The sequence below is a fragment of the Pedobacter nanyangensis genome, assembly GCF_003313505.1.
In the GTDB taxonomy this organism is placed as follows: domain Bacteria; phylum Bacteroidota; class Bacteroidia; order Sphingobacteriales; family Sphingobacteriaceae; genus Pedobacter; species Pedobacter nanyangensis.
On the sequence record NZ_QMHO01000002.1, the window covers coordinates 360,661 to 418,331 of the forward strand.

General features: G+C 40.3%; 59 protein-coding genes and 1 other RNA gene (2 of these 60 only partly in view). 33 read left to right on the forward strand and 27 right to left on the reverse strand.

What is annotated here, in order from left to right:
* A protein-coding gene (locus DUT71_RS04660; RefSeq protein ID WP_113661357.1) for an endonuclease MutS2 crosses the window boundary here: on the reverse strand, nt 1–605 show its 5' portion. Its footprint begins 1,771 nt before the window's first position; the window shows 605 of its 2,376 coding nt (coding positions 1–605); its start codon is at nt 603–605; the stop codon falls past the left edge of the window.
* Between the two features lies 1 nt (nt 606).
* A complete protein-coding gene (locus DUT71_RS04665; RefSeq protein WP_113661358.1) occupies nt 607–999 on the reverse strand; it encodes a DUF4296 domain-containing protein in 393 nt (130 codons plus the stop codon).
* Nucleotides 1,000–1,074: 75 nt separating this feature from the next.
* Here DUT71_RS04665 and DUT71_RS04670 point away from each other — a divergent pair, with 75 nt between their 5' ends.
* From DUT71_RS04670 to DUT71_RS04690, 5 genes are all read left to right on the forward strand, one after another.
* Entirely contained in the window at nt 1,075–1,767 is a 693-nt protein-coding gene (locus DUT71_RS04670; protein ID WP_113661359.1) for a YggS family pyridoxal phosphate-dependent enzyme, read from the forward strand.
* Nucleotides 1,768–1,877: 110 nt separating this feature from the next.
* A complete protein-coding gene (locus tag DUT71_RS04675; RefSeq protein WP_113661360.1) occupies nt 1,878–2,348 on the forward strand; it encodes a GNAT family N-acetyltransferase in 471 nt (156 codons plus the stop codon).
* An 11-nt stretch (nt 2,349–2,359) separates the two neighbouring features.
* A complete protein-coding gene (locus DUT71_RS04680; RefSeq protein WP_113661361.1) occupies nt 2,360–3,169 on the forward strand; it encodes an RsiV family protein in 810 nt (269 codons plus the stop codon).
* Entirely contained in the window at nt 3,170–4,435 is a 1,266-nt protein-coding gene (locus DUT71_RS04685; protein WP_113661362.1) for an aspartate kinase, read from the forward strand.
* 58 nt (nt 4,436–4,493) lie between these two features.
* Nucleotides 4,494–5,672: a hypothetical protein gene (locus DUT71_RS04690; protein WP_113661363.1), complete on the forward strand. Its 1,179-nt coding sequence runs from the start codon at nt 4,494–4,496 to the stop codon at nt 5,670–5,672.
* A 253-nt stretch (nt 5,673–5,925) separates the two neighbouring features.
* Here DUT71_RS04690 and DUT71_RS04695 read toward each other — a convergent pair whose 3' ends face one another.
* The 6 genes from DUT71_RS04695 to DUT71_RS04720 form a co-directional block, all read right to left on the reverse strand.
* Complete coding sequence (locus DUT71_RS04695; RefSeq protein WP_113661364.1) at nt 5,926–6,654, reverse strand: hypothetical protein; 729 nt, start codon at nt 6,652–6,654, stop codon at nt 5,926–5,928.
* A 92-nt stretch (nt 6,655–6,746) separates the two neighbouring features.
* A complete protein-coding gene (locus DUT71_RS04700) occupies nt 6,747–6,968 on the reverse strand; it encodes a DUF2795 domain-containing protein (RefSeq protein WP_097129232.1) in 222 nt (73 codons plus the stop codon).
* 82 nt (nt 6,969–7,050) lie between these two features.
* Nucleotides 7,051–7,602, reverse strand: coding sequence for a cob(I)yrinic acid a,c-diamide adenosyltransferase (locus DUT71_RS04705; protein ID WP_113661365.1), 552 nt, complete (start codon nt 7,600–7,602; stop codon nt 7,051–7,053).
* A 108-nt stretch (nt 7,603–7,710) separates the two neighbouring features.
* Nucleotides 7,711–8,469: an ABC transporter ATP-binding protein gene (locus tag DUT71_RS04710; protein ID WP_113661366.1), complete on the reverse strand. Its 759-nt coding sequence runs from the start codon at nt 8,467–8,469 to the stop codon at nt 7,711–7,713.
* 53 nt (nt 8,470–8,522) lie between these two features.
* Nucleotides 8,523–8,813, reverse strand: a complete 291-nt coding sequence (gatC, locus tag DUT71_RS04715) for an Asp-tRNA(Asn)/Glu-tRNA(Gln) amidotransferase subunit GatC (RefSeq protein WP_113661367.1) — start codon at nt 8,811–8,813, stop codon at nt 8,523–8,525.
* 66 nt (nt 8,814–8,879) lie between these two features.
* Nucleotides 8,880–9,554 (reverse strand): lysophospholipid acyltransferase family protein, encoded by a 675-nt coding sequence (locus DUT71_RS04720; RefSeq protein WP_240186854.1) that lies wholly within the window; start codon nt 9,552–9,554, stop codon nt 8,880–8,882.
* Between the two features lie 237 nt (nt 9,555–9,791).
* Here DUT71_RS04720 and trpS point away from each other — a divergent pair, with 237 nt between their 5' ends.
* The 10 genes from trpS to rnpB all read left to right on the forward strand — a co-directional run bounded on the left by trpS (nt 9,792) and on the right by rnpB (nt 15,886).
* Nucleotides 9,792–10,790, forward strand: a complete 999-nt coding sequence (gene trpS / locus DUT71_RS04725; RefSeq protein WP_113661369.1) for a tryptophan--tRNA ligase — start codon at nt 9,792–9,794, stop codon at nt 10,788–10,790.
* 83 nt (nt 10,791–10,873) lie between these two features.
* Nucleotides 10,874–11,488 carry a deoxynucleoside kinase gene (locus DUT71_RS04730; RefSeq protein WP_113661370.1) on the forward strand — a complete coding sequence of 205 codons (615 nt, stop codon included), beginning with the start codon at nt 10,874–10,876 and terminating at the stop codon, nt 11,486–11,488.
* 6 nt (nt 11,489–11,494) lie between these two features.
* Nucleotides 11,495–11,695, forward strand: coding sequence for a DUF5808 domain-containing protein (locus tag DUT71_RS20440; protein ID WP_113661371.1), 201 nt, complete (start codon nt 11,495–11,497; stop codon nt 11,693–11,695).
* Between the two features lie 18 nt (nt 11,696–11,713).
* Nucleotides 11,714–12,442, forward strand: coding sequence for a 3-deoxy-manno-octulosonate cytidylyltransferase (gene kdsB / locus DUT71_RS04740; protein WP_113661372.1), 729 nt, complete (start codon nt 11,714–11,716; stop codon nt 12,440–12,442).
* A gap of 32 nt (nt 12,443–12,474) precedes the next feature.
* Complete coding sequence (locus DUT71_RS04745; protein ID WP_113661373.1) at nt 12,475–13,008, forward strand: hypothetical protein; 534 nt, start codon at nt 12,475–12,477, stop codon at nt 13,006–13,008.
* Nucleotides 13,009–13,205: 197 nt separating this feature from the next.
* On the forward strand, nt 13,206–13,583 hold the full coding sequence (locus DUT71_RS04750; RefSeq protein ID WP_113661374.1) for a hypothetical protein: 378 nt from the start codon (nt 13,206–13,208) through the stop codon (nt 13,581–13,583).
* Nucleotides 13,584–13,879: 296 nt separating this feature from the next.
* Complete coding sequence (locus DUT71_RS20340; RefSeq protein ID WP_205313845.1) at nt 13,880–14,122, forward strand: YHS domain-containing protein; 243 nt, start codon at nt 13,880–13,882, stop codon at nt 14,120–14,122.
* Nucleotides 14,123–14,124: 2 nt separating this feature from the next.
* The gene (locus DUT71_RS04760) at nt 14,125–14,766 is read left to right on the forward strand and encodes an SCO family protein (RefSeq protein ID WP_113661375.1); all 642 of its coding nucleotides are present in this window, start codon (nt 14,125–14,127) and stop codon (nt 14,764–14,766) included.
* Between the two features lie 16 nt (nt 14,767–14,782).
* A complete protein-coding gene (locus DUT71_RS04765; protein WP_240186855.1) occupies nt 14,783–15,229 on the forward strand; it encodes a c-type cytochrome in 447 nt (148 codons plus the stop codon).
* Nucleotides 15,230–15,515: 286 nt separating this feature from the next.
* An RNA gene (rnpB, locus tag DUT71_RS04770) (RNase P RNA component class A) lies at nt 15,516–15,886 on the forward strand.
* A 49-nt stretch (nt 15,887–15,935) separates the two neighbouring features.
* Here the strand turns inward: rnpB and DUT71_RS04775 are convergent.
* The 3 genes from DUT71_RS04775 to DUT71_RS04785 form a co-directional block, all read right to left on the reverse strand.
* Nucleotides 15,936–16,247, reverse strand: a complete 312-nt coding sequence (locus DUT71_RS04775; RefSeq protein WP_113661376.1) for a hypothetical protein — start codon at nt 16,245–16,247, stop codon at nt 15,936–15,938.
* Nucleotides 16,248–16,361: 114 nt separating this feature from the next.
* Entirely contained in the window at nt 16,362–16,541 is a 180-nt protein-coding gene (locus tag DUT71_RS04780; protein WP_113635034.1) for a histone H1, read from the reverse strand.
* Nucleotides 16,542–16,665: 124 nt separating this feature from the next.
* Nucleotides 16,666–17,061: a cupin domain-containing protein gene (locus DUT71_RS04785; RefSeq protein ID WP_113661377.1), complete on the reverse strand. Its 396-nt coding sequence runs from the start codon at nt 17,059–17,061 to the stop codon at nt 16,666–16,668.
* Between the two features lie 217 nt (nt 17,062–17,278).
* On the opposite strand from DUT71_RS04785, the gene DUT71_RS04790 reads away from it, so the two are divergent.
* On the forward strand, nt 17,279–18,076 hold the full coding sequence (locus DUT71_RS04790) for an MBL fold metallo-hydrolase (protein ID WP_113661378.1): 798 nt from the start codon (nt 17,279–17,281) through the stop codon (nt 18,074–18,076).
* Here the strand turns inward: DUT71_RS04790 and DUT71_RS04795 are convergent.
* From DUT71_RS04795 to topB, 5 genes are all read right to left on the reverse strand, one after another.
* Nucleotides 18,051–19,085, reverse strand: a complete 1,035-nt coding sequence (locus DUT71_RS04795; RefSeq protein ID WP_113661379.1) for a S66 peptidase family protein — start codon at nt 19,083–19,085, stop codon at nt 18,051–18,053. The genes DUT71_RS04790 and DUT71_RS04795 overlap by 26 nt on opposite strands.
* A gap of 172 nt (nt 19,086–19,257) precedes the next feature.
* Complete coding sequence (locus DUT71_RS04800) at nt 19,258–19,818, reverse strand: pyridoxamine 5'-phosphate oxidase family protein (RefSeq protein WP_113661380.1); 561 nt, start codon at nt 19,816–19,818, stop codon at nt 19,258–19,260.
* Between the two features lie 14 nt (nt 19,819–19,832).
* Nucleotides 19,833–20,270, reverse strand: a complete 438-nt coding sequence (locus DUT71_RS04805; RefSeq protein WP_113661381.1) for a hypothetical protein — start codon at nt 20,268–20,270, stop codon at nt 19,833–19,835.
* A 3-nt stretch (nt 20,271–20,273) separates the two neighbouring features.
* The gene (locus DUT71_RS04810; RefSeq protein WP_113661382.1) at nt 20,274–20,642 is read right to left on the reverse strand and encodes a SpoIIAA family protein; all 369 of its coding nucleotides are present in this window, start codon (nt 20,640–20,642) and stop codon (nt 20,274–20,276) included.
* Between the two features lie 148 nt (nt 20,643–20,790).
* Nucleotides 20,791–22,638, reverse strand: a complete 1,848-nt coding sequence (topB, locus tag DUT71_RS04815; RefSeq protein WP_113661383.1) for a DNA topoisomerase III — start codon at nt 22,636–22,638, stop codon at nt 20,791–20,793.
* Between the two features lie 293 nt (nt 22,639–22,931).
* On the opposite strand from topB, the gene DUT71_RS04820 reads away from it, so the two are divergent.
* Together DUT71_RS04820 and mnmA are read left to right on the forward strand one after the other, a co-directional pair.
* Nucleotides 22,932–23,942 (forward strand): LacI family DNA-binding transcriptional regulator, encoded by a 1,011-nt coding sequence (locus DUT71_RS04820; protein ID WP_113661384.1) that lies wholly within the window; start codon nt 22,932–22,934, stop codon nt 23,940–23,942.
* 78 nt (nt 23,943–24,020) lie between these two features.
* A complete protein-coding gene (gene mnmA, locus DUT71_RS04825; protein ID WP_113661385.1) occupies nt 24,021–25,112 on the forward strand; it encodes a tRNA 2-thiouridine(34) synthase MnmA in 1,092 nt (363 codons plus the stop codon).
* 71 nt (nt 25,113–25,183) lie between these two features.
* On the opposite strand, the gene DUT71_RS04830 is transcribed toward mnmA, so the two are convergent.
* Entirely contained in the window at nt 25,184–25,876 is a 693-nt protein-coding gene (locus tag DUT71_RS04830; RefSeq protein WP_162795945.1) for a hypothetical protein, read from the reverse strand.
* Nucleotides 25,877–26,031: 155 nt separating this feature from the next.
* Here DUT71_RS04830 and DUT71_RS04835 point away from each other — a divergent pair, with 155 nt between their 5' ends.
* Nucleotides 26,032–27,663, forward strand: a complete 1,632-nt coding sequence (locus DUT71_RS04835) for an ABC-F family ATP-binding cassette domain-containing protein (RefSeq protein WP_113661387.1) — start codon at nt 26,032–26,034, stop codon at nt 27,661–27,663.
* A gap of 164 nt (nt 27,664–27,827) precedes the next feature.
* On the opposite strand, the gene DUT71_RS04840 is transcribed toward DUT71_RS04835, so the two are convergent.
* Nucleotides 27,828–28,598 (reverse strand): M90 family metallopeptidase, encoded by a 771-nt coding sequence (locus tag DUT71_RS04840; RefSeq protein WP_240186856.1) that lies wholly within the window; start codon nt 28,596–28,598, stop codon nt 27,828–27,830.
* Nucleotides 28,599–28,692: 94 nt separating this feature from the next.
* Complete coding sequence (locus DUT71_RS04845; protein ID WP_113661388.1) at nt 28,693–29,211, reverse strand: glutathione peroxidase; 519 nt, start codon at nt 29,209–29,211, stop codon at nt 28,693–28,695.
* Between the two features lie 198 nt (nt 29,212–29,409).
* Here DUT71_RS04845 and DUT71_RS04850 point away from each other — a divergent pair, with 198 nt between their 5' ends.
* The 5 genes from DUT71_RS04850 to pbpC all read left to right on the forward strand — a co-directional run bounded on the left by DUT71_RS04850 (nt 29,410) and on the right by pbpC (nt 41,949).
* On the forward strand, nt 29,410–30,099 hold the full coding sequence (locus DUT71_RS04850; protein ID WP_113661389.1) for a hypothetical protein: 690 nt from the start codon (nt 29,410–29,412) through the stop codon (nt 30,097–30,099).
* A 215-nt stretch (nt 30,100–30,314) separates the two neighbouring features.
* The gene (gene topA / locus DUT71_RS04855; protein WP_113661390.1) at nt 30,315–32,855 is read left to right on the forward strand and encodes a type I DNA topoisomerase; all 2,541 of its coding nucleotides are present in this window, start codon (nt 30,315–30,317) and stop codon (nt 32,853–32,855) included.
* Nucleotides 32,856–33,035: 180 nt separating this feature from the next.
* On the forward strand, nt 33,036–33,440 hold the full coding sequence (locus DUT71_RS04860) for a hypothetical protein (protein WP_113661391.1): 405 nt from the start codon (nt 33,036–33,038) through the stop codon (nt 33,438–33,440).
* A gap of 279 nt (nt 33,441–33,719) precedes the next feature.
* Nucleotides 33,720–39,302 carry an alpha-2-macroglobulin family protein gene (locus DUT71_RS04865; RefSeq protein WP_113661392.1) on the forward strand — a complete coding sequence of 1,861 codons (5,583 nt, stop codon included), beginning with the start codon at nt 33,720–33,722 and terminating at the stop codon, nt 39,300–39,302.
* Nucleotides 39,303–39,576: 274 nt separating this feature from the next.
* Nucleotides 39,577–41,949, forward strand: coding sequence for a penicillin-binding protein 1C (gene pbpC / locus DUT71_RS04870; protein ID WP_113661393.1), 2,373 nt, complete (start codon nt 39,577–39,579; stop codon nt 41,947–41,949).
* On the opposite strand, the gene DUT71_RS04875 is transcribed toward pbpC, so the two are convergent.
* The 6 genes from DUT71_RS04875 to DUT71_RS04900 form a co-directional block, all read right to left on the reverse strand.
* Nucleotides 41,946–42,635 carry a lysoplasmalogenase gene (locus tag DUT71_RS04875; protein ID WP_113661394.1) on the reverse strand — a complete coding sequence of 230 codons (690 nt, stop codon included), beginning with the start codon at nt 42,633–42,635 and terminating at the stop codon, nt 41,946–41,948. The genes pbpC and DUT71_RS04875 overlap by 4 nt on opposite strands.
* Nucleotides 42,628–43,845, reverse strand: coding sequence for a sterol desaturase family protein (locus DUT71_RS04880; protein WP_113661395.1), 1,218 nt, complete (start codon nt 43,843–43,845; stop codon nt 42,628–42,630). Before DUT71_RS04880 ends, DUT71_RS04875 begins: the two co-directional genes overlap by 8 nt.
* Before the next feature lie 102 nt (nt 43,846–43,947).
* On the reverse strand, nt 43,948–44,346 hold the full coding sequence (locus tag DUT71_RS04885) for a BLUF domain-containing protein (protein WP_113661396.1): 399 nt from the start codon (nt 44,344–44,346) through the stop codon (nt 43,948–43,950).
* Nucleotides 44,347–44,408: 62 nt separating this feature from the next.
* Nucleotides 44,409–45,107 (reverse strand): DUF421 domain-containing protein, encoded by a 699-nt coding sequence (locus DUT71_RS04890; RefSeq protein WP_240186857.1) that lies wholly within the window; start codon nt 45,105–45,107, stop codon nt 44,409–44,411.
* A 43-nt stretch (nt 45,108–45,150) separates the two neighbouring features.
* The gene (locus tag DUT71_RS04895; protein ID WP_113661397.1) at nt 45,151–45,393 is read right to left on the reverse strand and encodes a hypothetical protein; all 243 of its coding nucleotides are present in this window, start codon (nt 45,391–45,393) and stop codon (nt 45,151–45,153) included.
* 117 nt (nt 45,394–45,510) lie between these two features.
* Nucleotides 45,511–46,212 (reverse strand): queuosine precursor transporter, encoded by a 702-nt coding sequence (locus tag DUT71_RS04900; RefSeq protein WP_240186858.1) that lies wholly within the window; start codon nt 46,210–46,212, stop codon nt 45,511–45,513.
* Nucleotides 46,213–46,412: 200 nt separating this feature from the next.
* Between DUT71_RS04900 and DUT71_RS04905 the strand changes: the two genes are divergently transcribed.
* From DUT71_RS04905 to DUT71_RS04935, 7 genes are all read left to right on the forward strand, one after another.
* Complete coding sequence (locus tag DUT71_RS04905) at nt 46,413–47,558, forward strand: methionine aminotransferase (RefSeq protein ID WP_113661399.1); 1,146 nt, start codon at nt 46,413–46,415, stop codon at nt 47,556–47,558.
* A gap of 13 nt (nt 47,559–47,571) precedes the next feature.
* On the forward strand, nt 47,572–48,372 hold the full coding sequence (locus DUT71_RS04910; protein ID WP_240186859.1) for a nitrilase family protein: 801 nt from the start codon (nt 47,572–47,574) through the stop codon (nt 48,370–48,372).
* 98 nt (nt 48,373–48,470) lie between these two features.
* Nucleotides 48,471–49,397, forward strand: coding sequence for a N(4)-(beta-N-acetylglucosaminyl)-L-asparaginase (locus DUT71_RS04915; protein ID WP_240186860.1), 927 nt, complete (start codon nt 48,471–48,473; stop codon nt 49,395–49,397).
* A gap of 26 nt (nt 49,398–49,423) precedes the next feature.
* Entirely contained in the window at nt 49,424–50,215 is a 792-nt protein-coding gene (locus DUT71_RS04920) for a copper homeostasis protein CutC (RefSeq protein WP_113661401.1), read from the forward strand.
* 60 nt (nt 50,216–50,275) lie between these two features.
* Nucleotides 50,276–50,710 (forward strand): hypothetical protein, encoded by a 435-nt coding sequence (locus tag DUT71_RS04925; protein ID WP_113661402.1) that lies wholly within the window; start codon nt 50,276–50,278, stop codon nt 50,708–50,710.
* 326 nt (nt 50,711–51,036) lie between these two features.
* Nucleotides 51,037–52,824, forward strand: coding sequence for a translation elongation factor 4 (gene lepA / locus DUT71_RS04930; RefSeq protein ID WP_113661403.1), 1,788 nt, complete (start codon nt 51,037–51,039; stop codon nt 52,822–52,824).
* Nucleotides 52,825–52,908: 84 nt separating this feature from the next.
* Nucleotides 52,909–53,787, forward strand: a complete 879-nt coding sequence (locus tag DUT71_RS04935; protein WP_113661404.1) for a bifunctional 5,10-methylenetetrahydrofolate dehydrogenase/5,10-methenyltetrahydrofolate cyclohydrolase — start codon at nt 52,909–52,911, stop codon at nt 53,785–53,787.
* An 87-nt stretch (nt 53,788–53,874) separates the two neighbouring features.
* On the opposite strand, the gene DUT71_RS04940 is transcribed toward DUT71_RS04935, so the two are convergent.
* Nucleotides 53,875–54,204, reverse strand: coding sequence for a Rieske (2Fe-2S) protein (locus DUT71_RS04940; RefSeq protein ID WP_113661405.1), 330 nt, complete (start codon nt 54,202–54,204; stop codon nt 53,875–53,877).
* 80 nt (nt 54,205–54,284) lie between these two features.
* Here DUT71_RS04940 and DUT71_RS04945 point away from each other — a divergent pair, with 80 nt between their 5' ends.
* Both DUT71_RS04945 and DUT71_RS04950 read left to right on the forward strand, forming a co-directional pair.
* Entirely contained in the window at nt 54,285–54,908 is a 624-nt protein-coding gene (locus tag DUT71_RS04945; RefSeq protein WP_113661406.1) for a 7-carboxy-7-deazaguanine synthase QueE, read from the forward strand.
* A gap of 241 nt (nt 54,909–55,149) precedes the next feature.
* Nucleotides 55,150–57,036, forward strand: coding sequence for an OmpA family protein (locus tag DUT71_RS04950; RefSeq protein WP_113661407.1), 1,887 nt, complete (start codon nt 55,150–55,152; stop codon nt 57,034–57,036).
* A gap of 83 nt (nt 57,037–57,119) precedes the next feature.
* Here DUT71_RS04950 and kdsA read toward each other — a convergent pair whose 3' ends face one another.
* Nucleotides 57,120–57,671 carry the 3' portion of a 3-deoxy-8-phosphooctulonate synthase gene (kdsA, locus tag DUT71_RS04955; RefSeq protein ID WP_113661408.1) on the reverse strand. 261 nt of this gene lie beyond the right edge of the window, so only the last 552 of its 813 coding nucleotides appear in the window; its start codon lies beyond the right edge, outside the window — the gene reads right to left on this strand; it ends in the stop codon at nt 57,120–57,122.

Consider the following 57,671-nt stretch of genomic DNA (forward strand, 5'->3'; position numbering starts at 1 on the left):
AAAATGGGGATACACATCCTGCCGTCTCTAATGGTTAAACTGCCATCGGCTACCCAATTGCTTGCCACAGCGTTTTTATAGATGGCATCCATCTTTTTGCGCACTTCCTGCTCTCCTTTGGCAATAGCCGTACTAATCTCCAGCAAGGCTGTAGAAGCGTTAGGTTTAATTTTGCCTTTGGCATCCAGCACGTTTTCTATTTTTCTTAAAATATCCCGTTCAATAGGAAGGTGCTCAAATAAAGCTTCTAAACTTGGGTAAACTTCTTTGCGCTCGTCAAAAAATCGGATGACAGCAAAAACCGTTTGCAACGAGGTATAGATTTTGAAAAGTTCCTCTTCTATGAGGTAACTACCTTCTACCTTAATTTTATCGGCCAGTACTTTAATGTCAAAAAAAGTACTGATTTGCAGGGGTTCCTGATTTTCCAGGATGCTTTTAAACTCTTTGGTTTGGCGCAAAAACTTATCTATTTGATCGTGCTTGGTCATTACCTGCATCTTATCCACCAAGTTTTGCCCCATGGTACTTAGGCAATAGTCACGAACCAATTGCCTTACTTCATTAAAACCTAACCTCTCTTCGCAATTATCAGGGTACAGCATATCATTTTACGGGTTGCGGCGCTGCTTGTTTGGCTGCTTCGGCGGCCGCCTGTTTTTCTTTTTTCTTGATTAAATCTTCTCTTGATTTGTTCAGCCTGGTACTAATTCTATCGTACATTTTTGATAGCAAATCAGGGCGGCTATAATAGTAGGCCATACTTTTGGCGTGCATTGCCGAGTCTATGCCGTACTTTTTGAAAATACCTTTGTAGATTGGTGCTGATACTTTTTTAGCACTGTCTGGACTGGGTATTGTAGCCACATAGCCATCTACTACATGGATATCAAATAATATCTTTTCCATTTCTGCGGGCTGTACAATATCTTTTGGAATGCCGGGTTTACAGCCCAATGCCAGCGCTAAACAGAAAAGTAACAATAAAAATCTTGTCATTTGTTGATTAAAACTTCAGCTTTCTTAGCCAAATTAAAAAAGGGTTGTTAATTTTACCTCCAAAAATACTGATAAATGAGCATTGCTGATAACTTATTGAAATATAAAAACGAAATTGAAAGCCAAGGCGTAAAATTGGTAGCCGTTTCAAAGAACCATCCGGCTGAGGCCGTGTTGGAAGCTTATGAAGCTGGCCAACGTGTTTTTGGGGAAAACTTGGTACAGGAAATGGTAGATAAGCAAGCACAACTGCCCGCAGATATTGAGTGGCATTTGATTGGCCATTTGCAAACCAATAAAGTAAAGTACATCGCTCCTTTTATAAAATTGATCGAATCGGTAGACAGCCTGAAACTACTGAAAGAAATAGATAAACAAGCTGCTAAACACCAGCGTGTTATTGATTGCCTGTTGCAGATTTACATTGCCGACGAAGAAAGTAAATTTGGTTTGGGCTTTGATGAAGCAATTGAGCTCTTGCGTTCAGATGAATTTGCGGCCCTGAAAAATGTACGCATTATCGGTTTGATGGGCATTGCTACCAATATTGCTCAGGAAAAACAAATCAGCGCAGAATTTAACGAGCTGAAAGTACTTTTTGACGGCATAAAAGTGAGTTATTTTAGGCAAAGCGATTACTTCAAGGAAATTTCGATGGGAATGTCTTCTGATTATCAATTGGCTATTGAAGAAGGAAGTACCATGGTTAGAATAGGCAGTAACATTTTTGGGAAAAGAGTGATTAAACACTGGAAAAACAAGGAGTAGCCAAGGTATTAAGAGATGCGAAGCAATCTCTCCAAGAAAGTTATTCTCTAACCTGCGAAAATTAAAAAATAGTCAACAATACCTAAAAACAACTAATTCCTGAATATAAAATGAATATCAAACTGAGAAGAGCAACAGCCGAAGATTGCCCCAGATTATTAGAACTGATTATGGAACTGGCCGTTTACGAAAAGGCGCCGCATGAAGTAACGGTAACATTGGATGAATTTGTGGCGGCTGGCTTTGGTGAAAACCCGGTGTGGAAATCGTTTGTAGCGGTTGATGGTGAAAACATCGTTGGGCTTGCTTTGTTTTATGTACGATACTCAACTTGGAAGGGCTGTCGTTTATATCTGGAAGACTTTTTGGTCACCGAGAGCTACCGTGGAAAAGGCATCGGCAAGCTGTTGTTTGACCGTGTGGTACAGGAAGCCAAAGACGGCAGTTTTAATGGAATGAACTGGCAGGTGCTTGATTGGAATACACCGGCCATTAACTTTTATAATAAGTATGGTGCTGGATACGAAAGCGAGTGGTTAAATGCTTCCTTTTCCAAAGCGCAATTAAAAGCGCTAAATTAAATCTGATAGATATGAAAAAAATTATCTTGCCCCTATTTGCCATTAGTTTATTAATGGCTTGTAGAAACGAAAACAAGGACAAAAAAGTAGCCCATGTGATTACCGCCGAAAATGATACCCTTACCTATCGCTATGACTCTGTAAAGGTGGTGAGTAATAATTTGGTAAAGCCTGGTGTAAATGCAGCAGCAGATACCGCAAATGCAGTGGTAAGATACCCTATTTTTGAAAACGATAGCTTAAACCATTATATCAAAAAACAGGTTTTTGATTATTTTGGGAAAGATGAGCACCCCACTGCTTACGAAGATGTCGCCAGTAGCTTTATCAGAGGCTATAATGAATTTTACACCGAAAACCCCGGAACCGCTCAATGGTGGTATTTGCTAATCGACATTAAAGTACTCCGTCAGTTGCACAACTATGTTGCCTTAAAGTATATTCACGCTGATTATGCTGGCGGTGCTCATGGAAATACTTCCATTTCCTACATCAATTATAATCCCAAAACCAATCAGCCTATTGTACTGGATTCATTAATTCGGCCCGATAAAAAAGCCGAATTGTTGAAAGTTGCCGAAACTATATTTAGAAAGAATGAGAAAATAAGTGCTACCGAACCTTTGGACAAACGATACTTTTTCACCAACGGAAAATTTTCGTTGCCGGCGGCATTTTATGTAAGTGATAAAGGCCTGGTTTTTCTGTATAACCCTTATGAAATTAAAGCATACGCCGAAGGAACCACTGAATTGGTTATCCCCTTTGCCGCCCTTGGCGATATTGCCAAACCACAAACCATCTTAACTCCTATAGAATAAATGCAGGTATATAAATTTGGTGGAGCATCCATCAAAAACATCGAAGGAATAAAAAACGTTACTCAAATCATACAATCGTACGGCACCAAGAACCTACTGGTGGTCGTATCGGCAATGGACAAAACTACGGATAGACTGCAAGAACTCGCTTTTGCACACATCAATGGTGAAAGCCACAAACATGAATTACTGGAGCACATCAAAGCGTTTCATTTTGATATCATTAACAAATTATTTGCGGATACCAAAAATCCGGTGTATAATGACGTGGCCAATACATTTGTAGAGATAGAGTGGCTTTTGGAAGAAGACGCCGAAGACAGCGCAGCGTATCTTTATGACCAGATTGTTTCCATTGGCGAACTGGTTTCATCTAAAATTATTGCCGCTTACCTGAACCAGCAAGCCACTTTTACCATTTGGCAAGACGCCAGGAATTATATCCAAACCGATAATAACTATCGTGAGGCTAATGTACAATGGGATAAAACTATCCATGCCATACAAAAGCAGCTACCCAGTTATTTGGAACAGGGAATTGTTTTAACGCAGGGTTTCATTGGTGCAACCAGCGAAAATTTCACCAGTACCTTAGGACGTGAAGGCTCCGATTATAGTGCAGCCATTTTTAGTGCGGCACTTGATGTGGAGAAAATGACCATTTGGAAAGATGTCCCGGGGGTGCTCAACGCCGATCCGAAATGGTTTGATGAAACGGAGAAAATCCCGCAACTCTCCTACCACGATGCCATTGAGCTAACCTATTATGGCGCAACGGTAATTCACCCAAAAACCATCAAGCCTATTCAAAACAAGGGCATCCCTTTGTATGTGAGGTCCTTTATCCATCCTGATGAAATAGGAACAGAAATTAGTAGCGATGCCACCACGATCCCAATCCCTTCGTTTATATTTAAGGTTAATCAGGTATTGTTGTCCATTTCGCCAAAAGACTTTTCTTTTATAATTGAGGAAAACTTGAGCCATATTTTCGCTATCCTTCATAAAAATAAAGTGAAGGTAAACACCATGCTCAATTCGGCCATTAGTTTTTCGGTAAGTGTTGATGAGGATGACCATAAAATAGAAAACCTGATTAAAGATTTATCGGAAGATTTTAAGGTAAAGTATAATAAAAACATGGAGCTGGTAACGATACGTTATTATAACCAGCAAACCATTGATAGGGTAACTACCGATAAAAAGGTTTGGCTAGAGGTAAAAAGCCGTAACACCTGTCAAATGGTAATGAAAAACAGCGATTAATTGTGAGATGTTTGCGTACTTAGGCCACATCTAGCCACTAATTACTAATCCCTAATTAATGAACAAAAACATCTTAGGAACGGAAGTGCAAGATTACATCAGTAGGCATTTAAATGCCGATGTAAGTAAAATTGCCCTATCAAAATCTCCCTTTCCTGAGGTTGGTTCGGCAGAATTGGCCAATCAGATAGCGGCAAAAAAGAAAGCTGAAAAGAAACTGCCAACCTGGTTTAATGCCAACAAAGTTTATTATCCAAGTACTTTATCCATTGAACAAACTTCCTCTGAAGATACCGCATTATATAAAAGTAAATTGGCCAAAGGAAAGCTCCTAATTGACATTACCGCGGGTTTTGGCGTAGATAGTTTTTATTTCTCCCAAACAATGGACGAAGTTTACAGTTGCGAGATCAATACAGAATTATCTGCTATTTCAGCTCATAATGCAAAAATATTAGGCGCAACAACGGTCCAATGCCTAGCTACGGATGGTTTGGCCTATCTTTCAGAAAACGAAACAACATTTGACACCATTTATGTAGACCCTGCCAGAAGAAATTCCAGTGGAAAGGTATTTAAGCTTGCCGATTGTACGCCAAATGTAGTGTCGCATTTTCAGCTATTACTGACCAAGGCAAACAGGATCATCATTAAAACCTCTCCCTTATTAGACCTTCATGCTGGGCTAACTGAATTAAAACATGTTTCCGAAATCCATGTGGTGAGTGTTAAAAATGAATGTAAGGAACTTTTATGGGTAATTGATCGGGATTTTAAAGGAGACACAAAAATTGTTTGCGCTACCCTAAACTCGGAAGTCAAGAAAATCGCATTGCCATTGAACGACAACAACACCACCGATTTTGTAGAAAAATTGGCAAATACAGGCTATTTATACGAACCTGATGTTGCATTGATGAAAAGTGGCGCTTTTAATGCCATAGCTGAAGCTTTTGAGTTAAAAAAACTGGGAAAGCAAAGTCATTTATATTTTGCCGAAGATTTTAAAAAAGACTTTATCGGGAGGATTTTTAAGATTGAGCAAGTTTATACCCCCAATGAGCTTAAAAAGGAAAAGAACCTGCAAGGCAACGTAGTGGTGAGAAATTTCCCGGAACGCGCTGAAAACTTGGTAAAAAAGCTTAACATAAAACCTAATCAAGATACCTTTTATCTCTTTAGCCAGGTAAAACAACAATATGCGGTGTTTAAGACTGTGATAAAGCAATACTATTGAGGTTGTGAATAATCACACGCTTAGCAGCGGATCGTCTAGTATTAGTATCAAAATATTCAACCAGCAAGTTTTTCTAAAGCATTTCTAAAGATTTTTGGGCCACGCTCGAAATAACGGCAACACCAAGCCTATACCGCTCATAACACGTCATCTCTATTCCAAATAAAACATTTGGAATAGAGATGAAAGTTTACCCTAAAAACAAGAGGAAAGCCCCTCATGTGCAGAGCCCTTCAACTGATAATATAATTTCTTATTTGGTGTTCTTAGCATTATAATCATTAATCGCTAAGGCAATAGCCTCAGCTTCCTGAGGTTTAAAAGCCACCTTTTTAGCCATGGCAATCATTTTTGCAGCTAGGCCTTTTTTCTTTGTGACAGGTTCATTACCGTACCCACCCGCTTGGTATTTTTGAAAAACCTCAGGAGTATCTTCAAAGTACTTTAGCAGATCTGCATCAAAAGCATCTTTAACCTTTGTATCTTGGTCTTTGGTAATTAATATCTTATATCCAGTTAACAATTCGTCCTGTTTCCCTTTTTTCCATTCTTTATACTCTTCCTCAGTGCCCCAAAAAGCAGATACGTCATCAGGATACGAATAAAACTGATGGGCATTCATTCTGCCCTTTGCCAAGCGAGGCAACATGTGGTCATTAGTGCCAAAGCTTTTCAATTGAAGTTTCTCCGTATTCACATAGTGTATCTTATCATATATGGTTTCGCCCACTTGATAAGTTTCAAGCTCATCAACCTTATATTTTTTCGATTTGGCATTAGGATTAACAGCCAGCTCGGCCGAATCTTTAAACAAGATGTAGCGTTGATTAAACCAAGGTTCACTTTCAAATTTGCCGATTTGGCCATTGATTTTAGTACCGTCCTTTAAAACAGCATGCCCTTTTAAGAAGGTGATTTGAGCGTTAGACAATGTTGCAAACAAACATAGATTGGCAACCAGGAGTAAAAATTTTTTATTCATTTACGTTAACTTTACGCAAACATAGGCAATTAACGCAAATAAATTTAGCATTAAAAAACAAAAGTCCCGCATATGCAGGACTTTGTATTCTTTTAATATTCATCTTCATTAAAGAAGAAATCATCTTTGGTTGGATAATCCGGCCAAATCTCTTCGATGGTTTCGTAAGGTTCACCATCATCTTCCAAAGCTTGTAGATTTTCAATAACCTCTACCGGAGCTCCTGAGCGAATGGCATAATCAATTAATTCATCTTTAGTTGCTGGCCATGGGGCGTCTTCCAAGTGCGATGCTAATTCTAAGGTCCAATACATATCGTTAATAAATTATTAATTCGTCAAATTCTATTTTCGCAAAACATGTGAAAAAAAATGAGCTAAGCAAATATTTTTTCTATTATTTTACTCTAGGCAGCCAAATGTTTTCCACAGCCTTTGCATCATAGCCTAATTTACGCCCTAAAATGAACAAATAATCGCTCAATCTGTTCAAATACACTGTAACTTTACTGTCAACAAAACTGCTTTCAGAAAGTGCCACCGTTAGCCTTTCCGCTCTCCTACATACGCATCTGGCTATGTGACAATAAGATACCGTGGTGTTTCCGCCAGGTAAAATAAAATGCTTCAATTCGGGTAAAACCTCGTTCATTTGGTCTATTTCGGTTTCCAATAAGGCAATATCCTCTTCAAGCAAATCGGGGATTTTCATTTTTGATTTTTCAGGGTCTGCCGCCAAGGAAGCCCCAACGGTAAATAGCCTGTCCTGTATTTCCTTTAAAACAGATTGATGGTGTGGGTCAATTTCCTGGCAACCGATCAATCCGATGTAGGAATTAAGTTCATCAACAGTACCGTAGCTTTCTATCCGAATATGGTGTTTGGCTACCCGGGTGCCTCCTATCAGGGAAGTAATACCTTTATCGCCTGTTTTGGTGTATATTTTCATATTTAGAAAGTTATAGGTTTTAGGTCATTAAAGTATTACGTTTTACAGCAAAACTTCATGTAGAACTTATCACATAACGCTTAGGACTTTCAACGTACCACTTGAAACTTAAACAATGTTCTCAAAATCGTTACCGCTCTCCTGTATTGCTTTTAAGCGTGGCGAAACCGATTTTACTTCTTCGTTTACATAATCATTTTCTACCAAACCATCACGCATACGGACAATACGATGTGCATGCTGTGCAATGTCCTCTTCGTGCGTAACCAGGATAATGGTATTGCCCTTACTGTGGATTTCTTCCAGTAGCCCCATGATTTCGATGGAGGTTTTGGTATCGAGGTTACCTGTAGGCTCATCCGCCAAAATAATAGATGGATTATTGATCAGGGCCCTAGCTACGGCTACCCTTTGGCGCTGGCCACCAGATAGTTCATTGGGTTTATGTGTTACCCTGTTGCCCAGGCCTACATTTTCCAAGGCCTTTTGTGCTCTGGCATCGCGTTCTTTTTTGCTTGCTCCAGCGTAAATAAGCGGCAAGGCTACGTTATCCAACGAAGTTGATCGTGGCAATAAGTTAAAAGTTTGGAAAACGAAACCAATTTCCTTGTTTCTAACTTCAGCCAATTGGTTGTCGCTCATGTGACTCACATCCGTACCATTGAGGATGTATTGGCCCTTGGTAGGCGTGTCCAGGCAGCCTAAAATATTCATTAAGGTTGATTTTCCAGAACCCGATGGCCCCATCAAAGCTACAAATTCGCCTTCCTTAATTGTTAAACTTACTGATTTAAGGGCATGAATCACCTCGGTGCCAATCACGTACTTACGGCCAATATCTTTAATGGTAATGAGTTCTTTCTGCATTGCTGTTTTGTTTTTTTAGACGAGCAAGTTCCGTGCAATGTTACAAACTAATCTTATTTTTCGATAATTTTTGGTACCAGAAAAAAGCGCTCGTTGTGTAAAGCTGCATTTTTTAAACCATCGGTAACGCTAATTTCATTTTTGGCCACATCTTCTCGCCACACATTACTTTCCTCGTTCATATAAACAAGTGGCTTTACGCCATCGGTATCCAGCTCATTCAGTTTTTCCATAAAAGTAAGGATCTTGTTCATCTCTTTGGTTAAATGATCAACTTCATTGTCCTTAATTTCAATTCTTGCCAAATCAGCTACTTTATGTACCGTATGTTTATCTATCACCATTTTTTGTTGTTATTTTAATAAAGTTACCAGGTAAGCTATCATGTTAATGTACATAAAGCTTATCGCTTAAAACCCTAATTTACTATTAATTATGCCGTAAACTTCGTTCTTCAGCACCTCATCATTTTCAAGCGCTAATATACTGGTTAAAATTGGTTCGTGCACATGCACCTTCACCAAGCCCGGACGGGTGCCGTATTTAACCCCGTCATCCCACATGATCTTCCATACATTGGTAATGCTTACCGGCACAATTGGAACATTCTTTTCAATGGCCAATCTGAACGGCCCGCTTTTGAAATCCTGTAATACTGGCGGATAAACGTTATCTATCCTGCCTTCGGGGAAAATAATCAGGCTCATGCCACTTTCCAAATTATCACCAGCTTTTTTAAAAGCTCTAAACGACGAAATCTTGCTCGACCTGGATACGGCTATATCTATTGTCCTGAAAAAAATACCCAGTAAAGGGTTTTTCATCAACTCCTCCTTGCCCATAAAATGATATTTTCCTTTGGCCAAGATGCAAAAAATGATGATATCCAAGTTGGAGGTATGATTGGCACAAAAAATATAGGTCTGTTGCTTGTCCAACTCTTTCTCAAATTCGAAATCGAAGAAAATACCAGACAGTGCAGCGGCAGTAAAGGAATGTACCGTTCTAAATTTGTTGAGGATGTTATAATACCTTGGGTGTCTTGTAAGCCAATAGTAAAAAGGCCAAAACAATATAAAAATCAAGAAAAGGCATAAAAGACAATAAACCCAATGTATTTTTCGGAGCAGCTTGATCATTGAAACCAAAAATACAATTTTAGGGTAAGTAGCAAGTGTTTTTTTGAAAATCGTGGCAGGTCAAGGCCAATAAGTCAAATGCCACACTGGCTGGGGCAACTTCGTTTGTCATCAACTTCTAAATTTAATTTTCCAAATCCAACATGCTTCACACTATTCAGTTTTTTACTTAATTTCGGCCTCATGAAAGAAACAGTTGTTAGTGGGATAAGGTCCACAGGAAAACTCCATTTAGGTAATTATTATGGTGCGGTAAAAAACTTCATCAAAATGCAGGAAGAGTATAATTGCTACTTTTTCATTGCCGATTGGCACTCCCTAACAACACACCCCACCCCTGAGAACCTGCACGGTAACATCAAAAATGTTCTGGTAGATTATCTGGCCTGTGGCTTAAACCCTGAAGAAAGTACCATTTATGTGCAGTCTGACGTGCCTGAAATCATAGAACTTTACCTATACCTGAACATGAATGCCTATTTGGGTGAACTGGAACGGGCTACTTCTTTTAAGGACAAAGTACGCGGAAATCCGGATAATGTTAACGCAGGGCTGCTTACCTACCCGGTTTTGATGGCGGCCGACATTTTGATCCACAAAGCCACAAAAGTGCCTGTGGGAAAGGATCAGGAACAGCATTTGGAAATGGCACGCACGTTTGGAAATCGTTTCAATCGTTTATATAACCACGAGTATTTTCCAGAACCTTATGCCTTTAGCTATACCGAGAAGTTGGTAAAAGTACCCGGTTTGGATGGCAAGGGCAAAATGGGAAAATCTGAGGGTGATGCCAATTGCATCTATCTTTCTGATACGCCGGAGGCTATCCGTAAAAAGGTATCGAGAGCGGTAACCGATAGCGGGCCTACAGTAGAAAATCAGGAAAAGCCCGAAGTAATACAAAACCTTTTTGACTTGATGAAGATTGTTTCACCAGCGGATACTTTGGCGCACTTTGATGAACTTTATAACAAAATGGCCATCCGTTACGGCGATTTCAAGAAACAATTGGCCGAAGATATGATCATTGCCACTGACCCCGTGAGGGACAGAATCAATGATATTGCGAATGACACAGCCTATCTACAGAAAGTGGCTCGCTTAGGAGCCGAGAAAGCAAGAGAAAGTGCGCAAAAAACAATTCAAGAAGTACGTGAATTAATAGGGTTTAAAAGTTTTTAATTTGTAGTATTGCGTATCGCGATAAGCGTAATGAAATAACAACGCCAACCGCAATACGCTTTACTTAATACTCAATAAGAAATATGCATATAGCTATAGTAGGCAACATAGGTGCTGGAAAAACGACACTAACGGGGCTTTTGGCCAAAAATTACGGATGGGAAGCACTTTATGAGGCTGTGGATAACAATCCTTATTTAGAGGATTTTTATAGCGACATGAAACGCTGGAGCTTCAACCTTCAGATTTATTTTTTGAATAGCCGTTTTCAGCAGATTGTAGAAATTGACAAGAACCAAAGTAACGTGATACAAGATCGTACCATTTATGAAGATGCGCATATTTTTGCGGACAACCTTCATGAAATGGGACTGATGACTACCCGCGACCACGATAACTACAGGGCAATTTTTGATAACATTACCTCGTTTATCAAACCTCCCGATTTGTTGGTTTATTTAAGGGCATCGGTACCTACCCTGGTAAATAATATCCAACGCAGAGGAAGGGAGTACGAAGCCAGTATCCGTATTGATTACCTTTCGAAACTTAACGAAAAATACGAGACTTGGATTAAGAACTATAAATTGGGCAAATTGCTGATTTTGGACAAAGATAAATTGGATTTCACCAACAACCCGGAAGATTTAGGTACAATTATCCAAGCTATTGAAGCAGAGATCAACGGGCTGTTTTAACAGGTAATGGGTAAAGATTTTCAACATGACAATCCCGAAAATTGGAAGTGGGGAATCTTTTACTTCAACCAGAAAGACCATCGGTTGATCGTTCCAAAGAGAAATCCAATGATGGGATGGACATTTAATTTTGCCCATCCTGCCGGATATATCTTTTTAATAATTATTCTTTTGGTAATTATTTTTCAAACGATCTATTCATCATGAAAAATTGAAATAAAGTAAATGAAAATTTTAGGCATTATTCCCGCAAGGTACGCTTCCACTCGCTTTCCTGGTAAGCCATTGGTTGATATACACGGTAAAACCATGATACAAAGAGTGTATGAGCAATCTATCAAAACCAAAGGATTAGCCCATGTGGTGGTCGCTACAGATGATGAACGCATTGCCGAAGAGGTGAGCAATTTTGGCGGCCAATGTGTAATGACCGCCGGTACCCATCAAAGTGGAACAGACCGTTGTGCCGAAGTAGCGGAGAAAATGCCTGAATACGACATCATTATCAATATTCAGGGCGATGAACCGTATATCAGTCCTGAACAAATTGAATTATTAAGCACTTGCTTTTTAGAAGATAAAACGCAACTAGCTACTTTAATTAAAGAGATCCATACAGCGGAGGAGTTATTTAACGTAAATATTCCAAAAGTAGTGGTCAATGCACATCAGGAAGCCCTATATTTCAGCAGGCAAACCATCCCCTATCTTCGTAATACCGAAAGAGAGGACTGGTTGAAAGCGCATCAGTTTTATAAGCATATTGGTATTTATGGCTATCGCAGAGAGGTGCTACTGGCTTTAACAAAACTTGAACCCTCTACGCTTGAGCTTGCCGAAAGCTTGGAGCAGCTACGTTGGCTAGAAAATGGATTCACCATAAAAACCAAGGTAACCCAGTTAGAAACCATAGCGATAGATACACCTGAAGACCTGAAGAAAATTTCCAAATAATTTTCTATATTAAGACCTAAAATCTGTTACAAATGAAAAAAGTCATCATCGCTTTATCACTTGTGGGTATTTTAAGCGCTTGTAATTTTACGATATCCGACAAGGAAACTGATGTTGGGGCGTTAAAGAATTCTCATACCTTCGCTTTTTCCAATAAAGTGAAGCTGGATACTTTTACGGTGGCTATTGTAGGTAACCATACCAAGGATATGCAGTTGCTATTTACCATCAAATCTTTTGAAGGAAAAGAAATATACAGGCAGGAAATCAAAACCAGCGAGCTGTTGAAAAACTATCTGGCTACCGCGGATATGACCAAGGAAAGTGATAAAATCAAATTCCTGAAAGAGGAAATCTCCTATTTTTTTGAAGATCACCATTTTTTGGAGCCCGCAGTTACTGCCGATGAACAGCCTGATAAAAACGTACCCGACCAAGCTTTTTACCATGAACTTAAGCAAAATGGACTTAATGGCTTTGACTACCGCTTAGGTAAAGATCAAAACGTTTACATTGCTTGGTCTGAGAAAGAAAAGAAGGTAAAAGTTTATTATAAATGCTGTTAAGCAAAGTTAACCTGCATGAGCATTCGTCCAAGGTTATCTCCGCTTAGGTGGGCACTACAAAGTGCCACTGTAGATAATCTTAAGGCTTTATAAATTATGACTAATATTGATATCCAAAATTACCATAAACACTTTTTTAAGCATCATTTTTACTATTCCTTACCTTTATTCTACTACTTTTCATAACTTTGGCCGAAATGAAAACCTGTAGAAAATTAATTGCAGTAGTATTGCTGGTTGGCATAATGGCCAACTGCTTTAATTATTGGATTGTTTCTACCTCCTATCATTTTAACAAAGCCTATATTTCTTCGGTATGGTGTACCAACAAAGACAAACCAGCACTCCATTGTGAAGGAAAGTGTTTTTTGGACATAAAACTTAAAGAACTTGAGCAGAAAAACAAGCAAGAGCTGGAGCAGCTCAAACATTTAATTGAAACGATAGCTCCTGAAAAATCGCTTTTGGTTTTTAAAACCTTCGAAACGGAGGTAGAAACAACCATTCCGCATTATTTACAGCAAAAACCTGTAGGTAAAATAAATCCAATTTTCCATCCTCCTAAGGTAGTTTGATTACTTCTTAGTGGCTTACGGTCCTGAATAAGGATTGCTATTTTTATTTCATTCACCATACGTTCTTGTAGGGCAATAAGCAATCGCATATTATACGAAGTAAAATATGATTGTTTGAAAGATTGCTTTATGGAAGCCATTCGAAATGATGTTCTTTTTTGCAGTTATGACAACGGGAAACGAGCAATGATTTTTAAAGGTTATTTGAATAACTAGCATATCTAAAGATTTCTGGACTATGCCCTGAATAACGAAAAACTTAAAATCCGCATAGCGGCATAAACCCCCAATGTAATATGAAAACAACTTTAATAATCTGTATTTTTGCGATGAGCGGCTGGTGGATGCAGGGAAATGCTACAGGCCGCGAATTTCTGCAAGTTGCGGTGAAAGACAGCTTGAAGGTAGATCCAGTGTGCAAAATGAAAGTAAAAGCATCGAGTAGTATTAAAAGCACTTTCAACAAACAGGAATATGTATTCTGTAACAAGAGCTGTAAACTAAAATTTGACAAAACCCCCGAAAAATACTTGAAGTAACAATGAAAAAATTAACCCTATACGCTGCATTCGGAATGTTATTGTTTGGAGCAGCATGCACACAAGAGAAAAAATTGCCTATCCTGGGCGACCGTGAAGCCAAGATTAGTAAAGATGCCAACGGCAATGAAAAAATTGATACTGTTTATAAAACAATACCTGATTTCAAGTTCCTAAACCAAGACAGCGTTGAAGTGACGCAGGACATGTTTAACAATAAAATTTACGTAGCCGACTTCTTTTTCACTTCGTGCACCACTATTTGTCCGGTAATGCACCGTAACATGAAAACCATTTACGATAAATACCAGGGAAATCCCGAAGTGATGTTTTTATCCCACACTATTGATTTTAAATACGACAAACCCTCGGTACTGAAAAAATATGCACAAAAATTGGGCGTTGATGGACCTCAATGGCAGTTTCTGTATGGAGATAAGGCAACGGTTTATAGTTTGGCAAAAGAAGATTATTTGGTTGCGGTACAGGAAGACAGTGCTGCCACCGATGGTTATGTACACCAGGGATGGCTGGTACTTATTGACAAGCATAAACGTATTAGAGGCGCTTATGACGGTACCAAAACCGAAGAAGTGGAAAAGCTGAAAAGTGATATGGATGTTTTATTGGCCGAGAAAGACTAACTAAGTGAAAGGTAAAGTGTCAAAAATTAAGGGTATTAGTTTCAGGAAGATTGTTGTTTATTCACTTTTTGGGATGGCTATTTCTGCAATAATCAATTCCTGCCAAAGTGCAAGCGAAATAGAGATGGCTAAATACCTCTCTAACGGCAAGGATATTTACCTAGCCAGGTGCCAAAATTGTCATGGCGTAAATGGTGAAGGTTTGGGGGAGCTAGCTCCCCCACTTACCGATACCGTTTTTTTGAAGGATAACAAGGAAAAGCTTGCCTGCTATATCAAAAATGGGGTTAGCGAGCCTATGCAAATCCATGGCAAAACTTACCAAGAGAAAATGCCCGCATTTAAAGATCTGCATGATATTGATATTGCGCAGGTAATGGTTTACATCACCAACTCATTTGGTAACAAACAGGGAATGTACACCTATGAGCAGGTAGCCAGGGATTTACAGCATTGCAAATAGTAATCCCCCATTGCAGCCAGACTTACGGGGTTTCCGAAACTTCGTAAGTTTTTTTGGTTAGCAAGGTGGTGAATAGCAAAGGTGTATGTACCGTAAACCCAATAGCAGCGGAAATACTTTTTGTTTCGGAAAATTTCACAGGCTTTTGAAACCACACGCCAATAAACCTCTGACGTTGGTGGAGTAACAAACAAAAAGATTGTAGCGAATAGTGGGACTACCGCTAAATTATGCTGAAATACTGCTTTTCTGAAATTTAAACAGAATAAAAAGATTACCTTTGTTGGATGCAAACCGTTCTATCGCCGCAATTTAATATTGGGGAGGAAAGTCCGGGCAACAAAGAGCGTCTCGCTTCCTAACGGGAAGGGGTTGGGGAATGAAGGCCTGAACCACGGAAAGTGCCACAGAAAATATACCGCCCCAGGTATTGGGGTAAGGGTGAAAACGTGAGGCAAGAGCTCACGAGCTTTGTTAGTGATAACAAGGTTGGTAAACCCCGGGAGTTGAAAGACCAAATAGGCTAACGCATGTAGGGCTGCTCGTCCGATGTTAGTGGGTAGGTCGTTAGAGGTAAATGGCAACATTTATCCTGGATTAATGATAGAAGTCCTCTTTTAGGGGAAACAGAACCCGGCTTACAGGTTTGCATTTTAATGTTTTTACTAAACAAAAAAAGCGGCAATATTGATCATGCCGCTTTTTTTTATTTGATTATTCTTAGGGAGGACCCAATGTGCTCTAATTTTTCAATTGTTGGCGAACCGATTAATCCTTTTTCGTCCCGCTGCTGCTGAAAATGAACAAAAGACGGGGTATTTAAAACTTGTTGCTGTATCTCCTCACTTTCGTACATAGAAACATGCACAAAAGTTAATCCATCTTGTTTAACGTATACATGGTACAGAAACTTGCTGTGGAGCAGCTCTCTAAAATCAGCTAAAAAAGCAGCAATATTACGTTTATTCTCTTCAACAAATTCGGCGTTAATTTGGTAGGTAACCTGTACTGCAATCATAATCTTATTTTTTGCTTTTAGTAAATGTACAAAAACGTTTTATCGTTTTAGAGCGCCTATAAAAAAAGACCTTGCTTTTAAACAAGGTCTTCCATTAATTACTTTGAGCGATGATTATTTTGCGCTATTTTTTTTCTCTGTAACTTCAGTACGGATTTCTTGAGCTAAACCTTTAAGATCTTGCATAGCTTTACGTACTCTAGTTCCTGCAGCTGAATTACCTGCGTTGTAAAATTTCTCTACGTCTGCCTCGATAGCAGCAACTACTTCTTTAACTTTTGCAAATTTTTCCATTGTTATAATTTTAATTTATTGGTCAAATATATCATTTAAACGGAATAAACAAGCAATTCTTTATTTTTTTGCTGCGCTTTTTTTAACTAAGTTTTTAACAATTCACATTTGCCGTGGTATATCGTTACTTAACTACGGTAAGTAGGCATATACATTCTGTATGGGCTATGGCCTGGAACGGGTAATTATAATGATAGTTAAGTAGCTGTCCATCTGATAGATAATGCTCCTCTCCTTTTACTGCAAAGCTTAAACTTCCTTCAATGAGGTATAAATTCATCAGCAAATGGCTTTCTTCGGTGCCCGATTGTATTTTTTCACCTTTTTTTAAGACCACTAGGGTTAATGTACTATGTTCTGACTTAAAAACAGTGATGGCGTTCTTGCCGTTTTCATGATATGCGGCTTCATTTTTGATTTCCCTAATGAATCTGGGTAGGTCAACAGGCACCATTTGTCCGTCCAAGGTACGCCCCCCAGTAGGACGTTGCGGCGTGGCATTGTTAAATTTTTCTTCCATGGCTTTTTTGATAATAACAGTGATATACAAGGCTATGTTTGTGCAATTTAACTATTTATTGGTGTTTCCCTTGTTTAATGCTCCCCCAGGGCCCGGCAGCATGTATAAATTATTTTAAAACATAAATAGCTGCTGTTTAAATACTTACTTTGATTGTTGATAATATAGCACGCGTATTATCATACAAAACATGATAAAATAGCGACCTTTGCTTTCCATGTCTTTATACATTAGCTCACTAAATACCGGCAGCAACGGCAATTGTTTCTATATCGGCAATGAGGATGATGCCGTTTTGATAGATGCTGGACTAAGCTGTAAGGAAACGGAAACCAGACTTGCACGTTTAGGCTTAAGCATGCAAAAAGTAAGGGCTATTTTTATCAGTCATGAACACAGTGACCACATTAAGGGCTTGCCCGTATTGGCTAAAAAGTACCAATTGCCTATTTATATTACCGCAAAAACCCACTTGGGAGGCCGACAAATACTGCCCCAGCATTTGGTTAACTCATTTTCGAGTGCAGTGCCTGTTGTAATTGGTGATTTGGAAATTGTAGCTTTCCCGAAATTGCACGATGCAGCTGAACCGCACAGCTTTACAATTGCTTATAATCATACCAAAATTGGGGTTTTTACGGATATAGGTGATCATTGCGAAAACCTCATCTATCATTTTAAACAATGTCATGCCGCTTTTTTGGAAGCCAATTATGACGATGAAATGTTGGATAAAGGCAATTATCCATATTTCCTAAAACGCAGGATAAGTGGTGGAAATGGGCACTTGTCCAACCAAAAAGCGCTTGATTTATTTGTGAACCATCGGCCTGAGTTTATGAGCCATCTTTTCCTATCGCATTTAAGCAGAGAGAACAATTGCCCTAATTTAGTGCATCAACTATTTAGTAAAGTTGCCAACGGTACCGAAATTATTGTGGCTTCCAGATTAGCAGAAACCCCTGTATATCAAATTGGCGTTAAGCAGGTTACGGCAACTCTGTCAGCGTTGTAGCCTGTTCGGTTACGCTTAGGCGATGTTTTACGCCACATTTTAAAGCATAGTTAGCCTTTTGATGACCTACGGGAAAATCAAAACATACAGGATAGTTAAATTCTTTTACCTTTTCCAACACAATTTGCTCCAATGTTTTGCCAAAGCTTTCACCCTCATCGTCTTTTTTAACCCTAAAGCCGCCCACAATTAGCCCTTTTAGTTTATGGAGCTTGCCACTGCGTTTCAAATTAAAAAACATCCTATCAACACTATAGAGATATTCGCCAACATCTTCCACAAATAAAATTTTGTGATCTGTCTTAATTTCTGAAACGCTGCCCGCCAAATTCTCTATACAGCGCAAATTTCCGCCGATAAGCTCACCCTCTGCTGTTCCTAGCCTGTTATTTACCTGGTAATTAGCTTCGTAACTCATCAACTCCTCGCCTTTCAGCGCTTTTTCTATAGATTTTATGGTGTCAATCTGTATTGGTTCGGCCTTTGCCCAATCCGCAGGAAAACTGTTGCACATTTTTGAATGGATACTTGCAAAGCGATAATTGCTATTCAAATGGCAATGTAAAATGGTAATGTCACTAAAGCCAATAAGCCATTTGGGCGAAATCTTGAATATGCTGAAATCCAGTTGATCAATAATCCTTACTGCGCCGTAGCCGCCCCTGGCGCACATCACGGCCTTAATACTGGTATCGTCCAGCATCCGCTGTAAATCTGCAAGGCGCTCGTCATCGGTGCCACCAAAGGTAAAATCGCGGGCGCCAACCGTTTTCCCGGTCACTACTTTAAAGCCCCAGCTTTCCATTTGCTGTATGGCCGGCGCAATTTCGTCATCAGTAATAAAACCAGCTGGGCAGGTAATGCCAATCAAATCGCCCTGCTTTAAATAAGGAGGTTTTTGGTGCTTAACGGTTTCGTTACCCCGTTGGGGGCTGGCCGCTTTGCCTTTAAAAGCATATAACATTGCCGACGCTGGCAATAACGACGAAAGAAATAGTTTACGGTTCATGAGCAGGCAATTTAACAATTAGCCCACAATACGCCAAAGTCTTTTAAAAAGAAGAGCGAAGACATTACGCCTTCGCTCACTACAGTCCTGCCATTCGCCTTTAGTCCCGCGTTACACTTTGGGAGCTATCGGCTGCTGTCAGGTCTATTGTACAACGTTAATTAGTACGTCGTCAAATTTCTAATTTCCCTTCCACCGAGTCATCCATGGTTTTGCCGGTAATGATAGAGGCGGCCATTTTGATAAAGGCGATGGCTTCCCCGTGTTTGGTGTCCCAGTAATACACGTGCGTGGGGGCCACTTTGATCAAGCTGATCTTTTCGTCGTCTTTGCCATCCTGGAACCAAACTTTAAGCAGTGGGTTCCAAAGCTCTGCTATTTTTTTGCGGTCGTCCAGTATTTCGCTTATGCCATAAACATTTAAAAAACCCGAGTTTTTATGGCTTTGGAAGAACAGATGTGTAAAAGGGTCGGTGGCAATCTCTTTGTTTTTTTCACTATCAGCTTGACTCATGAACCATAAATTGCCGGCATCATCCACGTCCAGCACCGACATGGGCCTTACAGATAGCGGCAAGCCCGTTTTAATGTTGGTGCAAAAGAAACAGTTTTCAGCACCCTTGGCCAAGTCCTTTAGTTTTTCAACTGCTTCCTCCCCTTCCAGCGTTTTAATGTGATCTTTTGTAGCCTGGGTATTGTTGGAGCTGTCTCTGCTTGCTTTTGAATTTTCCATATTTTCCTTCCTTTCTAAGATTTAAAGAGCGTTTTTAGAACCGTTGCTGTAACCAACGCACCAAATAAATAGTAACCAACCGTTAATACTTTGGTTTGCGTAGTACGAGTTACAGGAGTAGCGTCCAAACCTAAAGGCTCTGGCAGTTGTATAGCCCCAATGCCGGCGCTTAAACCTAAAGCAACCGCCTTTGGCCAAATGTACTTACCGCTACTTCCAATCATACTATAGTAAGTTGCATTGGCAATCAGGTCGGCTTCCAGGGTTAGGCGATGCAAATCGTCAGCATCTACAACTGGTGTACCTACTTGGCTCAGCGTTTTATTAACTACTTCTTCTCCCAACAAATTAATTTGAGGAGCATTTTTAACGTTCTTGCGCACTACTTCGTGCAATATGTTTAGGGCTACAGCACCTATCAGTCCCGCAGTCATGTTTTTGATCCATTTCATTGCTTATAATTTTATGCTTAACCATTCAATAGCTTGGTTAAGCTGTGACAGTTTAAAGCCTTTAGACTCCCCTGGTGCGATGTAGCTAAAAGCGTCTGTGAATTTTCCTACGGCTGTTTCATCGGTAACTACCGCTATTTTTTTCCATTTGGTAAAATGTTTCAAACCCGCTACCATATCTTGAAACCAAGCGCCAGCGGTAAAGTTTTCCACGGGTGTTTCTAGCACCAATAGATAGTAAATATCATGGTGTTTTTGGGTAAGCACTTCTAGTCCTGGGAGCAATACACTTTTAAGGTCGTCGGCAGTGACCTGCCCCGTAGCTCTTACGCCAAATACGTGTGGTGGTATATCTCTGATAATGCTTAACATAACTATAAATTTTATTAAGCATAACAGATTTTTAAAGGCAATGGTTTCCCGAAATTGTGATTTAGGGGATTAATCGAGCTGATTGATCCTGCTGAAGACTTTCAAATTTGCCTCTTTTAAACGGGTTCCCGAAGGGAGTAACTAAAAACTAAGACGTGGCCACTGGCGCAGCAAGCTGTTGAGAAATGGTGGCACCATCGGTAAGCAATTCTTGGGTAATGCTTCTGGTGTAATCAATAATCTCCGATTTGAAATCTTCTACCGAGGCGCCCGAACGGATCTCTTCCAAACGTTTTTCCCATGCGCCTGTCAATTCCGCTTGCGCAATGCGTTTATCTTTAACCACTTCGTAAACAGCCAATCCTTTAGGTGTGGGTACCAAGTTACGCTTTTCACGCACAATATATGCTCTGGTTAACAAAGTTTCGATAATGGCCGCACGGGTAGCGGGGGTGCCTAAGCCGCTATCTTTCATGGCGTATCTAAGCTCCTCGTCTTCAATTTCTTTACCGCAGGTTTCTAAAGCTTTTAATAAGGAAGCCTCATTGTACATGGCCTTTGGTTTGGTCTGCTTTTCCAAAAAAGCTTTGTTTACAATGGGCAAAGCTTCTCCTTTCTTCACCTTTGGTAAAGCTGGGTTGTCTTCATCCTTCTTGTCGTCTTCCACCTCGTTAAATACTGAACGCCATCCTGCCGAGCGGATTACCGTGCCGTTGGCCACAAAAACAATTTCTGATTGTATCGTGATTTTGGTTACTTCCTTTACACATTCCTGATGGAAAGCCTCCAGCATGCGTCCAGCAACCAAATCAAAAATAGCTTGATGATCTTTGCTTAAACTACCTGGTTTAACGCCGGTAACCAAAATAGCGTGGTGGTCGGTCACTTTTTTAGCATTTACACTCCTTTTGTTTAATGTCATTTCCTGCATGGCTAAAGCAGACTTGGCAAACTGGCCATGATCTGTTAGGCTGGCAATTAAGGTAGGTACAGTAGCAAAAATATCATCGCCAATGTAGCGGCTGCCCGTACGTGGGTAAGTAACCAGCTTGCTCTCATACAGGTTTTGCAATAAACTTAAAGTTTGGTCGGCCGTAAAGCCGTTCTTTTTGTTGGCTTCCTGTTGCAGGCTACTCAAATCATGTAAAAGTGGCGGTGGTTCTTTTCTCGGCTTTGCCTCCACGGCAGTAATATTGCCGCCATTGCTAAAGCCCGAAGCTACGTCCTGTACTTTTTCAAAAATAGCCGCTCCTTCTTCCCTGGCATCAAAACTATCCACAGAAATTGCCTTGAACAATTGACCATCTTTATCCAATTGGATGCCTATTTGGTAGTATATTTTTGGAACGAAGTTTTTGATTTCCAAATAACGGGCACAAATCATGGCCAAGGTTGGAGTTTGCACCCTTCCAAGCGAAAGTACGCTCCTATTGCCTGCCGAAATACTCAAGGCTTGTGTGGCGTTCATGCCTACCAGCCAATCAGATACCGAGCGGCAATGTGCCGAGCTGAACAAGGTATCGTACTCGGTGCCCGGTTTCAGGTTCCTAAAACCGTCTTTAATGGCCTCATCAGTTTGTGAAGAAATCCAAAGGCGTTTAAAAGGCTTTTTACATTTCAGGTAGGAATAAATGTACCTGAAAATCAGTTCGCCCTCGCGTCCAGCATCCGTAGCTACAATAATTTCCGTAGCTTCATCAAATAGCATTTTAATGGTGTCCAGTTGTTTTCTAACTCCGGGATCTTCTACCATTCCATCTTTGGTTTTGATTTTACGGATAGAAAGTTTAAACTTTTGGGGAAGCATGGGCAAATGCTCTTTGCGCCAGCCATAAAAGCCATATTCCTGTGGTGGGGCAAGCTGCAGTAAGTGTCCAAAAGCCCAGGTAAACGAGTAGCCCTTGCCTTCAATATACCCATCCTTACGGGTTGTAGCCCCAAAAACTTTGGCTAACTCACGTCCTACAGAGGGTTTTTCGGCAATTACTATCTTCATATCTGAGTTAAAATGGAGGTTAAATATCTTAATTTTAAAATACTTGTGGTGCTTCATTTTATCAACACTTTAATATACGATTGAGGCCGAGGGAGATAAACGGGTTGCAGCCCTTCCTTTGCCACGCTGGGCTTACGGCAGTGCCCGTGCGCCATAAAACCTTGCCGTACCAAAGGCCCACCAGGTTTGGTTAGAAGGTGCCTGTTCATTTTCAAGGAATTAAATCAAACCTTCAAAATATTTTCGAATGAAATTTAAACAGCTTGTTAAACTATCCTATCTTTATAGTGAAAATGAGCATTACCTTACGTGACATATCCAAAGCATTAAATATCTCGGTTTCTACCGTATCAAGGGCACTTACCGACAGCCATGAAATTGGAGAGGAAACCAAGCAGCGGGTGCTGGCCTATGCCAAGGAGCATCATTATGTGCCTAATCGTATGGCACGAAGTTTAAAAGTGGGCAAAACACGCTCTATAGGTGTGGTAATTTGTTCTATTGATAATAGTTTTGTGTCGCAGATGCTGGATGGTATAGACCAAGTTTGTGCCGAAAGTGGTTATCAGATCATCATCATGCAGAGCAAAGAGTCGTACGAACAGGAACAGGCCTGTATCAACCTTTTGCATGCCAGCGGCGTAGATGGGATCATGATCTCTCCCTCCTTTCAAACTACCGATTTCACTTATTTGAAGGAACTGCAATTGCAGGGATTTCCGGTAGTGCTTTTTGATAGGATAAGCGAGCAGATGACGGCACATAAAATTGCCGCCAATAACTTAAGCGGTGCTTACCAAGCCACTACGCACCTCATAGCCAACGGATATACGCGTATTGCGCACCTTAACAGTAATGCAAACCTAATTACTACCGCCGAGCGTTTTGAAGGCTACAAAAAAGCACTTGACGACCATAGCATTAGCTATCATGAAGATTTGGTTGCCTTCTGCGATACGGCCCAACACATCGACCAAAATGTGGCCAAAGCCATGGAGCAATTGCTTAAACAACAGCCGCAGGCCATTTTTACCGCTACAGATTTGTTGAGCACCAAGGTACTGGCTTATTTATTGGAACATAAGTTCAGCGTACCTAAAGACATTGCGCTGATAGGCTTTAGCAACTCCGATTTAGCCGCAGTTTTAAATCCACCGTTGAGCACCGTACGCCAACCATCACGTCAAATTGGCGAAATGGCAGCGCAAACACTCATTAACCTGATCAAGGGCAAAGATATTGGCCCGGCAGAAACCATATTGCTGGATACGGAGCTACAGATCAGAAAATCGAGTGGTAGCTAATGTCTTTTGACATTGCCACGACCTCCGTATGAGGCATTTTTAAAGTAATTGCGTAATTTTGCACTCTTATTTACAACAATGAGCAAGCACGGAAGAATTTTAGTAGCCATGAGTGGCGGGGTTGATAGTTCGGTAGCATCAGTAATGCTACATGAACAGGGTTATGAAGTAATTGGCCTAACCATGAAAACTTGGGATTATGCCACTTCTGGCAGCAACAGCAAGGAAACAGGTTGTTGCAGCTTGGATAGCATTAATGATGCCCGTACGCTCGCTGTAAATTATGGCTTTCCGCACTACATCTTAGATATTAGGGATGAATTTGGTGATTTCGTAATCGATAATTTTGTGGATGAATACTTAGCTGGAAGAACACCAAATCCTTGTGTGCTGTGTAACACCTACATTAAATGGGAAGCTTTGTTGAAACGTGCTGATAAGCTTGACTGTGAGTTTATTGCTACTGGGCATTATGCCAACATCCGCCAGCAAGATAGTGGTCGTTACGTAATTTCCAAAGGTAAGGACGAAAACAAAGATCAATCTTATGTGCTTTGGGGAGTATCACAACAAAATTTGGCCAGAACCAAATTCCCATTGGGAAGCTTTACCAAGGCCGAAATTAGGCAGATGGCCCTGGATATGGGCCAAGAAGAACTGGCCAAGAAAAGCGAGAGCTACGAAATTTGCTTTGTACCTGATAATGATTATCGTGCTTTTTTAAAACATAAAGTAGAAGATTTAGAAGAACGTGTGGCGGGTGGTAATTTTGTGAATACCCAAGGTATGGTAATTGGACAGCACAAAGGTTATCCTTTTTACACCATTGGTCAACGTAAAGGCTTGGGCGTAGCATTTGGAGAACCCATGTTTGTAACCCAAATCCTACCTGAAAGCAATACCGTGGTTTTAGGCAGGGCCGATGAATTGGAACGCCGTGAAGCGATGGTTAGAAACGTTAACCTGATCAAATACGAAAACATTAACGAGCCTTTAGAAAACGTGGTAACTAAAATCCGCTATAAAGACGCCGGTACTTTGAGCACCATTGTACAAGAAAAAGATCAAATGAGGGTGGTTTTCGATCATGCCGTATCTGCCATTGCACCTGGACAATCTGCCGTGTTTTATGAAGGCAGTGATTTGTTGGGTGGTGGCTTTTTAGTGTAATTGAAGCATCTATGTAAAGACTTACGAAGTTTATGGGACTTCGTAAGCCTTACGCAACCGTCGCTAAACGCTTATTCACCACTCATTAATTCGTCAAAGTCTTTAATTTGAGATAGTTTCACCAGCGGATTTGCAGGAAGCGCAGACCATTTTTCTTTAAATACTTCATCACCACCCTCGGCATTTTGGTTTGTATTTTCTTTTACCAATTTCTTCTTTGTTAAGAAATTCATGCTGGTTTCTCGATCAATTCTAGGACCAAAATTGTCGCTAGAATCATAACCAATAAGCTCAAAATCAGCATTGCGGAACCTGAAAGTATAACGCCAATAACCATATCTACCGTGTGAGTATTGAATGTAAAGATTTCCTTTCTCTATTTGTACACCAAGTTCTGGCGGAAAGTAAACACCTCCATCTTCATTTTCAGATGAAAAGCAATCTAAATTTCTAATTGCGAGTTCATATCGCCCCCTCTTATTCATTAAAATGATGATGCCCCTTCGGTTACGATCAACCCGTTCTTCGAAACGATTAACAATGATTTTACTTTTGTCAGTTCCTTTTACAATCAACACCACATCTTGTAATCCATCTTTATTAAGATCACCTTTTACGGTATTGAAAAGTACAAATCCTTTGGGGATAAAACCAGCTGGTTTTATTTTTTGTTGTGGAGCAATAGTTTTTTTTGATTCGATGGAACGATAACCAAGCAACATCGGAACTATTAGCCCAAAACCTAATAAATAATTTTTCATCATTTAAAAATGGTTGTTCTAAGGGTTGTTCACCCTAATTTTACCTTGTTTAAACCTTAAACTAATTTTTAGCAAGATAAATATTTACGATTGGATTATTGATTAAAAAACGATTTCTTCAATTATCTTTGCGGCTCATTAAAAAAAGAGCAACAACATTGATCGACGTAAATAATATTTCTGTGTCATTTGGTGGTACAACGCTTTTCAGCGAGGTATCCTTTTCCATCAACGAAAACGATAAGATAGCCCTGATGGGCAAAAATGGAGCAGGTAAATCAACCCTGTTAAAAATTATTGCTGGTGTGGGCAAAGCCACCAGCGGTCATATATCTGGCCCAAAAGATGCCATAATTGCCTATTTGCCACAGCACTTGCTTACGGAAGATAACGTAACTGTTTTTGAAGAAACTTCTAAGGCTTTCAGCGAAGTATATCACATGCGTGATGAATTGGAAAGCTTAAACGAACAATTAGGTATCCGTACTGATTATGATACGGATGATTACATGAAATTGATTGAAAGGGTATCGGAACTGAGCGAAAAATTCTATTCTATTGAAGAGGTGAACTATGATGCAGAAGTAGAAAAAGTATTGAAAGGTTTGGGTTTCCTTCGTTCTGATTTCACTCGCCAAACTGCTGAGTTTTCTGGTGGATGGCGTATGCGTATCGAATTGGCCAAAATCTTACTGAAAAAGCCAGACCTGATTTTGCTGGATGAGCCTACCAACCACATGGACATTGAAAGTATCCAATGGTTGGAAGACTTTTTAATCAATTCTGCCAAAGCGGTAATCGTAATTTCTCACGACCGTGCCTTTGTGGATAATATTACTAACCGTACAATCGAAGTAACCATGGGGCGTATTTACGACTATAAGGCAAAATATAGTCACTACCTACAATTACGCCAAGAGCGCCGTGAACACCAATTGAAAGCCTACGAGGAACAACAGCGTTTTATTGCCGATAACCAGGAGTTCATTGATCGGTTTAAAGGGACCTACTCCAAAACACTTCAGGTACAATCGAGAGTGAAAATGTTGGAGAAATTAGAAATTATCCAAGTAGATGAAGTAGATAACTCTGCACTGCGCTTAAAATTTCCTCCCTCGCCCCGATCAGGAAATTACCCCGTAATTGTAGAAGAATTGACCAAAGCTTATGGCGACCATTTGGTTTTTGAGAAAGCTTCTATGGTGATTGAACGGGGGCAAAAAGTTGCTTTTGTAGGTAAAAATGGTGAGGGTAAATCTACCATGATCAAAGCCATTATGGGCGAAATTGATTATCAAGGAGAACTGAAAGTTGGCCATAACGTGAAGATTGGTTATTTCGCTCAAAACCAGGCTGCATTATTAGATGGAGAATTAACCGTTTTTGAAACCATTGATCAAATTGCCGTGGGCGATGTAAGGGTAAAAATCAAGGACTTACTTGGCGCTTTTATGTTTAGTGGCGATGATACCACCAAAAAAGTGAAGGTTTTATCAGGTGGAGAGAAAACCCGTTTGGCCATGATCAAACTTTTGCTTGAGCCGGTAAACGTGTTAATTCTGGATGAGCCCACCAACCATTTGGACATGAAAACCAAGGATATCATCAAAGATGCCTTAAAGGATTTTGATGGCACATTGATCCTGGTATCTCACGATAGGGATTTCCTGGATGGATTAGCCGAAAAGGTATTCGAGTTTGGGAACAAACGGGTGCGTGAACATTTCGAGGATATCAAAGGTTTCTTGGCTTACAAAAAGATGGACAGTTTAAAGGAGATCGAAAAATAATTAGAAAGGCGCTTAAAGGCGCCTTTTTTGTAGCATTTTAATTTATCACTCACTACGCTCTCTTTTAAGGAGAGATGCCAAAAGCAGAGAGGGTTTTTGAATTATTTAAACAACCCAAAGATTTCTCCATTTCGCTAAGCTTCAGTCGAAATGACGCACGGACGTTACGCTAATTTCTGACCAAAAATCTTGCTTAATCCATCGTATAACGCTGGGTGCCTGTCTTTCATGCGTTCAGGGTTTTCAAAAAAATACTCTGAGGCTACCGCAAAAAACTCTGCCTCGTTAGTAATGGCATAAGGGTTGATATCTGATTGGTTGTCTTCAATTTTCTGAATTTCCTGATGCATCATTTTTACCCACGGAATGGTATATCCATGCTTCATAAAGTTTTGCGGAACTCCATCGGTAGCCCCATCAGATTTATCAAGCAGGTGCACAAATTCATGGATGCCCGTATTTTCTCTACCGGCACTTTTGCCAAAACCATGTCGCAAGGCCGATTGGGAAAGGATCATCTGCCCGTTCATGTAACCATCGCCCACCATGCCCATGATATTTCTTTCTCCTTCGGCAAATTGAAAGTCTTTGTTAAACGTACCTGGATACAATAATACGGTGCCTAAATTGCGATATTCCCAGTCATCAAAACCTAAAATGGGAATTACCGCACTGGCGCCAACCAATATTCTATCAAGCGGTGTAATTTCGGTGCCAATACCCTCTATGTTAATTTTACCCAAAAAATGGGCTAACTTATCCTCAAATGTTTTTCGCTTGTCAGTATCAAGTGCGGCATAAAAATCTACGTTCGCCAACAACATCTTTTTATCTTCAACAGTTAAAATACTTGGGCTGGTTTTCCTTTTCCTAAAAATAAAATATAGGGCAAGTGCAAAAAAAACAAGCAGGATAAAGTAAGGGTATATGTTCACAGGATTAAATTGGTTGCGTTATGGAATGGCTATTTGCCAATGGAAAAGATAAAGGCAGTACAAAGCGTTTCAGTTTTCGTACTGCCTATCAGGATTAAAAGTTCTTTACAATCTGCTCGTCAAGCGGTTTAACGGCAGAACGGTAACGGTGTACCAGTTCCCCTTTTTCGTTGATTAGGAATTTTTCGAAGTTCCATTTGATATCGCCCGTAAAATCAGGATTGGTTTGGGTAGTCAGATATTTGAACAGTGGCGAAATGCCCTCTCCTTTTACATCGCTCTTTTCGGCAATTAAAAAGGTCGTATTGAATTTGCTGGTACAAAACTCCTTGATTTCCGCATTGCTGCCAAGTTCCTGTCCACCAAAATTTGCTGATGGGAAGCCAATAAGTACCACATTCTTGCCGTATTGCTTATGTAGTTTTTCCAAGTCCTCGTACTGCTTGGTGTAACCACATTTTGAAGCAGTGTTTACAATTAATATTTTCTTTCCCTTAAATTTAGAAAGCTTCACCGCTTTGCCATCCAAAGTTTTGAAAGAGAAACCATAAATATCCTTAGGCGGATTTGGCGCTATCAATAAGCCCAAAAATAATAACAAAGTATTAAACATGATTTTAAGTTTTAATATAAAAACGAATATAGGGAGAAAAAGATTGCCTAGATAAATCAAATTCAAATCAAAGGTAGTTTTAAGTCAAAACTTATCGGCTTTTTAAACGTTATGTCGTTTGGATAGTCTTAAGACCGAAAGCCCTTTGAAAGTTTACTTCTTTTTATGATACTTTAAAATATTTCTATATTTGATTAAATGAAATCTACTCGATTATCATATTATACGCTCGCATTAACCATCGGCGCTTTGCTTTTTGCTTCTTGTAATAAAGAGGAAAATGCACCGCAACCTGATATGGCCTCGAATTATTTTCCGTTGAAGCTAAATCAGGTTAACATTTACCAGGTAGATTCTACGGTTTACAATGATTTCAATAACTCTGTCACTTTATTCCAGTTTCAACTAAAGGATATTGTTGTTGGCAAGTTTAAGGACGCCGAAGGCATTGAGGCTTACAGAATTGAACGTTATAAGAAAACGGACACGGAAGATTGGTTTTTTCAGAAATTAATTACGCGTCGTATTTTAAAAAGTAGAGCCGAAGAGGTTTTGGATAACAAAAGATATGTAAGACTGGTATTCCCTCCTTCCCTTCAATCTACTTGGAATGGTAATTTATATAACGATTTGGATGTTTGGCGTCACGAAATCACGGCAATTGATGTTCCACTAACCATAGGCACCAACAAATTAGATTCGACCTTAAGCATTACGCAGCACAACGAAAATAATTTGATCAGAGAAGATATTTACTTGGAAACCTATGCAAAAAATATTGGTTTAGTGCTGAAAGAAGTAAAAGCCTACGATAAAGAGATCAGTACCGGAAGAATTCGTAGGGGCTTTAAGTATAAAATGCAATTAAATTCTTACACGGTTAATTAACCCAAATATTAGTTGTTAAAAACAGCTATCGCCCCATTTGCTGACCAATTATGTCCACTTTTTTCCATGAGCGGATCCTATAAATCTCATCACTTGCAAAGCAAGGTGTTAAATAGGGTTATGTGGACTTGTCAGTGCATTTATTTCAAAAAAAACATCTCCATTTTTGATTTTGGTTGTTTTTATAGTTTTATTTGCACAAAATCCCCTAATTAATGGCAAAAAATTTATTGATAGTTGAGTCACCCGCAAAAGCAAAAACCATAGAAGGATACCTTGGAAAAGATTTCCTAGTAAAATCTAGCTACGGCCATATTCGCGATTTGGTTAAGGGCGACATGGGCATTGATGTTGACAATAATTTTTCGCAAACTTACGAGGTCCCTGCTGATAAAAAGCAAGTGGTTTCTGAACTGAAAAAGCTAGCTAAGGAAGCCGAAACGGTATGGCTAGCATCCGATGAGGACCGCGAGGGAGAAGCCATTTCCTGGCACTTATTTGAAACATTAGGGTTAAAAACAGAGCGCACAAAACGCATTGTATTTCATGAAATTACCAAGCCAGCAATATTAAAAGCCATAGAAACGCCCAGAGGTATAGATTATAATCTGGTTTATGCACAACAGGCCCGAAGGGTTTTAGATCGTTTGGTGGGTTTCGAGCTTTCGCCAGTGCTCTGGAAAAAAGTTAAGCCTTCACTTTCTGCAGGCCGTGTGCAGTCGGTTGCTGTACGTTTAATTGTAGATCGTGAGCGTGAAATCAACAACTTTGTAAGTGCGGCTGCCTTTAAAATTACGGCACAATTTACCACAGGTAAGGGTAAGGAAATCGTGAAAGCAGAATTACCTCAACGATTTGAAAAGGCCGAAGAAGCGGAGAAATTTCTTCAAGATTGTATCCAAGCCAATTTTAAGGTAAATAATTTAGAGGTAAAACCTGCCAAGCGCAATCCAGCGGCACCGTTTACCACCTCTACACTACAACAGGAAGCCTCCAGGAAGCTAGGGTTTTCAGTAGCACGTACCATGCAAATTGCCCAAAGGCTGTACGAAAACGGTAAAATTACCTACATGCGTACCGATTCGGTAAACCTATCTGAAACAGCTATTGCTGCTGCAGCTGCCGAAATCAAATCGGCCTACGGTAACCAATACCATCAGCTCAGGGTGTATAAAACCAAATCTGCAGGAGCGCAAGAGGCCCACGAGGCCATCCGTCCTACTTATTTTGATCAACATACCATTAACGGCGATGCCTCGGAAAGACGTTTATATGAGCTGATCTGGAAACGGGCCATTGCTTCGCAAATGAGCGAGGCTGTTTTTGAGAAAACCACCGTTGATATTGGCGTAAGCACGCGTAATGAGGTTTTTGGCGCAGAAGGTGAAGTATTGAAATTTGACGGCTTCCTAAAAGTGTACCTAGAATCCACCGATGACGAAGATGATGAAAATGAAGGCGGATTGCTTCCTCCGTTAGTACGAGGCCAGGAACTTTCCTTAGTGGAAATGCAAGCTACTGAACGTTTCTCCAGGCCACCAGCGCGTTATACCGAGGCCAGTTTGGTTAAAAAGCTCGAAGAACTGGGTATTGGACGTCCTTCTACCTACGCACCTACTATTTCTACTATTCAAAATAGAGGCTATGTCGTGAAAGAAGAAAGAGAAGGTAAGAAAAGAGAATATTTAGCATTTGCCCTAAACCATGGAAATATCACCAAGCAAAAGAAATCGGAAATTACTGGCGCCGAAAAAGGAAAACTATTTCCTACCGATATCGGCGAGGTAGTGAACGATTTCCTGGTAGCGCATTTCAAAGGTATTGTAGATTTTAATTTTACCGCCAAAGTAGAAAAACAGTTTGATGAGATTGCCCAAGGGCTTCAGGAATGGACAGCCATGCTCCACTCCTTTTACAAACCTTTTCATAGCGAAGTAGAAACTACCATTGAAACTGCAGACAGGGCTACTGGCGAACGCTTATTGGGCGTTGATCCAGTAAGTGGCAAAAATGTTTATGCCAAAGTAGGCAGATACGGGCCATTGGTACAAATTGGCGAGCTGAGTGATGATGAAGCAGACAAACCACGTTATGCCAGCCTTACCAAACTACAATCGGTAGGTACCATAACGCTCGATGAAGCTTTAGATTTATTTAAACTACCTTTCCAGTTAGAGGACTATCAGGGTAAAGAAGTTTCGGTAGGATTGGGACGTTTTGGACCTTATGTAAAATGGGGAGACACCTTTATTTCTATTCCGAAAAATGTAGATCCGTTAACGATAGACAATGATAGGGCCATAGAGATTATCCGTGAGAAGCTTGACGCCGATGCGCCTGTAGCTCACTACCAGAATATGCCGGTTACTAAAGGTAAAGGTAGGTTTGGGCCATTTATCAAGTGGAACGACCTGTTTATCAATGTACCAAAAGCTTATAATTTCGACAATCTTTCGCAAAAGGATATCGATGAACTGATCAGCAAAAAAATTGAAAAGGAAAACAATCGTTTTATCCAACAGTGGCCCGAACATAAAATAGCCATTGAAAATGGCCGATGGGGACCCTTTATACGCTTTGGTAAAGATATGCTGAAACTTGGCAACAATCCGGCAACCAAGCAAAAGTACACGGCTGAGGAGCTAGCCAACATCTCGTTAGACGAAGTGAAAGCCTTAATTGTGGCCCAAAAACCAGATGCCTTTGAAAGCAAAAAGAAAGCTCCAGCGAAAAAAGCGATAGCAAAGAAAAAATAGGTGCATTGGCGCACCGTCATTTCGAACGCTTGTGGGAAATCCGGCAACCGATATTCGTATCGCTAGATTTTTCCTCGCCGAAAATCGCAGAAAGCCTCCCCTGACCAAATCACATAGACAGGATGTTTCTGCTGAAATAAAAATGTTCGCCTTTTATCACTTTGATGAAAATTGTGAAAAATGAAAAAAGACTTACCTGAAAATATTGTAGAAGATGTTGCCATTGCAGTAGTGCTTATGGGCGAAACTCCTGAAGTGAAAAACTGGACGGTTTATTTGGTTAACTTAAAAAATGAACCTATTAACAATGTATTAATTACCTCTAAAGGTTATGGCGAAAAAGATGGTAAGGAAGTCAAAACATCGTTATTAAGACACTTTATTGGTGATGTAGCTGCACAAGGATATGCTGGCGTAGAAGCTATTGATCCAGCTGTTTTTGGATTAACTAACGAATATTGGTTGAGCTACTACATAGGCAACACCATTTACGATAAGAAATTCATCTTCCTGCCTGAAAGTATTGTAGAAGGTAACTTGATCAGAATTCCAGTAGTAAACAAACCTGGAGTGATGATCAAGTAGTTCTGTGTATAGGAAGCCACTGTGGTTTATCCAGTTTGATTGGACATCGCCAGGTGACGATAGCCTTAATTGCGCAAACTATTAACCATTGAAACTTACCAAGTTTTTAATTTCGTAAGTGTAGCCCAAAGCTATTGGCTCTACGCTGTTTAAAAACTTCGTAAGTGCAAAAGAAAGTTATATATGTTTAAAACGATGGGTTGTTAACAACTCTTTGCTCACAACTGAAACAGTTTCATTGTTTTTTCGTTAATTTCATGCGTACTCACACTACATCGTATGAATAAAGAAAATACCTCTAAACGCCCTAATATTAAAGTTATTTTAATTGGCGCTCTAGTTTTAACCCTGGTTATTGCGGGTTATTTTTTACTCAAAAAAGATCGAAAACAGGACCATGCTCCATTTGCCAAATATATTGATGCCTATACTTCGGGTATCGTATCCAAAAAGAGCAGTATCCGTATCCACTTGGCCAATTCGGTAAGCAATACCGCAGATTTAGGTGAAGTGAAGCAAAAGCTGTTTGATTTCTCTCCCAATATTAAAGGCAAAGCCTATTGGATAGATGCCCAAACACTGGAGTTTAGACCCGAGGAAGAATTAAAACCAGACCAAAAATACGAGGCCACCTTAAACCTGGCTAAAATAGTACCTGTTGAAAAGGGTTTGGAGGAATTTGAATTTGATTTTAAAGTGATTAAACCTGCCCTATCACTTTCAGAAAATGGTTTGGTATCGCAAAACAATACTTCCATGAACTTGATGAAGTTAACGGGCGAAATCAATACTGCCGATGCAGAGGATGCGCAAAATATCGAAAAAGCGCTAACGGTCGATTTTAACCAAAAACTAAAAGTAAAATGGAGCCATAATCCGCAAAAGCAGATTTCTACTTTTACCATTGATAGCATTGTTAAAACTAAAAGTGAGCAAAACCTCCACCTAAAATGGGATGGCGACGCCATTGGCGCCGATGATAATCACGGGGAGGTCACGCTAGATGTTCCGGCTCTAAATGTTTTCAAGGTTTTGGCCATTAAAGCAGTACAGCAGCAAGAAGATTTTGTACTCATCCAATGCTCAGAACCCATCAGTGTAACCCAAGATTTAGCTGGCTTGGTTACCATAGGAAACCTAAGTGATTTAAGATTCACCATTGATGGTAGCCAGATCAAGGCTTACGCCCCAGATGCCTTAGAGGGCAATTACAACGTAGTTGCTAACCAAAGTATCCAAAATATCAATGGCACCAATTTGCAAAGCGCAAAAACGGCAAATGTAATTTTCGAAAACAAAAAGCCAGCCGTTACTATTGCGGGTGCCGGAACTATCTTGCCCAATGCTGGCAAACTGGTGCTTCCCTTTGAGGCGGTTAACCTAAAAGCGGTAGACGTAACCATCATCAAGATTTTTCAGGAAAATATCCCGCAGTTTTTTCAGGTGAACAACTACAAGGAAGGAAATGAATTACGTAGAGTGGCAAAGCCGATTTTGCAAAAAACCATCTACCTGAATGATGATAAGTCAATAGACCTTCATAAAAAAAATCGTTTTACGCTGGACCTCGACAAGCTCATCAAAACTGAACCAGGGGCCATGTACCGTGTAAGTATAATGTTTAAGAAAGCCTACAGCGTATATAATTGCACGCAAGCAAACAATCGTGCACAAGTTGAGGGCGATGATGGATACGACGGTTATGATTATGGGGAGAAAATAGACGAAGACGACGACTTTTGGAACAATTACAATAATTACTACCCCAGAGGCTATCGTTGGAACGAGCGTGAAGATCCATGCTCGCCTTCTTATTATACTAGCGAAAGATGGGCCCATAGAAATTTATTGTCTTCGAACATTGGACTGATCGCCAAAAGAGGGAACGATGAAAGCATGTTGGTAGTCGCTACCGATTTGCTTTCTGCAAAACCCTTAAGTGGTGTAAGTATTGAATTGCTTGATTACCAAAAGCAAATACTCACCGCGGTAAAAACCGATGGCGATGGAATGGCAAGCTTCTCCTTGAAAAGAAAACCATTTTTATTGGTAGCCAAAAATGGAAACGAACGCGGTTACCTTAAGCTAGATGACGGTAATTCGTTGCCACTGTCCAGGTTTGATGTGGGAGGTGACGTGGTTCAGAATGGTATCAAGGGATTTATTTATGGCGAAAGAGGTGTTTGGCGACCTGGAGACAGTCTTTATCTGTCTTTTATTTTAGAAGATAAGCTGCAAAAACTACCTGATAATTATCCCGTTATTTTTGAACTTTATAACCCTAAAGGACAGCTAATTAAAAGGCAAAGCAACACCAAGCCAATTAATGGTTTTTACACGTTCAAAGCAGCTACAGAAAGTACAGCACCAACTGGGAGCTGGCAGGCTAAATTTAAGGCAGGAGGTGCAGTATTTACCAAAAGTCTTAAAGTAGAAACGGTTACGCCCAACCGTATCAAAATTAATTTTGACCTTGGCGGCAAAAAATATCTTGGCAATGGTAAAGTATCTGTAGCAACATTGGCCGCAAATTGGCTATTTGGCACACCAGCACAAAATTTAAAAGCTAAAGTTGACATTAATTTAAGCAAGGATGTCACAACTTTCAAGAACTTTCAAGAGTACTCTTTCGATAATCCCATTGTACATTTTGATACACAGTTAAGAACGGTTTTTGAAGGCACGCTGAACGATAATGGTACCGCCGTTGTAAACACCAATTTAAACAATATGACTGCAGCTCCTGGTATCTTAAGAGCCCATATCACCACTAAGGTATTTGAGCCAGGGGGCAATTTTAGCATTGACAACTTTAGTATTCCCTATCATGTTTACGACAACTATTTTGGCATAAAAGCACCAAAAGGCGATAAACTTACGGGGATGCTGGTAACAGGCAAAAATCACGAAGTAGATATCGTGAACGTAAATAGAGGCGGTTTGCTCATCAACGCCACTAAAACGATTACAGTAGCACTTTATAAAATCCAATGGCGTTGGTGGTGGGAGCAAAATAACGAAGAAAGTTTTGCCAATTTTACGCAAAATGAATATAACAAGCTTATTAAAGTGGAGCAGGTACAAATGGTTGGCGGTAAGGCAAAGTGGAACCTAAGGCTCGACGAACCTGAATGGGGAAGATATTTAATTATTGTAGGCGGAGCCAATGGCGGAGGTCATTTTGCCGCCAGGGAAGTATACATCGATTGGCCAGGTTGGGCACAACGCGAACAAGGCAATAACCCTACCGAAGCATCTATGCTGTCTTTCACGGCCAATAAAGCAAAATATTTTGTTGGCGATGACATCACGCTTACCATACCTTCACCTGAAAATGGCAGGGCCTTAATTTCCATCGAAAACGGTAGTAGAGTAGTTAAAACATTTTGGACGGATACCAAAAAGGGCCAAACACAATTCAGCTTTAAAGCAGAAAAAAACATGACTCCTAATGTATTTGCCAATGTGACTTTATTACAGCCACATAGCCAAACAGTTAACGACATGCCTATTAGGATGTATGGCGCTATACCGCTAAGTATTGAAAATCCCGAAACCATTTTGAAACCCCAAATTGGCATTGCTAAAGAACTGCGTCCGGAAACCGAAAGCAGCTTATCTATCAGTGAGGAAAAAGGCAAGGCGATGACCTATACTATTGCCATCGTGGATGAAGGCTTACTAGACCTTACCCGGTTTAAAACACCAGATCCACATGCCTCCTTTTATGCCAGAGAAGGTTTGGGCGTGAAAACTTGGGATCTTTTTGATCAGGTATTGGGTGCATGGGGCGGCAATTTGGAAAGAATATTGAGCATAGGAGGCGATGGTGCCATAAACAAGAACATCAACCCTGCCAAAGCCAACAGGTTTAAACCGGTAGTAAAATTTATGGGGCCTTACCAATTGGCCAAAGGCGAAAAGAAAACCCATAAATTTACCTTGCCGCAATATATTGGTTCTGTAAAAGTGATGGTGGTAGCGGGTAATGACGGTGCCTACGGGCATGCGGAAAAAGCCGTAGAAGTTAAAAAACCGATCATGCTTTTGGCATCGGTGCCCAGAGTGATTGGTCCTGGTGAGCGCTTTACGTTGCCCGTAAACGTGTTTGCCACCAATAATAATATCAAAAACGTATCGGTAAGCTTGCAAACCAGTAATTTACAAATTAACCAAACTAACCAGCAAAATTTAGCCTTTGCCAAAGCTGGCGATCAATTAACTTATTTTAATGTAACAGCGCCCCAAAAAACGGGCATTGCCAAGATCAGGATCATTGCACAAAGCGGAAAGGAGAAAACTGTTTCGGATGTGGAGCTGGACATCAGAAACCCAAATCCCATGGTTACCAACGTGGTTTCCGCAGTCATACAACCAGGGCAATCGTGGAGTGGAAATTACCAAGCCATTGGTACGGCAGGTACCAATAGCGGTACTTTGGAGGTATCTTCAATCCCTCCCATCAATTTGGAAAAGCGGATTAGCTACCTTATCCAATATCCACATGGATGCGTAGAGCAAATCACTTCGGGTATTTTCCCGCAACTATATTTGGACAAACTATTGCCACTAACTGAACAGAAAAAAGCGCAAATTGAGCGTAACATCAGAGCTGGAATCAATAAACTGAAAGCATTCCAAACCACTGAGGGCGGCTTAGCCTACTGGCCAGATAATGGCACAGCCGATGAATGGGGAACCAATTATGCCGGGCATTTCCTGATTGAAGCACAGGAAAGTGGCTATGCGCTCCCAGTTGGCTTGTACGATGGCTTAATCCGCTATCAAAAAAATAAAGCGAATAATTGGACCCCCAATGCCAATAATTTCTACGGCGGAGATTTAAGCCAAGCCTACAGATTGTATGTGTTGGCATTGGCCAAGAAACCTGAAATGGCGGCCATGAACAGGTTGAGAGCTTTTCAATACCTAACCGATGCAGCTAAATGGCGATTGGCTGCGGCCTACCAAATAGCAGGCCAGAGTGCTGCCGCAAATAGCTTGGTTAAAAATTTGCCTACTCAGGTGGAGGCATATCAACAACTAGGCGGTACCTATGGCTCTGATTTAAGGGACCAGGCAATGATTATGGAAACTTTAACGTTAATGGGACAACGTAACAGGGCCTTACAGCTGTTGAACAAGGTGGCTTCCAGATTAGGTGAAGATCAATGGTACAGTACGCAAACCACGGCCTATAGCTTATTGGCGGTCGCAAAATTCTGTGGAGAGCAAAAATCTAGCAGACAGCTCAATTTCCAATATGTTTTGGATGGTGTAAAAGGTAGTGTTAACCATAATCAGTATTTCAGCAGCACCCCTATCAGCTTTAAAGGAAATAGCGCTTCCGTTACCAACAGAGGTAACAGTGTTCTTTTTGCTCGCTTAATTGTTCAAGGTCGGCCGGCAACAGGTCAAAATGATTTCTTACCCAATCATCCTGACGTACTAGCCATGGAAATAAGCTATAAAACCATGAAGGGGCAGGTACTAAATCCATCGAGGCTAAAACAAGGGCAAGATTTTTATGCCGAAGTTACCGTAAAAAATACCGGCCGACAAGGCTTATACGAGCAAATGGCATTAACACAGATTTTTCCTTCGGGATGGGAAATCATCAATACCCGGTTACACGATAACGAAGGTGCCTTCACCTCATCAACTTTTGATTATCAAGACATTAGAGATGATAGAGTGCTGACTTATTTTAGCTTAAGGGAAAATGAAACTAAAACCTTTAGGGTGCTGTTAAATGCCTCCTACTTAGGGAAGTTTTACCTCTCGACGGTACAGTGCGAGGCAATGTACAATCAAAACATTAGCGCCGCTGCACCAGGTACTTGGGTAGAAGTATATAAATAGATAAGTAATGGTTATGAGTTGTGGGTTACAAGTGATATTGTACTCACGACTCGTAACATGCAACTTTCAACTCATATTCTAGGCCAAATATTAGCGAAAATAAAGCGCACGAAGCCAGCTGAAAATTTAATTATAGTAACAATTCTTTCCATATTAGCATCTCCTTTGGTATAGATCAACCAATTGAATTAAATGTTACCCTTGTTTTGGCCCAGATGCACAAATATGATAATCTGTACATCTGAGGCTCAGATATTTCACTACTAAAACCAAAATGAAAAAGGAAATTAAATCCATTATTTATGTTGATACTTTGTTTTTGGCAGCCCTTATTTTCTTTTGGTTTTCATTGCCCAAGCCACTTTTTAAAACGCCTACCTCATTTGTAGTAGCGGCTAGCAATGGCGAATTATTAAGTGCATCGATCGCTGAGGATGGTCAATGGCGTTTCCCCGTAGCAGACAGCGTGCCTGATAAGTTCAGGAAATGTATCATCACCTTTGAAGACAAACGTTTCTATAACCATTTTGGGGTTGATTTAATGGCCGTGGCCAGAGCCAGTGTTCAAAATGTTAAGGCTAAAAGCATAGCCAGTGGTGCAAGTACCTTGAGCATGCAGGTGATACGCCTTTCCAGGAAAAAACAGCGTAATTTTTTACAGAAAATAGCCGAGATGTGGATGGCCGTGCGTTTGGAAATGAGCTACTCGAAAGAAGAAATATTAGCACTGTACGCAGCCAATGCGCCATTTGGTAGTAATGTGGTTGGTTTAGAAGCCGCTAGTTGGCGGTATTACGGTAGAGCGGCCGAGCAGTTGTCGTGGGGCGAGATGGCCACCTTGGCGGTATTGCCCAACAGCCCATCCTTAGTACATCCGGGCAAAAACGCCGCCAAACTTATCCTCAAAAGAAACAATTTACTGGATAAATTGGTAGCGACAAAAATTATTGATCGTAGCACTGCCCAACTTTCAAAAGCCGAACCTATTCCTACCGCACCGTTGGCCTTGCCACAACATGCGCCGCATTTACTTAATCGTTTTAAAGATGAAATCAAATCATTGGACCAACCTAGTACCAAAATTACTTCGACAATTAACCATGAACTGCAGCTTGAACTGAACCGTCTTGTTGCCCAATATCACCAGAAATTTAGTGCAAATGGCATAAACAATCTTTCTGCTTTGGTTTTAAGTGTGGCTAGTGGAAAAGTAGTAGGCTACGTTGGAAATTGTTATCTGCCACAACAAAAGGAAATGGAAAGCCATGTAGATATGATAAGAGCGCCACGTAGCCCAGGCAGCACATTGAAACCAATTTTATATGCCAGTATGATTAATGATGGCTTTATTTTACCCCAAACCCTCATTCCCGATGTGCCCACGCAAATTGGTGGCTATGCTCCTATGAATTTTGACTTGGGATATGATGGGGCCATTCCGGCAGACCGTGCCTTAAGCCGTTCCTTAAATATTCCGGCGGTTAAAATGCTACAACAATATAAGTATGAACGTTTTTACGACAAATTGAAAAAATTACAATTTTCTACGTTGAACAAAGCCGCAGATCATTATGGTTTATCGCTTATTTTGGGAGGCAGTGAAGTCACCATGTGGGACCTAAGCAGCGTTTATTTAGGCATGGCCCGCACATTGAACCACTACAATACTTACCAAGGCAAGTACAACGCGGCAGATTACGCCTCACCTTTCTACATCAACCATGAAAAACAAGAGAAAGCCCGTATTGAAGCAACCTCACAATTGGATCACGGAAGTATATGGGCTACTTTCAATGCCATGGAAGAGGTTATGAGGCCCGGCGACGAAGGTTTGTGGCAGCAGTTCAGCTCATCGCAGCGGGTAGCCTGGAAAACGGGCACGAGTTTTGGCTTTAGGGATGCCTGGGCCATAGGGCTTACGCCAAAATATGTGGTTAGTGTATGGGTAGGCAACGCCGATGGCGAAGGTAGACCAGGATTAACGGGTATTGAAGCCGCCGCCCCGTTAATGTTTGATATTTTTAGGTTATTGCCTTCTTCAAAATGGTTTGAGATGCCCAAAACCAAGCTTAAAAAGATATGGGTATGTAAACAAAGTGGATACAAAGCCTCAAAAAATTGCGAAACGAAAATAGGTCAATGGGCACCTCCCATTGGCGAAAAAACAGCGCTTTGTCCCTACCATAAATTGGTACATTTAGATGCCTCTGAGAATTATCAGGTGAACAATCAATGCTACAATATCAGCCAAATGAAACATAAAGGCTGGTTTGTTTTACCCCCTACCATGGAGTATTATTACAAAACCAAAAATGCAGATTACCGCATTTTACCCCCTTTAATGGAAGGTTGCCAAAATGAAACCATGGCAGCCATGGAAATGATCTATCCAAAACCCAATGCAATGGTATATATCCCTTTGGAAATTGACGGTAATAGAGGAAAAGCCATTTTCAACGTGGCGCACCGAAATGCCAACGCTACGGTACATTGGCATATTGATGAACAATATTTAGGCAGCACTAAAAATTATCATCAAATGGCCGTTAGCCCAAAAGCAGGAAAACATTTACTCACCTTAACCGACAACAATGGGGAGCGGCTGGTGCAAATGTTTACCGTGCTTGACAAGGATAGAGAAAACTAATTGGGCTTGAGGTATTTCCTTTCAATAGTGCCCATACAGATCAGGAACTGGGCCAGCATGTAGGTAAACATCACCCAAAAATCGCCCATATCCATTCGCTCTACAAACTTATTGTAGGCCAAAGTAGCATCAGAAATGATGAATAGAATTGCACCCAACAAAATCCAAAGAAAACTTTTGTAATTGGTTTTCCCATGTCGCAGGGCCGCGGTAATTCCCATAAGTGCAATCACGAAACAATAAACCAGAACAGGAATATTCATATTGCCAAGATATGGCCGTAAAAAATAATAATAGGAAAGACAGGAAAAACCAAATACGATAAATATGGGTAAGATATAACGTTTCTCACTTTGTGCTTTATTGCTAAGGTCAACATAAAAGGCAGCAATATAAAACAGGTGTGCAATTAGAAACGAACCTAGGCCCAACATGAAATAAAGCTGGTGGTGAGCCGAAAACATCAAAAAAACATCACCTAATAACGAAAAAAACAAACCTATTTTTACCTTGCTGGTAAAACGGCTTTTTTTCTTGATAGTGAGGTAAATAAAAAGCATTAACGAAATAGTAATTAATGGCTTTGTGATGAACCTCATTGCTGTCAGGTTATTGGTAACGGCAAATAGTTCCGCAAAAAAGACAATGGCAAAAGCAAAGCCGAACTGGGGGTATTTTTTAAGCATTTCGATACTTGGATTTGATGTAAAAGAAATAGGTAAGCATTATTAGATGTATTGCGGTTGCTGCAACAATCCAAAAAAAGTTAAAATGAAGCTTGTACAGGAAATAAGCCATGAAAAAACCTAGTAGATACCTGATACTCTCTATCGCTACAAACCATCGTTTCTTTTCCAATAAAGCACCACAGGTAAGCATGCTAACGATGGTAAAAGTAGCTAGCAACATATTGGTGATGAGGCCTAGCCCATCAAAATAAAACAGTTGATAAGAGCCTAAACCTAAAGCCAAAAGAAACAGCAGTACCGCATATCCCATGCTGGCAATGGAAGCATGGGTGTCAAATTTTTTGTAGTTAAGAACATCTATTTCTGGCGCAAACTGAAAGCCTCCTAGCTTTTCAGGGAACCAGCCCGGTGGCTTTACAAAAACTTTGATCTTATCAGCAATATTATCAGACTTTTTAGCCGTTTCTATCAAATCTTTCCAATAGTGTACATTGGCCCAAACAGGATTCCAACTGGCCAGTGGCTTGGTAATGCCATAATAAACTTCCTCCTCTTCTCTTTGGAAAGTTCCAAACATCATATCCCATATAATTAGGGTCCCAGCATGATTTTTGTCGATGTATTTGGGGTTAGATCCATGATGAACCCGATGATGCGAAGGGGTGTTTAAAATGTACTCTAAAAATCCCATGCTTTTAATGGTACGTGTATGGATCCAAAACTGATAAAGTGTGTTGAAAGAGCTTAAGGTTAAAAACATGATGGGGTCAAAACCGATAAGTGCCAAGGGCAGATAAAATACCCACGAAAACCATCCCTGAAACCACGACTGCCTTAGGGCTACCGTTAAATTGTACTCTTCAGATTGATGATGAACAATATGTGCCGCCCATAACGCATTAATTTGATGGCTCATCCGATGAAACCAGTAATAAAAAAAATCTACGCCAATAAAGAGGACAATCCAAGTCCAAATGGTATTTGGGATTTCGAACAAGCGCCAATGTTCAAAAATGTACATGTAACCTACAAACAAAACCGATTTCATGAAAAGGCCCACCAATTGGGAGCCTATTCCCTGGCTGAGGTTGGCAATGGAGTCGTTTAATCGATAGTATTTTAGCTTTTTGTAGAAAGTGTAGGCTAACTCAATCCCAATAAGTATAAAAAAAATGGGTACCGAGAGGGCTATATAATTGGTCTTCATCCAGTCTTATTTGGCTTTATCATTATTCGAACTGAAATCGTTCGTTAATCTAATTTAATGATTTATCCTAATAAGTTAACTAGAGAAAAAAGAAGCTGCAAATTATTTGGCGCTCAACAGTTTTAGCAATTTAACTGCGGGTGCATTGGCAACGTATGCACTTACATCTGGATGCTCGCATCTTTCCAGTTCGTTAATGGTAGCCAAGGGTACTTCATCAAAATCCATGCTCCAATCTTTAAAATACCTTTGTTCAACCAATCCTTCTGCTACAATTTTGCTGGCAATTAAACGCGGATCGTTTTCAATAGATTGATAAACTTCCTTTACGTGACGCTGTTCTCCTTCCAGTATCTGAATAAACGTACCTTCACAATAAATAAGCTTTCCGGTAATTCCCAAACCTTCATTTCGGTCTCTAGCTTGTGCTAACAACTCCTCAAAATCCTTTTGCCCAAACTTGAAACTCTCTACTCCGTAGTATAATAAATAATAGATCATGTCGCTCTCCACTTGCCCGCAAGTTAAGCCATAATCATGAAAAAAAATAACGGTTTTTAATTTTATGTAACTCTCAGAGCACTAATTGATTTTACCCACTCATCTTTACCACAGCACTTGCATACGATTTGTTTTGAGGGTGCGAAAAGATCGGTATAGCCACAGAAACTACAGGAATAATAGTCCTTATGTTTAATTCTGGTTGATTTATTGCAAAATAATGCCGGCAATATAGGAAGGCCGTATTTGACTTCTTCATCTTTGTAATAAAATACACTTATACTGCCCGTAGTTTCTAAAATGGCCAATTGTACCTGCCCCAAATGCGAAACATTTTTCAGCCGCAGTTCGGCAAAAAACTCATCTTGCGCAAGGCTTTCCTTTTTAAAGTTTTCGATGGCAAATCTGCCATGCTCTATCACACAGGTATAACTTCCCTCTAAAAGAACTTCTATCTTTTTACTTTTGTTCACAAAATATGACGTGGTTTTGTAGGCTGCCACTACCACTAAAAACACCGCAACTGCCGAGAGGATGCCTACTTCTCGGTAAAACATGGGATCGCCAGCAGCTGAGCCCAGCCCAACAATAACCACCAGCTCGAAAATAGATAACTGTTTAACTCCCCTTTTGCCTAAAATCCTTAAACTAAGCAGTACCACCAGGTACATGATCAGCGTACGGAGCATAATTTCAGGAATGAACATCCAGTCCTCATTTCCAAAAAGTATTTTTTCTAAACTGTTTGCTTGCATGGCCATACCATAGTTTTTAAGCTATAAAACGCAGCAGCGGGAAATTTGTTTAGGTATTATAGGTTTGCCAAATATTGTTTGCGCAAGGTTTGCTGGCCCGTTGTTTCCAGGCGCTAATGAGCAGTTTTTTCAATGGCTCTGGTTGCATTCGCTCTAAATTCACCAACATGTATTTATAATTTACATAACGTGGGGTAACGATAAAGGTTTCAGGATCATTTTGCATCCATTTGTCCCCTTCCTCGGTAAAAATCACTAAATATTCCGCATCTTCTTTTAAACGTGCTAACAAGCATTTGTTCACCTAAAGCGCAGGAGTATCAAAGCGCAATTACTCAGAAGTTGCAGGCAGCTGTGCTATGGCATTTCGTATAAAAGCAAGTGCCAATATGGTTTTTTGTTGCATTTTTCAACCTCTAGCGGCCATTTTAATCATTCGGTGGGCCAAATCTTTCCCGAGGTACTTATCGATAATAGCATGTACTACGTATAAAATTGGTGTCATCAACAAAGCCACCACAAATTTATAGGTGTAGCCAACCAAACCAATGGCAGCCACCATTTGCCAACTCCAATGATAAGCGGGGTTTAGGTAAAATGCGATAAAAATTACTACGAAACTATCAATAAGTTGTGATACCAGGGTAGATCCCGTAGCCCTTAACCACAATGCCTTTTCGCCGGTAAACTTTTTAATTCGATGAAAAATCAAAACATCTACCATTTGCCCAATTAGAAATGCGGTAATGGAACCAACAATGATCCACATTCCCTGCCCAAAAATGGCATTAAACGCATCGGGCATTCTCAATGGTTTGCCATTAACTTCCTGGGTTAGCCAAAAATCAGCAGGTTCAAGTTTAATGGCCATCCATACTACAAAAAATGCGAAGCCTATTAAAATAGCGGTTAAAACAGAGAGGAAGCGAACTTGTTTTACCCCAAAATATTCATTGATGATATCTGTCATGATAAAAACAATTGGCCAAGTGAGTACACCAGCCGACATATTGTAGGATAGGTTTGGAACCCCAAATAGATTTATATCAAACTTCTTGATTCCCAACACGCCCTCCACAGAAAATATTTTTACACCAATAAATTCAGACATCAGGGTGTTTGCCACGAAAAAGGCGCCCAGAACAAGCAATAATCTACTTTCTTTGGTTTTAAAAGTCATAGCAACTAAAGTACGAATTTTAACGATTAATTGCTGAATTGCTATTGGCTACATTGCTATTTTTTAACGACAAGGTAAATGCGCCTATCAACAATTAAACAATACAACAATTTTAGTTATTTTCGCAGTAGATGATTAATATAAATTCGAAATTACCTGCCGTGGGCACTACGATATTTACGGTGATGTCCAAACTAGCTGCAGACCATCAAGCCATTAACCTGTCTCAGGGTTTCCCTGATTATGATCCCGATCCTCAACTTCTTGCCGAGATTAGCCAGGCCATGAAAACCGGCTTTAACCAATATGCGCCCATGGCGGGCCTACCCCTATTAAGAGAACTGATCTCGGAAAAAATTGAAAGTTTATACGGAACAAAATATCATCCCGAAACCGAAGTGACGGTAACCGCTGGCGGTACACAAGCTATATTTACAGCAATCAATACTTTCATCAGTGCCGGTGATGAGGTGATTGTTTTTGAACCTGCCTATGACTGCTATGCCCCTACCATCAAACTGTTGGGCGGCCTGGTAAAACCTTTTGAACTGCAAGCACCAGACTATAAAATTGATTGGGAGATGGTGAAGAAGCTGTTTTCGGCAAATACCAAGATGATCATCATCAATACGCCGCATAACCCTACGGGAAGCATTTTGCGTAAACCAGATATTGAAGCGTTGATTAAACTCACAAAAGATACGGATATCCTTATTTTAAGTGATGAAGTTTACGAGCATATCATTTTTGATGGCGAACAGCACCAAAGCGTAGCCTTATATCCCGAATTGGCTGAAAGAAGCCTGATTGTAGCCTCTTTTGGCAAGCTTTTACACGCCACTGGATGGAAGGTTGGCTATTGCCTGGCGCCAGAAAAACTGATGTCGGAGTTTAGAAAAATACACCAATTTAATGTTTTTAGCGTTAATACCCCTATGCAGGCAGGTATCGCTAATTATTTAAAATCATCTCATGTCTATCAGGAAATCCCTGTCTTTTTTCAACAAAAGAGAGATTATTTCCAAGAGCTCCTTAAGCAAACAAGATTTGAGCTATTGCCCTGTAAAGGTTCTTATTTTCAATGTGTTGGATTTAGAAATATCAGTGAAGAAAAAGATACCGATTTTGCGAAACGACTGGTGAGCACTTTGGGTGTGGCAGCCATTCCGGTATCGGCATTTTACACCAAGAAGATTGACAACCAGGTGATTCGCTTTTGTTTTGCCAAAGAGGACAGCACACTCGAAAAAGCTGTAAACAAACTCATTAAACTATAATTATTAACCGCTCATGGAACCACATTACCTCAACATCCAAAACTTAAAAATTACCGTTTTTCAGGCCTATCTGTTCTGGGAAAACATCGAAAAAAACTTACAGAACATAGGTTTGCGATTGTCGGGTGGCGTACGTGAGAAAACCGATTTAATTGTTTTGCCTGAAATGTTCAATACTGGTTTTACCATGAGAGCGGAGGAATTGGCAGAGGAAATGGATGGCCCCACCATGCAATGGATCAAAAAAACAGCTGCCAGCTATGATTGTGTAGTTACCGGAAGTTTAATCATCAAAGAGCACGATAAATATTACAACCGTATGGTTTGGGTAAAACCAGATGGAGACTGTCAATATTATGATAAACACCATCTTTTTGGCTTGGGCGAGGAAGACAAACATTTCACAGCAGGTAAAGAACAGGTGATCGTAGAACTAAAAGGATGGAAAATACGTTTAGCGGTTTGCTACGACCTCCGTTTCCCGGTTTGGTTAAGGAATAAAAATGCTGCGTACGACATCTTATTGTTGGTTGCCAGTTGGCCAGATAAGCGCTCATCCCATTGGAGAACTTTAATCCACGCCAGAGCTATAGAAAACCAGAGTTACGTAATTGGCGTAAATCGTGTTGGGCATGATGGTAACCAAATTTATCACAGTGGCCACTCCATGTGCATTGACCCCTTGGGCAATACTGTTTACTATAAACCCGAAGACGAGGATCTTTACACCTTTAGCATCAACTACACGGAATTAGAAAAAATTAGACGACAATTTCCTTTTTTGAAAGATTCTGACGATTTTGAGATTAACTAACTTTAATCATGTATAATCGGAGGAAATTTATTCAGACCACTGCACTTTCTGCGGCTGTGGTGACATTGAGCAAAGCTTGCATTTCTAAAAGTAGCAGTATGAACAAGCCTATAGTAATTTCTACTTGGGATTTTGGGGTGGCTGCCAATGCCGAGGCCTGGAGAACGCTAAGTGAAAATGGTAAAGCACTTGATGCCGTTGAAAACGGCGTTAAAGTAGCAGAAGCAGATGTGAAAAACCAATCAGTAGGTTATGGAGGCTTGCCAGATAGAGATGGCATTGTCACACTGGATGCCAGCATTATGGACCATTTAGGCAATTGTGGTGCAGTGCTTGCCTTAGAGCAAATTAAACACCCTATTTCCGTAGCTCGTTTGGTGATGGAAAAAACGCCACATGTGATGCTTGCGGGAGATGGGGCCCTGCAATTTGCTTTGGAACAGGGTTTTAAGAAAGAAGATTTACTTACTGAAAAAAGCAAGAAAGATTGGCTAGAGTGGCTTAAAACGGCTAAATACAACCCGGTAAGCAATATCGAAAATAAACTTTATGATAAAGCTGCTCCAGAGAGATTACCGGGAAATCAATTTAATCACGATACCATTGGGATGTTGGCACTTGATGCGCAAGGCAATTTGGCAGGGGCTTGTACCACCAGCGGAATGGCTTACAAATTGCATGGCCGTGTGGGCGATAGCCCGATCATTGGCGCAGGCTTGTACATTGACAATGAAGTGGGCGGCGCAACTTCTACTGGCGTTGGCGAGGAAGTGGTACGTAATGTGGGCTCTTTTTTAGTAGTTGAATTGATGCGTCAAGGATATTCACCTGAGGAAGCTTGTAAAGAAGCCGTGATGCGTATCATTAAAAAGAAAACCAAAAGTACTAAAGACCTACAAGTGGGCTTTTTGGCATTGAGTAAAAACGGCGAATATGGGGCCTATGCCATTCAGCAGGGCTTTACTTTTGCGGTTTGCGATAGCCAAAAGCAAGATTTAATCATTAAAGGGAAAAGTCACTATTAACCCATCCCCTAAAGGGGACTTACTACATGACGCAAAATATAAACGAGAGAACAGCGAAGCCCCCCTTAGGGGATTTTGGGGTGGTTTTAGAAATCTGTGCCAACTCCATTGAATCGGCTATTGCAGCCGAAAAAGGCGGGGCTGATAGAATTGAACTCTGCGCAAATTTAGGTGAAGGAGGTACTACCCCAAGCTACGGACAAATTAAATGGTGTGTAGAAAATCTCCAATTGGAAGTTTGGCCATTGATACGTCCTAGAGGTGGCGATTTTTTATATACAGATGCAGAATTTGCATGTATACTAGAAGATATATATTTCTGCAAACAAGCGGGTTGCCATGGTGTAGTTGCTGGAATACTTGATGAAAATGGAAAGGTAGACGAAAGCCGTTGTCAACAAATAATAGCCACGGCCTCTCCTATGCCTGTTGCCTTTCACAGGGCTTTTGACATGAGCCAAAATCTGGAAGAAAGTTTGGAAGCGATTATTGCATTGGGTTTTGTAAGGATTTTAACTTCTGGCGGAAAAGCCAATGCTGAAATTGGCGCCAATGAAATAGCTAAGTTAGTTGTGCAAGCGGGTAAAAGGATAGAAATTATGCCTGGTGCCGGAATAAATAGCGATAACCTATCGGAAATTGCAAAGATTACTGGAGCAAAATGCTTTCATACCACGGCTAAAGAAAGGTTTGCCAGCAAAATGGTTTTTCAAAATACCATTGGTAAAATGGGTGACAAATACGCTGATGAATTCAGTTACGATCAGACTGATTTAAATAAAGTAAAAGTTTTAAAGGATATACTCAATAAGTTATAAATGAGATAAAAAACCTCGTAAGTTTTCAAAACCTACGAAGGTTAAAATAAACAACTTCTGATGAAAATACTAAAGATCTTTGTAACCCTAGGCTTGTTTACATTTTTAAGTGCTGAAGCCGTTGCTCAAACCAGTGCGCCTAGTTTTGTGAAAGGCACCTTTGTTGACGATTATGGCATTAAGTATTCGATTAATGATACGCTGTGGGTACAACATCCAAATATCAAATACCATATTATTAAGTGGAATGTAGCCGAACAATATGTGATTGCCAGAAATGGCAGCGGCCACAAGGCAGACGAAAATAAATACACCCGTATTGATTTCATGACTTTTGTGGGTATGGAACCGTGGAAATGGGGATTTTGCCTCACCGCCTACAAAGCAAAAACGGATACCGAAGCAGAACAAACTGCGGCGGCAGATAGGAAAAATCCACGAAAAGGTTGTAATGGCTATCCTTTTTCGAGGATGAAAGAAGTAACAGAGCGGTAAGTTATTTGCTTAATCATACTTTCGTGCCTCGCAACGACGAACAAACTGGCGAAAAGAAAAGCTCATAACAGCAGTTCATTTGCTAAATAAACCCGATTGAAGTGGAAATCCTTTTTATCATTGCTTCTACCAATAGGACTTGTTGAGGTGTAATTGCCACGAAGAAATCCTTCGACAAGCTCAGGATGACAGAAGTGATAAAAAGATTGTAACGGAAAGCGGGACTTCAGGTACAAAAGAACCACGAAATCACCTTTTCTAAGGCTCATTTTTCTCCCAATTATTGCCCATTAAAATTTGCTTAAAAAAGCTATCTTTGCACAAAGATGAAGCATATACGTAATTTTTGCATAATTGCACATATTGACCACGGTAAGAGTACCTTGGCCGACCGTTTATTAGAATATACCAACACGATTTCGCAGCGTGAGGCCCAGGCGCAGTTGTTGGACAACATGGATTTGGAGCGTGAGCGGGGCATTACCATTAAAAGCCACGCCATACAGATGAACTATAAACTGGATGGCGAGGAATATGTGTTTAACTTGATTGATACGCCAGGACACGTAGATTTTTCGTACGAGGTTTCGCGTTCTATTGCGGCCTGTGAGGGTGCGTTGCTTATTGTAGATGCTTCTCAAGGTATTCAGGCGCAAACCATTTCGAACCTTTACTTGGCCTTAGAGCATGATCTGGAAATTATTCCGATCTTGAATAAAATGGACTTACCTGGTGCGATGCCTGAGGAAGTAAAAGACCAAATTATTGATTTGATTGGCTGTGACAGAGATGATATTATTCCTGCATCTGGTAAAACAGGTATGGGTATCCCCGATATTTTAAAAGCCATTGTGGAGCGTGTGCCTGCGCCAGTAGGTGACCCTGCGGCACCACTGCAAGCGTTAATTTTTGACAGCGTTTTTAATTCTTTTAGAGGAATTATTGCCTACTATAAAGTGGTAAACGGCGAAATCAAAAAAGGTGACAAAGTAAGGTTTATCAATACGGAAAGGCAATATATTGCTGATGAAGTAGGTATTTTAAAACTGGATATGGCTCCTCGTAACTCGGTAAAAACTGGCGATGTAGGCTATATCATTTCTGGAATTAAAGAAGCGCGTGAGGTAAAGGTTGGTGACACCATTACCACCGTAGAAAATGGTTCTACAGAAGGTATTCAAGGTTTTGAAGAGGTAAAGCCCATGGTATTTGCGGGTATTTATCCGGTAGATACCGAAGATTACGAAGAATTGAGGGAAGCGATGCACAAGTTGCAATTGAATGATGCTTCCATTGTGTTTGAGCCAGAAAGTTCGGCAGCTTTGGGCTTTGGTTTCCGTTGCGGTTTCTTGGGGATGCTGCACATGGAGATTATTCAGGAACGTTTGGAACGTGAATTTGACATGACGGTAATTACTACCGTGCCCAACGTATCTTACAACGCTTACGGTACCAAGGGTGATATGTTTATTGTAAATAACCCTTCGGATTTGCCCGACCCAAGTAAATTGGACTATGTGGAAGAACCTTTTATTAAAGCAAATATCATTACCAAAGCGGAGTTTGTTGGGCCAGTTTTGAGTTTGTGTATCCAAAAACGCGGTATCATCGTTAATCAATCGTATTTGACTTCGGACAGGGTTGAATTGATTTTTGAAATGCCAATGGGCGAGATTGTATTTGATTTCTACGATAAATTGAAAACCATTTCTAAAGGTTATGCTTCGTTTGACTACCACCCTATTGGTTATCGCAAATCAGACCTGGTAAGATTAGATATGCTTTTAAACGAAGAACCCGTAGATGCTTTGTCATCATTGATTCACCGTTCAAACGCTTACGATTTTGGCAAGAAGATTTGCGAGAAGTTGAAAGAGCTTTTACCTCGTCAGCAATTTGAAATTAAAATACAGGCTTCTATTGGAGCCAAAGTAATTGCCCGTGAAACCATTAGTGCCTTACGTAAAGACGTTACGGCAAAATGTTATGGGGGCGACATCTCGCGTAAGCGTAAACTGTTAGAAAAACAGAAAAAAGGTAAGAAACGTATGCGCCAAGTGGGCAATGTAGAAATACCTCAAAGTGCTTTCATGGCAGTGTTAAAATTAGACTAACTTGACATTTAGATATTAGTAGTTAGTATTTAGATAACTACACCCTATCTAAATACTAACTACTAAATACTTAATACCCAACCAATGCAATTATTAGACGGAAAATACGTATCAGAAAAAGTTAAAGTACAAATAGCCGAAGAAGCAGCTCAATTTTTAAGCGAAACAGGTAGAAAACCTCATTTGGTTGCCATTTTAGTGGGTAACGATGGTGGTAGCGAAACTTATGTAGCGAGCAAGATGAAGAACTGCGAAAAGGTTGGCTTTAAGTCTTCTTTATATCGCTATGACAGTACCGTAACCGAAGCTGAATTGCTGGATAAGGTTAGAGAAATTAACGCTGATGACGATGTTGACGGTTTAATTGTTCAATTGCCATTGCCTAAACACATTGATCCAGAAAAGGTTACCGAAGCGATTGATCCTAAAAAAGATGTAGATGGCTTCCACCCTATTAATTTGGGTAGGATGATGCGCAATTTACCTTGCTATATTCCCGCTACACCGTATGGTATTTTGTTGATGTTGCAGGCTTATGATATTGATACTACAGGCATGCACTGCGTAGTAGTGGGTCGTAGCAATATTGTAGGTAGCCCAATGAGCGTTTTGATGGCTCGTAATGCCAATCCGGGAAACTGTACCGTTACATTAACCCATAGCAAAACCAAAGATTTAAAAGAGCAAGTTTTACAAGCCGATATCATTATTGCCGCCATTGGTAAAAAGAACTTCATCACGGCTGACATGGTGAAACCTGGCGCTATTGTAATTGATGTGGGCATCAACAGAGAAACCTCCACGGAAACCAAATCGGGCTATAAACTATATGGCGATGTAGATTTTGAAAATGTAGCGCCCAAGTCTTCTTATATTACGCCGGTTCCTGGTGGCGTAGGTTTAATGACTATCGTTGGTTTATTGAAAAATACATTGGCCTCTGCAAGGAAAGAGATCTATTAAGATTTAAACCACCTACACCTAAGAACATTTTAGTTTTATCGCACATGCTACTTAAATGTTCTTAGGTGTCTAAGGTGTCTCGAAAATTCAACTAAACAACCTCCTCCAAAAACTCTCTTTCAAGCCAATATAAACACCATCTGCTCTTTCTTCTACAGGATATATGTCAATATAATCTCCTTGGCCTGCTGCTCCCCTGCCCGTTTGCAAGCTGTATTCATAACGATGTATGGGGCAAATGATATGACCATTTTTGCACCAGCCCCCGCTTAGAATGCCGCCTGCGTGTGGACAAGTGTTTTGCACTGCATAAAGGTTATTTTCGTGTCTTACCAAGCATATTTTTCTCCCTTCTAACTTGATGAGTGTTACAAAATCTTCCTTTGGGATTTCGATATCAAGTTTAGTCCACTTCATTAATCAATTAAAATTACTTTAGCAAGATACAGAACTTATGATATTTATGGCATAATTATTTACCTTTGTGCCCTTAATTTATGGCACATCAAATACCAGAAGACGGCACATTGCTTCCTTTAATGGAAGAATTTTACACCATACAGGGTGAAGGTTTCAACACAGGTAAAGCGGCTTATTTTATCCGCTTGGGAGGTTGCGACGTAGGTTGCCATTGGTGTGATGTAAAGGAAAGCTGGGATGCGGAGCTTCATCCATTAACTACCGCTGATGAAATTGCAGCTAAGGCGGCTATTTATCCGGGAAAAGCGGTGGTGGTAACCGGTGGCGAGCCTTTGATTTATAATTTAGATTATTTAACCAAAAAACTTCAAGACCAGGGAATTTTAACCTTCATTGAAACTTCGGGTGCTTATCCGCTCTCGGGTTCATGGGATTGGATTTGCCTTTCTCCTAAAAAGTTTAAAGCGCCTAGACCTGATATCGCACCCTTTGCAAATGAGCTAAAGGTAATTGTGTTTAACAAAAGTGACTTTGAATGGGCCGAGAAATATGCTGAAATGGTTGGGCCTAACTGTAAGCTATATCTGCAACCGGAGTGGTCAAAGGCCAAAACGGTAACTCCGTTGATTGTGGATTACGTAATGGCCAATCCGAAGTGGGAAATTTCGCTACAAACGCACAAATTCCTGAATATCCCATAGCTTATTGCATTGCTATTTTGTTTTATTGTTGCTAACTTGCTTCACTGAATTCCGTTTGGCTTTAAAAACTGTTTAAAATAGAAAAGTAACGATATAGTCACCTTGAGGCTGCTTCGTTCCTCGCAGTGACGATTCTATTCACTTCTTTGCGAGAGGTTACGACGAAGCAATCTCATAGTTATGGAGATTATTTTAGCGAAATTTAAATAGTGCTTAGCCTTTCGAGTTAAAATCATGTGATATGCGCAAGTTCCTTCTGATATTTCTTTGTTTAAGCCAATTTGCATACGGTCAATCTACCATTAAAAAAGCGCAAACCAGTTTTGAGGATGCCCAGCAGTATGTAAGGCAAAATGTTTTTGACGAAGCAATTAAATATCTAAATGATGCGGTAAAAGCAGATCCTAAGTTCCAACGAGCCTATTTGCAGCTTGGTGATATTTACAAAAGACTTAGGAATACGCAAAAAGCGAAGGAAAACTATCGATTGGCGGTAAAATCTGCCGCGGTAGAAAATGCTAATGTTTATTTCAATTTAGGGGAAACAGAACTGCAAACAGGTGATTATAAGGAGGCCAAGCAGAACTTCGAACTCTTTTTGGCCCACGCTGCAAATGCCGATCAAAAATTCAGGGACAAAGCCCAAAAGTATATCGCCGATTGTAATTTTTCTATGGAAGCGATTAAAAAGCCCGTGCCTTACGAGCCGTTTAATATGGGTTTTTATGTAAACAGCGAACATCGCGACTATTTTCCTGCGCTTACTGCCGATGGGCAACAGATCATCTTTACCAGAAACATTCAAGGTAACGAAGATTTTTATACTTCCGTAAAGAAAAATGGCGAGTGGCAAAAAGCGGCATCCTTAAGTGAGAATATCAATACCCCAAATTTTAATGAGGGTGCTCAATCCATATCGCCTGATGGCAGGTATTTGTTTTTCACCAGCTGTAACCGGCCTGATGGTGCAGGGCGTTGTGATTTATATGTTTGTCGCCGCGAAGGTAAAGATTGGAGTGCACCCGTGAATTTAGGGCCAACCATTAATACGCCAGAATGGGAATCGCAACCTTCTATCAGTGCTGATGGCAGTACGTTGTATTTTCTGAGCAATAGGAATGGTGGTTTTGGGGGTTACGACATCTGGAAATCTGTAATGAATGATGAAGGCCAATGGACTACGCCTACCAATTTAGGGCCTAACATCAATACACCTTATGATGAAGCCACTCCTTTTATCCACCCAGATGGTAAAACCCTATATTTTTCGTCGGATGGTTGGCCGGGTTTTGGTCAAAAGGATATTTTTTACAGCAAACTACAGGCAGATGGTACATTTGCCAAGCCTATCAATTTAGGTTATCCTATCAATACTTTTAATGATGAATTTGGCTTTGTGGTGAGTGCCGACGGAAAGGAAGGGTTATTTTCTTCTAACTTAAGTGGTGGTTTTGGTGATGTAGATATTTACCGTTTCAAATTGCCAGAAAACCTAAAACCTAACCCTGTTACTTATGTGAAGGGCATTATTAGGGATAGAGAAACGAAAGAAACCTTGGAAGCTTCTGTTTTAATCATCAATTTAAAAACTAAGGAGGCTGCCTACAATGAATATACGGATAAAAGCACAGGCGATTTTATGGCGGTAATGCCTGCCAATGAGCAATATTCGTTTAATATTTTGGCTGATGGCTATCTGCTCTATTCAAACCATTACGATATTAAACCTACGGACGCCAACAAACCTTACGAGGTGGAGATTTTGTTAGATAAAATTAGTATAGGCAGTAAAGTATTGCTGAATAACATCTTCTTCGACACCAATAAATACGAGCTTTTACCTGCTTCGATGGTGGAGCTGAACCTGCTTGCCGAAACGCTCAAGAGCAATGCAACCATGACCATAGAAATACAGGGCCATACGGATAATGTTGGGGAAGTAAAAGCCAATCAGAAACTTTCAGAAAACAGGGCGAAAGCAGTGTATGATTATTTGATTGCAAAAGGAATTGACAAAAAGCAACTTACTTATAAAGGTTACGGCGAAGAAAAGCCTGCTTTTGACAATACTACGGAAGAAGGAAGGCAGAAAAATAGAAGAACCGAGTTTTTAGTGGTTAAAATATAGTTCTTTCTGTCATTCTGAGCTTAGCGATGAATCTGCTAGATATTTATCAGCGGTTCCTCTTGCCTCGGAATGACAGAAAACATCTATAAAACAGCCTGCCTAATCTTAATCAGTTTTACCAGTAAATCTTCTAATAATGCCAAGTTCAACATATTGGCACCATCAGATTTTGCGTTTGCTGGGTCGGGATGGGTTTCAATAAACAAGCCATCTGCTCCAACTGCAATGGCAGCTTTGGCAATGGTGGTAATGAGTTCAGGTTTACCGCCAGTAACCCCACTACTTTGATTAGGTTGTTGTAAGGAATGTGTACAATCCATCACTACAGGCACCCCAAAACTTTGCATTTCAGGCAAACCTCTGTAGTCAACAATTAAATCCTGATAACCAAAGGTATTTCCTCTATCGGTTAAAATCACTTTCTGATTTCCCGCCTCCTGTATTTTTTCTACGGCAAATTTCATGGAACCCGCCGAAAGAAATTGTCCTTTTTTTACGTTTACCACTTTGCCAGTAGCTGCAGCAGCTAACAACAAATCTGTTTGACGGCAAAGAAAAGCTGGAATTTGAAGTACGTCAACATAGGCTGCAGCCATTGCCGCCTCGTCACTTTCATGGATATCTGTAACGGTAGG

Coding starts and splice junctions, on each gene's coding strand:
- DUT71_RS04890 (WP_240186857.1), bottom strand. CDS start 45,107: ATGGCCATGCAAGCAAACAGTTTAGAAAAAATACTTTTTGGAAATGAG.
- trpS (WP_113661369.1), top strand. CDS start 9,792: ATGAAAGAAACAGTTGTTAGTGGGATAAGGTCCACAGGAAAACTCCAT.
- DUT71_RS04875 (WP_113661394.1), bottom strand. CDS start 42,635: ATGCTTAAAAAATACCCCCAGTTCGGCTTTGCTTTTGCCATTGTCTTT.
- DUT71_RS04710 (WP_113661366.1), bottom strand. CDS start 8,469: ATGCAGAAAGAACTCATTACCATTAAAGATATTGGCCGTAAGTACGTG.
- DUT71_RS04850 (WP_113661389.1), top strand. CDS start 29,410: ATGAAATCTACTCGATTATCATATTATACGCTCGCATTAACCATCGGC.
- DUT71_RS20340 (WP_205313845.1), top strand. CDS start 13,880: ATGAAAACAACTTTAATAATCTGTATTTTTGCGATGAGCGGCTGGTGG.
- DUT71_RS04860 (WP_113661391.1), top strand. CDS start 33,036: ATGAAAAAAGACTTACCTGAAAATATTGTAGAAGATGTTGCCATTGCA.
- DUT71_RS04780 (WP_113635034.1), bottom strand. CDS start 16,541: ATGGAAAAATTTGCAAAAGTTAAAGAAGTAGTTGCTGCTATCGAGGCA.
- DUT71_RS04820 (WP_113661384.1), top strand. CDS start 22,932: ATGAGCATTACCTTACGTGACATATCCAAAGCATTAAATATCTCGGTT.
- DUT71_RS04900 (WP_240186858.1), bottom strand. CDS start 46,212: ATGTCTGAATTTATTGGTGTAAAAATATTTTCTGTGGAGGGCGTGTTG.
- DUT71_RS04700 (WP_097129232.1), bottom strand. CDS start 6,968: ATGTATTGGACCTTAGAATTAGCATCGCACTTGGAAGACGCCCCATGG.
- DUT71_RS04885 (WP_113661396.1), bottom strand. CDS start 44,346: ATGATCTATTATTTATTATACTACGGAGTAGAGAGTTTCAAGTTTGGG.
- DUT71_RS04905 (WP_113661399.1), top strand. CDS start 46,413: ATGATTAATATAAATTCGAAATTACCTGCCGTGGGCACTACGATATTT.
- DUT71_RS04760 (WP_113661375.1), top strand. CDS start 14,125: ATGAAAAAATTAACCCTATACGCTGCATTCGGAATGTTATTGTTTGGA.
- DUT71_RS04795 (WP_113661379.1), bottom strand. CDS start 19,085: ATGAACCGTAAACTATTTCTTTCGTCGTTATTGCCAGCGTCGGCAATG.
- DUT71_RS04805 (WP_113661381.1), bottom strand. CDS start 20,270: ATGAAATGGATCAAAAACATGACTGCGGGACTGATAGGTGCTGTAGCC.
- DUT71_RS04675 (WP_113661360.1), top strand. CDS start 1,878: ATGAATATCAAACTGAGAAGAGCAACAGCCGAAGATTGCCCCAGATTA.
- DUT71_RS04830 (WP_162795945.1), bottom strand. CDS start 25,876: ATGATGAAAAATTATTTATTAGGTTTTGGGCTAATAGTTCCGATGTTG.
- DUT71_RS04775 (WP_113661376.1), bottom strand. CDS start 16,247: ATGATTGCAGTACAGGTTACCTACCAAATTAACGCCGAATTTGTTGAA.
- DUT71_RS04665 (WP_113661358.1), bottom strand. CDS start 999: ATGACAAGATTTTTATTGTTACTTTTCTGTTTAGCGCTGGCATTGGGC.
- DUT71_RS04790 (WP_113661378.1), top strand. CDS start 17,279: ATGTCTTTATACATTAGCTCACTAAATACCGGCAGCAACGGCAATTGT.
- DUT71_RS04865 (WP_113661392.1), top strand. CDS start 33,720: ATGAATAAAGAAAATACCTCTAAACGCCCTAATATTAAAGTTATTTTA.
- DUT71_RS04910 (WP_240186859.1), top strand. CDS start 47,572: ATGGAACCACATTACCTCAACATCCAAAACTTAAAAATTACCGTTTTT.
- DUT71_RS04785 (WP_113661377.1), bottom strand. CDS start 17,061: ATGGAAGAAAAATTTAACAATGCCACGCCGCAACGTCCTACTGGGGGG.
- kdsB (WP_113661372.1), top strand. CDS start 11,714: ATGAAAATTTTAGGCATTATTCCCGCAAGGTACGCTTCCACTCGCTTT.
- topA (WP_113661390.1), top strand. CDS start 30,315: ATGGCAAAAAATTTATTGATAGTTGAGTCACCCGCAAAAGCAAAAACC.
- DUT71_RS04705 (WP_113661365.1), bottom strand. CDS start 7,602: ATGAAAATATACACCAAAACAGGCGATAAAGGTATTACTTCCCTGATA.
- DUT71_RS04920 (WP_113661401.1), top strand. CDS start 49,424: ATGACGCAAAATATAAACGAGAGAACAGCGAAGCCCCCCTTAGGGGAT.
- topB (WP_113661383.1), bottom strand. CDS start 22,638: ATGAAGATAGTAATTGCCGAAAAACCCTCTGTAGGACGTGAGTTAGCC.
- DUT71_RS04915 (WP_240186860.1), top strand. CDS start 48,471: ATGAACAAGCCTATAGTAATTTCTACTTGGGATTTTGGGGTGGCTGCC.
- DUT71_RS04845 (WP_113661388.1), bottom strand. CDS start 29,211: ATGTTTAATACTTTGTTATTATTTTTGGGCTTATTGATAGCGCCAAAT.
- DUT71_RS04695 (WP_113661364.1), bottom strand. CDS start 6,654: ATGAATAAAAAATTTTTACTCCTGGTTGCCAATCTATGTTTGTTTGCA.
- DUT71_RS04690 (WP_113661363.1), top strand. CDS start 4,494: ATGAACAAAAACATCTTAGGAACGGAAGTGCAAGATTACATCAGTAGG.
- DUT71_RS04925 (WP_113661402.1), top strand. CDS start 50,276: ATGAAAATACTAAAGATCTTTGTAACCCTAGGCTTGTTTACATTTTTA.
- DUT71_RS04880 (WP_113661395.1), bottom strand. CDS start 43,845: ATGAAGACCAATTATATAGCCCTCTCGGTACCCATTTTTTTTATACTT.
- DUT71_RS04685 (WP_113661362.1), top strand. CDS start 3,170: ATGCAGGTATATAAATTTGGTGGAGCATCCATCAAAAACATCGAAGGA.
- DUT71_RS04940 (WP_113661405.1), bottom strand. CDS start 54,204: ATGAAGTGGACTAAACTTGATATCGAAATCCCAAAGGAAGATTTTGTA.
- DUT71_RS04750 (WP_113661374.1), top strand. CDS start 13,206: ATGAAAACCTGTAGAAAATTAATTGCAGTAGTATTGCTGGTTGGCATA.
- DUT71_RS04950 (WP_113661407.1), top strand. CDS start 55,150: ATGCGCAAGTTCCTTCTGATATTTCTTTGTTTAAGCCAATTTGCATAC.
- DUT71_RS04935 (WP_113661404.1), top strand. CDS start 52,909: ATGCAATTATTAGACGGAAAATACGTATCAGAAAAAGTTAAAGTACAA.
- DUT71_RS04745 (WP_113661373.1), top strand. CDS start 12,475: ATGAAAAAAGTCATCATCGCTTTATCACTTGTGGGTATTTTAAGCGCT.
- mnmA (WP_113661385.1), top strand. CDS start 24,021: ATGAGCAAGCACGGAAGAATTTTAGTAGCCATGAGTGGCGGGGTTGAT.
- pbpC (WP_113661393.1), top strand. CDS start 39,577: ATGAAAAAGGAAATTAAATCCATTATTTATGTTGATACTTTGTTTTTG.
- DUT71_RS04730 (WP_113661370.1), top strand. CDS start 10,874: ATGCATATAGCTATAGTAGGCAACATAGGTGCTGGAAAAACGACACTA.
- DUT71_RS04800 (WP_113661380.1), bottom strand. CDS start 19,818: ATGGAAAATTCAAAAGCAAGCAGAGACAGCTCCAACAATACCCAGGCT.
- DUT71_RS20440 (WP_113661371.1), top strand. CDS start 11,495: ATGGGTAAAGATTTTCAACATGACAATCCCGAAAATTGGAAGTGGGGA.
- DUT71_RS04945 (WP_113661406.1), top strand. CDS start 54,285: ATGGCACATCAAATACCAGAAGACGGCACATTGCTTCCTTTAATGGAA.
- gatC (WP_113661367.1), bottom strand. CDS start 8,813: ATGGTGATAGATAAACATACGGTACATAAAGTAGCTGATTTGGCAAGA.
- DUT71_RS04680 (WP_113661361.1), top strand. CDS start 2,360: ATGAAAAAAATTATCTTGCCCCTATTTGCCATTAGTTTATTAATGGCT.
- DUT71_RS04810 (WP_113661382.1), bottom strand. CDS start 20,642: ATGTTAAGCATTATCAGAGATATACCACCACACGTATTTGGCGTAAGA.
- lepA (WP_113661403.1), top strand. CDS start 51,037: ATGAAGCATATACGTAATTTTTGCATAATTGCACATATTGACCACGGT.
- DUT71_RS04670 (WP_113661359.1), top strand. CDS start 1,075: ATGAGCATTGCTGATAACTTATTGAAATATAAAAACGAAATTGAAAGC.